The 44,188-nt window shown below is 54.5% G+C and carries 42 protein-coding genes; 14 read left to right on the forward strand and 28 right to left on the reverse strand.

Annotated features, from left to right (window positions below):
- Positions 1 to 301 (forward strand): helix-turn-helix domain-containing protein (locus QN359_RS12925; RefSeq protein WP_323493358.1); only part of this gene is annotated, 301 nt, incomplete at its 5' end.
- Positions 302 to 639: 338 nt separating this feature from the next.
- Here QN359_RS12925 and QN359_RS12930 read toward each other — a convergent pair.
- Complete coding sequence (locus QN359_RS12930) at positions 640 to 1,113, reverse strand: hypothetical protein (protein WP_322248238.1); 474 nt, start codon at positions 1,111 to 1,113, stop codon at positions 640 to 642.
- 217 nt (positions 1,114 to 1,330) lie between these two features.
- Here QN359_RS12930 and QN359_RS12935 point away from each other — a divergent pair, with 217 nt between their 5' ends.
- The 3 genes from QN359_RS12935 to QN359_RS12945 are packed head-to-tail and all read left to right on the forward strand — an operon-like array spanning position 1,331 to position 2,725.
- Positions 1,331 to 1,753, forward strand: a complete 423-nt coding sequence (locus tag QN359_RS12935; protein ID WP_322248237.1) for an Hsp20/alpha crystallin family protein — start codon at positions 1,331 to 1,333, stop codon at positions 1,751 to 1,753.
- 25 nt (positions 1,754 to 1,778) lie between these two features.
- Complete coding sequence (locus QN359_RS12940; RefSeq protein ID WP_322248236.1) at positions 1,779 to 2,075, forward strand: hypothetical protein; 297 nt, start codon at positions 1,779 to 1,781, stop codon at positions 2,073 to 2,075.
- Positions 2,072 to 2,725, forward strand: coding sequence for a response regulator transcription factor (locus QN359_RS12945; protein ID WP_322248235.1), 654 nt, complete (start codon positions 2,072 to 2,074; stop codon positions 2,723 to 2,725). The genes QN359_RS12940 and QN359_RS12945 overlap by 4 nt, the downstream gene beginning before the upstream one ends.
- A 56-nt stretch (positions 2,726 to 2,781) precedes the next feature.
- Here QN359_RS12945 and acs read toward each other — a convergent pair whose 3' ends face one another.
- Positions 2,782 to 4,776, reverse strand: a complete 1,995-nt coding sequence (acs, locus tag QN359_RS12950; RefSeq protein ID WP_322248234.1) for an acetate--CoA ligase — start codon at positions 4,774 to 4,776, stop codon at positions 2,782 to 2,784.
- 340 nt (positions 4,777 to 5,116) lie between these two features.
- Between acs and QN359_RS12955 the strand changes: the two genes are divergently transcribed.
- The 3 genes from QN359_RS12955 to murI are packed head-to-tail and all read left to right on the forward strand — an operon-like array spanning position 5,117 to position 8,115.
- Positions 5,117 to 5,716 (forward strand): YqhA family protein, encoded by a 600-nt coding sequence (locus QN359_RS12955; protein ID WP_322248233.1) that lies wholly within the window; start codon positions 5,117 to 5,119, stop codon positions 5,714 to 5,716.
- A gap of 36 nt (positions 5,717 to 5,752) precedes the next feature.
- Positions 5,753 to 7,276, forward strand: a complete 1,524-nt coding sequence (locus tag QN359_RS12960; RefSeq protein ID WP_322248232.1) for a fumarate hydratase — start codon at positions 5,753 to 5,755, stop codon at positions 7,274 to 7,276.
- Complete coding sequence (gene murI / locus QN359_RS12965) at positions 7,276 to 8,115, forward strand: glutamate racemase (protein ID WP_322248231.1); 840 nt, start codon at positions 7,276 to 7,278, stop codon at positions 8,113 to 8,115. The genes QN359_RS12960 and murI overlap by 1 nt, the downstream gene beginning before the upstream one ends.
- Before the next feature lie 60 nt (positions 8,116 to 8,175).
- On the opposite strand, the gene bamC is transcribed toward murI, so the two are convergent.
- From bamC to QN359_RS13050, 17 genes are all read right to left on the reverse strand, one after another.
- Complete coding sequence (gene bamC, locus QN359_RS12970) at positions 8,176 to 9,339, reverse strand: outer membrane protein assembly factor BamC (RefSeq protein ID WP_322248230.1); 1,164 nt, start codon at positions 9,337 to 9,339, stop codon at positions 8,176 to 8,178.
- Between the two features lie 79 nt (positions 9,340 to 9,418).
- Positions 9,419 to 10,303, reverse strand: coding sequence for a 4-hydroxy-tetrahydrodipicolinate synthase (dapA, locus tag QN359_RS12975; RefSeq protein WP_322248229.1), 885 nt, complete (start codon positions 10,301 to 10,303; stop codon positions 9,419 to 9,421).
- A gap of 90 nt (positions 10,304 to 10,393) precedes the next feature.
- Positions 10,394 to 10,957, reverse strand: coding sequence for a methyltransferase domain-containing protein (locus QN359_RS12980; protein ID WP_322248228.1), 564 nt, complete (start codon positions 10,955 to 10,957; stop codon positions 10,394 to 10,396).
- A 4-nt stretch (positions 10,958 to 10,961) separates the two neighbouring features.
- Positions 10,962 to 11,624: a site-2 protease family protein gene (locus QN359_RS12985; RefSeq protein ID WP_322248227.1), complete on the reverse strand. Its 663-nt coding sequence runs from the start codon at positions 11,622 to 11,624 to the stop codon at positions 10,962 to 10,964.
- A 54-nt stretch (positions 11,625 to 11,678) separates the two neighbouring features.
- The gene (locus QN359_RS12990) at positions 11,679 to 12,302 is read right to left on the reverse strand and encodes an L-threonylcarbamoyladenylate synthase (RefSeq protein ID WP_322248226.1); all 624 of its coding nucleotides are present in this window, start codon (positions 12,300 to 12,302) and stop codon (positions 11,679 to 11,681) included.
- 53 nt (positions 12,303 to 12,355) lie between these two features.
- Positions 12,356 to 13,231: a protease HtpX gene (htpX, locus tag QN359_RS12995; RefSeq protein ID WP_322248225.1), complete on the reverse strand. Its 876-nt coding sequence runs from the start codon at positions 13,229 to 13,231 to the stop codon at positions 12,356 to 12,358.
- A gap of 63 nt (positions 13,232 to 13,294) precedes the next feature.
- Positions 13,295 to 14,149: a 3',5'-nucleoside bisphosphate phosphatase gene (locus QN359_RS13000; RefSeq protein WP_322248224.1), complete on the reverse strand. Its 855-nt coding sequence runs from the start codon at positions 14,147 to 14,149 to the stop codon at positions 13,295 to 13,297.
- Between the two features lie 107 nt (positions 14,150 to 14,256).
- On the reverse strand, positions 14,257 to 16,515 hold the full coding sequence (locus tag QN359_RS13005; protein ID WP_322248223.1) for a TonB-dependent receptor plug domain-containing protein: 2,259 nt from the start codon (positions 16,513 to 16,515) through the stop codon (positions 14,257 to 14,259).
- Positions 16,516 to 17,192: 677 nt separating this feature from the next.
- Positions 17,193 to 18,713 carry an amidophosphoribosyltransferase gene (gene purF, locus QN359_RS13010; RefSeq protein WP_322248222.1) on the reverse strand — a complete coding sequence of 507 codons (1,521 nt, stop codon included), beginning with the start codon at positions 18,711 to 18,713 and terminating at the stop codon, positions 17,193 to 17,195.
- A gap of 22 nt (positions 18,714 to 18,735) precedes the next feature.
- On the reverse strand, positions 18,736 to 19,224 hold the full coding sequence (locus QN359_RS13015; protein ID WP_322248221.1) for a CvpA family protein: 489 nt from the start codon (positions 19,222 to 19,224) through the stop codon (positions 18,736 to 18,738).
- Between the two features lie 8 nt (positions 19,225 to 19,232).
- Positions 19,233 to 20,183: an SPOR domain-containing protein gene (locus tag QN359_RS13020; RefSeq protein WP_322248220.1), complete on the reverse strand. Its 951-nt coding sequence runs from the start codon at positions 20,181 to 20,183 to the stop codon at positions 19,233 to 19,235.
- 46 nt (positions 20,184 to 20,229) lie between these two features.
- Complete coding sequence (gene folC / locus QN359_RS13025) at positions 20,230 to 21,519, reverse strand: bifunctional tetrahydrofolate synthase/dihydrofolate synthase (protein ID WP_322248219.1); 1,290 nt, start codon at positions 21,517 to 21,519, stop codon at positions 20,230 to 20,232.
- An 84-nt stretch (positions 21,520 to 21,603) separates the two neighbouring features.
- Positions 21,604 to 22,476 (reverse strand): acetyl-CoA carboxylase, carboxyltransferase subunit beta, encoded by an 873-nt coding sequence (gene accD / locus QN359_RS13030; RefSeq protein WP_322248218.1) that lies wholly within the window; start codon positions 22,474 to 22,476, stop codon positions 21,604 to 21,606.
- Between the two features lie 101 nt (positions 22,477 to 22,577).
- Complete coding sequence (trpA, locus tag QN359_RS13035; RefSeq protein WP_322248217.1) at positions 22,578 to 23,375, reverse strand: tryptophan synthase subunit alpha; 798 nt, start codon at positions 23,373 to 23,375, stop codon at positions 22,578 to 22,580.
- Between the two features lie 13 nt (positions 23,376 to 23,388).
- Entirely contained in the window at positions 23,389 to 24,657 is a 1,269-nt protein-coding gene (gene trpB / locus QN359_RS13040) for a tryptophan synthase subunit beta (protein ID WP_322248216.1), read from the reverse strand.
- A gap of 58 nt (positions 24,658 to 24,715) precedes the next feature.
- Positions 24,716 to 25,387: a phosphoribosylanthranilate isomerase gene (locus QN359_RS13045; RefSeq protein ID WP_322248215.1), complete on the reverse strand. Its 672-nt coding sequence runs from the start codon at positions 25,385 to 25,387 to the stop codon at positions 24,716 to 24,718.
- Positions 25,365 to 25,502: a hypothetical protein gene (locus QN359_RS13050; protein ID WP_322248214.1), complete on the reverse strand. Its 138-nt coding sequence runs from the start codon at positions 25,500 to 25,502 to the stop codon at positions 25,365 to 25,367. The genes QN359_RS13045 and QN359_RS13050 overlap by 23 nt, the downstream gene beginning before the upstream one ends.
- On the opposite strand from QN359_RS13050, the gene QN359_RS13055 reads away from it, so the two are divergent.
- Complete coding sequence (locus tag QN359_RS13055) at positions 25,501 to 26,337, forward strand: WecB/TagA/CpsF family glycosyltransferase (protein WP_322248213.1); 837 nt, start codon at positions 25,501 to 25,503, stop codon at positions 26,335 to 26,337. The genes QN359_RS13050 and QN359_RS13055 overlap by 2 nt on opposite strands.
- Here QN359_RS13055 and QN359_RS13060 read toward each other — a convergent pair.
- Together QN359_RS13060 and QN359_RS13065 are read right to left on the reverse strand one after the other, a co-directional pair.
- The gene (locus QN359_RS13060) at positions 26,334 to 27,359 is read right to left on the reverse strand and encodes an isocitrate lyase/phosphoenolpyruvate mutase family protein (RefSeq protein ID WP_322248212.1); all 1,026 of its coding nucleotides are present in this window, start codon (positions 27,357 to 27,359) and stop codon (positions 26,334 to 26,336) included. The genes QN359_RS13055 and QN359_RS13060 overlap by 4 nt on opposite strands.
- A gap of 236 nt (positions 27,360 to 27,595) precedes the next feature.
- A complete protein-coding gene (locus QN359_RS13065; RefSeq protein WP_322248211.1) occupies positions 27,596 to 29,962 on the reverse strand; it encodes a hypothetical protein in 2,367 nt (788 codons plus the stop codon).
- Between the two features lie 68 nt (positions 29,963 to 30,030).
- Between QN359_RS13065 and QN359_RS13070 the strand changes: the two genes are divergently transcribed.
- The gene (locus QN359_RS13070; protein ID WP_322248210.1) at positions 30,031 to 31,410 is read left to right on the forward strand and encodes an O-antigen ligase family protein; all 1,380 of its coding nucleotides are present in this window, start codon (positions 30,031 to 30,033) and stop codon (positions 31,408 to 31,410) included.
- On the opposite strand, the gene QN359_RS13075 is transcribed toward QN359_RS13070, so the two are convergent.
- Genes QN359_RS13075 through QN359_RS13095 form a run of 5 tightly spaced genes read right to left on the reverse strand, consistent with a single transcriptional unit; the run spans position 31,319 to position 36,623 of the window.
- Positions 31,319 to 32,380 (reverse strand): acyltransferase, encoded by a 1,062-nt coding sequence (locus tag QN359_RS13075; RefSeq protein ID WP_322248209.1) that lies wholly within the window; start codon positions 32,378 to 32,380, stop codon positions 31,319 to 31,321. The two genes, QN359_RS13070 and QN359_RS13075, sit on opposite strands and share 92 nt — an antisense overlap.
- Positions 32,381 to 32,389: 9 nt before the next feature.
- The gene (locus QN359_RS13080; RefSeq protein WP_322248208.1) at positions 32,390 to 33,313 is read right to left on the reverse strand and encodes a glycosyltransferase family 2 protein; all 924 of its coding nucleotides are present in this window, start codon (positions 33,311 to 33,313) and stop codon (positions 32,390 to 32,392) included.
- Positions 33,306 to 34,259, reverse strand: coding sequence for a cellulose synthase operon protein YhjQ/BcsQ (locus QN359_RS13085; RefSeq protein ID WP_322248207.1), 954 nt, complete (start codon positions 34,257 to 34,259; stop codon positions 33,306 to 33,308). The genes QN359_RS13080 and QN359_RS13085 overlap by 8 nt, the downstream gene beginning before the upstream one ends.
- Positions 34,252 to 35,682: a Wzz/FepE/Etk N-terminal domain-containing protein gene (locus QN359_RS13090; RefSeq protein ID WP_322248206.1), complete on the reverse strand. Its 1,431-nt coding sequence runs from the start codon at positions 35,680 to 35,682 to the stop codon at positions 34,252 to 34,254. Before QN359_RS13090 ends, QN359_RS13085 begins: the two co-directional genes overlap by 8 nt.
- 8 nt (positions 35,683 to 35,690) lie before the next feature.
- Positions 35,691 to 36,623, reverse strand: a complete 933-nt coding sequence (locus tag QN359_RS13095) for an SLBB domain-containing protein (RefSeq protein ID WP_322248205.1) — start codon at positions 36,621 to 36,623, stop codon at positions 35,691 to 35,693.
- A 293-nt stretch (positions 36,624 to 36,916) separates the two neighbouring features.
- On the opposite strand from QN359_RS13095, the gene QN359_RS13100 reads away from it, so the two are divergent.
- Together QN359_RS13100 and QN359_RS13105 are read left to right on the forward strand one after the other, a co-directional pair.
- On the forward strand, positions 36,917 to 37,864 hold the full coding sequence (locus tag QN359_RS13100; protein ID WP_322248204.1) for a glycosyltransferase family A protein: 948 nt from the start codon (positions 36,917 to 36,919) through the stop codon (positions 37,862 to 37,864).
- Between the two features lie 10 nt (positions 37,865 to 37,874).
- Positions 37,875 to 39,293, forward strand: a complete 1,419-nt coding sequence (locus QN359_RS13105; RefSeq protein WP_322248203.1) for an undecaprenyl-phosphate glucose phosphotransferase — start codon at positions 37,875 to 37,877, stop codon at positions 39,291 to 39,293.
- Positions 39,294 to 39,305: 12 nt separating this feature from the next.
- Here the strand turns inward: QN359_RS13105 and QN359_RS13110 are convergent, their stop codons facing one another.
- Both QN359_RS13110 and QN359_RS13115 read right to left on the reverse strand, forming a co-directional pair.
- Entirely contained in the window at positions 39,306 to 40,355 is a 1,050-nt protein-coding gene (locus QN359_RS13110; RefSeq protein WP_322248202.1) for a GNAT family N-acetyltransferase, read from the reverse strand.
- A complete protein-coding gene (locus QN359_RS13115; protein WP_323493335.1) occupies positions 40,345 to 41,601 on the reverse strand; it encodes a YihY family inner membrane protein in 1,257 nt (418 codons plus the stop codon). Before QN359_RS13115 ends, QN359_RS13110 begins: the two co-directional genes overlap by 11 nt.
- A 98-nt stretch (positions 41,602 to 41,699) precedes the next feature.
- On the opposite strand from QN359_RS13115, the gene wrbA reads away from it, so the two are divergent.
- Genes wrbA through QN359_RS13130 form a run of 3 tightly spaced genes read left to right on the forward strand, consistent with a single transcriptional unit; the run spans position 41,700 to position 44,096 of the window.
- On the forward strand, positions 41,700 to 42,320 hold the full coding sequence (gene wrbA / locus QN359_RS13120) for an NAD(P)H:quinone oxidoreductase (RefSeq protein WP_322248200.1): 621 nt from the start codon (positions 41,700 to 41,702) through the stop codon (positions 42,318 to 42,320).
- Complete coding sequence (locus tag QN359_RS13125; RefSeq protein WP_322248199.1) at positions 42,317 to 42,697, forward strand: DUF2069 domain-containing protein; 381 nt, start codon at positions 42,317 to 42,319, stop codon at positions 42,695 to 42,697. The genes wrbA and QN359_RS13125 overlap by 4 nt, the downstream gene beginning before the upstream one ends.
- Positions 42,690 to 44,096 (forward strand): FAD-binding oxidoreductase, encoded by a 1,407-nt coding sequence (locus tag QN359_RS13130; RefSeq protein ID WP_322248198.1) that lies wholly within the window; start codon positions 42,690 to 42,692, stop codon positions 44,094 to 44,096. The genes QN359_RS13125 and QN359_RS13130 overlap by 8 nt, the downstream gene beginning before the upstream one ends.
- Positions 44,097 to 44,188 lie beyond the last annotated feature (92 nt).

Consider the following 44,188-nt stretch of genomic DNA (forward strand, 5'->3'; position numbering starts at 1 on the left):
TTTCACTCATGGTCTGCCTCGTCTCTTTTCGACAGACACTAGTTTAAACTGTTGTCCGGATATGTGGATCCACTATAACTACTTGGGCTTGCGACTGGAATCGATTAGCCGCGCCTTGTGCCGCTTGGAACGTGAAGGATTGATTGAATTTAAGGAAAGAGGGCGCCGTGAAATCAGCATTCCGAATCTGGAAGCATTGAGCGAATTTATCAGATGTGCGCGTAAAACCTCGACGTTCAGAGGCTGTCGCGACAGCTCCGACATCTGTAAAATAAGGAGCAAAATGAACGCTGGAAAATGATGTCCAGAGCCGTTGCGCTGTTGAGGGCGCTGTTTTTATGCTGTTATTTAGAACAGCTTCATCAGATTCGCCAGGGCTGTACATGACTACATTTTCATACCTGAAACACCGCACACCTCGTCATTCCCGCATGCCTTTGGCGCGACCCCAGTGTCGTTTTCAGCACTGAAAACACCATCGTTTCTGGCATTTTCAGTTAACCACGAACGCCGTCAGGTTCCCGCCAAAAGCGCGCGGGAATGGCGTGTCTGCCAGTTGGGGTAATGATGCCGACTGAAAACCCTTTTGCGACAGCTTCTGAACGCCGAGGTTTTACGCGCACATCTGAGAATAATTCTTCAGTTCTGGTCTGCCTCAATAAAATACAATAACAATTGACGATGCTCATCGACGCTGCGTAGTTGGGTAAGCGTACGTTGCTCTTGCAGGATGCCGTTGTCGCCGCGGTAGCGCGCAGTGATCGCATATTGCCCGGGAGGCAAAGCAAGATAGAGTAAAGGCCCGGCCATCACTTGCGTCAGCAAATGGACCGGTCGCGCGCCGAGATGCAAAGCCTCCAGCGTGATTTCCACCCCCGCCAAGTACCAGCCGCTCTGGCGTGCTACCGTCACCAGCCTCAGGCTATAGCGGTTCGCTTGTGCCTGTATGGCAGCGCGCTCTTCCGCACCGACACCACCGGTCAGGCACTCAAACGGCATCGCGTCGCAATAAAAATCGATACGAAACAAATCGGCTTGGGCTTGGGCCTGCACCGACCCGCACAAGGCACTGCACAATAATAAAAAACAAATACAAGTTTTTAAATTTCCCATCGTTATATCGCCGGCTCACCTTCATCAGTTTGGTATTTCAAAAAATAGATTTTATGCGAAAGATCAAACTCGCTGCACGCAAAAATCATTATTCGTCAAGCACAGTGTTTGGCCGCGCTTCATGCGCATACCATGCTGTGGCACACGAACCTGAGGGCACACATAGCCTGCGTGTTCGCGATTTTTTCCACTCTGATACTTGTGCGAGGTTTTCATCATGCATCGTTTACCAAATTATGGATCCCCTTTATCGCTGCCTTTCGACAGCTTGCTCAAAACTCTGTTCAACCGAAACTGGCTTGATCTGGAACCACTTGATATCCGTCTTGATGTTGACGAACTTGCCGACCGCTTCGTGGTCTGCGCCGATTTGCCAGGAGTAAACAAGGAGGATATCGATATCCGCGTCTGTGGCAACCAGGTACACATTCACGCTGAGATCAAGGCTGACCAGAACAGCAGCGATGCTGATGGCCGCGCGGTGCGGCGCGAGCGTTGCCACGGCATGTTAACGCGCACGCTCTATCTGAGTCAAGACCTCGACGACACGCGTGCTGAGGCAAGTTTCGATGCAGCTGTCTTGCGTTTGCAATTACCGAAAAAACAAAGCACCGAGCAAAGACGCGTAGATATTCGCTGAAGCAGCATGATTTTTTGGGGCCGGTATGAAGGCGACATTTTCAGAATATTCCTACAGCGTGCTGGCGCTTGAAACCGCTACACTCTGGTTTCAGCGAATTGGTATTTTTATTGGAAAGAATGATTTACTTCCAGCATATCAACTGGCGGCAGCGTATCGTCTACCGGCCGACTGCCGCCAACGACTTGGCCTCATCAGCATCTACGAACGTCTCGACATTCTCGGTGCGCAACTGAGCGTAGCCAGCCAACTTGGCCACGGCACCACGGCTACGCTGACGATCCCGCTCGCCACGGCGAGCCAAACTGGAGCCGCCGCATGAGCCGCACCCGCGTGTTATTAGTCGATGATCACACCATGCTGCGCGAAGCCTTAGGCTTCATGCTCAGCAAAGAAACCGGCTTGGAGGTCGTCGGCGAGTTAGGCGATGGCAGTCGCATCGAAGAAGTCATCACGCAGTTGCAACCTGACGTGGTGGTGATGGATGTCAGCATGCCGAATATGAATGGGATCGATGCCACTCGAAAGATTTTACGTCTGGCACCGCATACCGGTGTGGTAGCACTGTCGGCGTTTGGCTACAAACAATTTATCGTCGAGATGATGAGCGCCGGCGCGCTGGCCTATGTGGTCAAATCGGCTGCCAGCGAACAATTGAGGCGCGCCATCGCCAGCGTGGCGCAAGGCCATGTCTATCTTTGTCCGGAATCGGCGGCCATGATGGTCGCCTTGGCCTGTGCCGACGAATCGAGCTTGCTCAATCACGTCCCGGAAGGACATTTGGGAAAACGTGAGCGTGAAGTACTGCGCCTGATTTGCCAAGGAAAAAGTTCTCCCGAGATCGGTAGTGAGTTACATATTGCCATCAGCACCGTTGAAGTTCACCGCCGCAATATTATGGGTAAACTCGACATCCATTCGGTTGCCGAGTTGACCAAATATGCGATACGCCGTGGTTTGACGCACATATGAAACAGCCGCTGCGGAACCGAGCAGCGGCTGTTTCAGGTAAACCGCAGACGGCCGGCTTATTGCGCCTGCTTGAGCTGCTCGAGTATCGCCGGATTTTCAAGCGTCGAAATATCTTGCGTGATTTCTTCCCCCTTAGCCAGCACGCGCAGTAGACGGCGCATGATCTTACCTGAACGTGTTTTCGGCAAATTATCACCGAAACGAATTTCTTTTGGCTTGGCAATCGGTCCGATTTCTTTGGCTACCCAATTGCGCAATTCCGCCGCAATTTGCTTGGCTTCTTCGCCGATAGGACGGCTACGCTTGAGTACAACAAAGGCACAAATCGCTTCACCGGTGGTATCGTCGGGCCGACCGACCACGGCCGCTTCAGCTACCAATGGATGGGCCACCAGCGCCGATTCGATTTCCATTGTACCCATACGATGACCGGACACGTTAAGCACGTCATCGATACGCCCGGTGATGGTGAAATAAGCGGTATCTTTATTACGGATGGCACCATCGCCGGCCAGATACAAGGTGCCACCATATTCTTCCGGGAAATAACTTTTCTTGAAGCGTTCAGGATCGCCCCAGATTGTTCTGATCATCGCTGGCCATGGCCGCTTGATCACTAAAATACCACCCTGACCGTTCGGTAAATCATGACCGGTTTCATCGACGATGGCTGCCATGATACCCGGCAAAGGCAAGGTACAGGAACCCGGCACCAATGGTGTCGCGCCCGGCAAGGGTGTCATCATATGACCGCCGGTTTCGGTTTGCCAGAAGGTATCGACGATAGGACAGTTATCGCGACCAATATGCTTGTGATACCACATCCAGGCTTCCGGATTGATCGGTTCACCGACTGAGCCCAGCAGGCGCAAGGAAGACAGATCGTAGCGATCGGGATGAATCGCAGCATCGGCATCGGCCGCCTTGATCAGCGAGCGAATTGCCGTTGGTGCCGTGTAGAAAATGCTGACCTGATGCTTTTCTATCATGCTCCAGAACCGGCCGGCGTTGGGGAAAGTCGGAATGCCTTCGAAAATGATTTCGGTCGCGCCGACTGCCAAGGGGCCGTAAGTGATGTAAGTGTGACCAGTGACCCAGCCGATATCGGCGGTACACCAGAAAACATCGGCTGGTTTGATGTCAAAGGTCCACTTCATCGTCAATATCGCCCACAGCAAATAGCCGCCCGATGAATGCTGCACACCTTTCGGTTTGCCGGTCGAACCTGAGGTATAGAGGATGAACAGCGGATGTTCGGCACTGACCCATTCCGGCTCACAGACCGCCGATTGGGTGGCGACCAATTCGTGCATCCACAGATCGCGGCCGGCCGTCATTGTCACGGCACCACCGGTGCGTTGATAAACGATAACATTTCTAACTTTTTCGCAATCGCCAAGGGCCAGCGCTTCATCGACAATGGCTTTGAGCGGCAAATGCTTACCACCGCGAACTTGTTGATCAGCAGTAAGCACGGCCACGGCACCGACGTCGACGATGCGTTCCTGCAGCGATTTCGCGGAAAAACCACCGAACACGACGGAATGGGTGGCACCGATACGGGCGCAAGCTTGCATGGCAATGACGCCTTCCACCGACATCGGCATGTAAATTACCACGCGATCGCCTTTGACGATGCCGAGCGATTTCAAGCCATTGGCAAATTCGCAAACGCGACGGTGCAATTCTTGATAAGTAGTGCGTGTGACTTCGCCGCCATCGGTTTCAAAAATCACCGCAACTTTGTCAGCATTGCCGTTTTGCAGGTTCACGTCGAGACAATTATACGAAACGTTGAGCAAGCCATCTTCGAACCATTTGTAAAACGGTGCCTGACTTTCATCGAGCACGGTTTCAAACGGCTTATGCCAGTGCAAGTTCTCACGTGCCAGCTTGCCCCAGAAACCGGTGTAATCGGCCTCTGCCGCGTTGCACATGGCATGGTAAGCATCCATACCGGAAATTGTCGCCTGTGCGGCAAATGCTGCCGGAGGCGGAAAAACGCGCGATTCGGCTTTTATTTCAGAGTGTGCCGCGGTGAGGTCGGTCATGCTGGTCTCCAACTTGTTATAGTGTAAAAAATTAAGACTGTCGAAACACGATGAGTCCCGTTCTCTGCACATCGTCTACTGACGACAGGCCTCATCGATCGATCTGATGAAATCAGCTTAATCGGACAGACTTACTCTAGGCTTACGCTCGTATCGGCCTTGTGGACGGCATGCCACAAGGCAAATGCAAGCGGAGCAGCCGCAATTTTTCCGCATTTCTCCAGCCCAATTTCAGCATTCTATGCCAATCGTCGGCATGCCAGGCCACACGACATGGTGCTGCAGATGTAAAATACTGGTTTTCAGCATTCGTCGTCGTGATTCATCACGCACCTTATCCATGCCCACCAATCCGACTCCACCAAAACTTTCACCGCTCTCCAACATCATTTTTTTCAGCCGCTGGCTGCAGGTGCCACTGTATTTAGGTCTCATCCTCGCCCAATGTGTGTATGTATTTCACTTCTGGGTCGAGTTGACCGATCTGATCGGCGCCGCGCTCGGCAACGAAGCTGCACTACAGCATATTCTCGATGCGGTCGCGAATGGAAATGTACGCCCAAGCAAACTGACCGAAACCACCATCATGCTGGTTGTGCTGGGCTTGATCGACGTGGTCATGATTTCCAATCTGCTGATCATGGTCATCATTGGTGGCTACGAAACTTTCGTATCCCGACTCGGCTTGGACAATCATCCCGATCAACCGGAATGGCTGTCCCATGTCAATGCCTCTGTGCTGAAGGTCAAACTGGCCATGGCCATCATCGGCATTTCTTCTATCCATCTGCTGAAAACCTTCATCAATGCCGGCAACTATGAACCACATGTCGTACTGGCCCAAACCGGCATCCATATTGCCTTCTTGCTGTCAGCACTGGCGATTGCGTATTGCGATCAGATCATGACCAAGACCCAGTTATTAGCCAATCAGCACTGAGCCCCTTTTTTCATTTCACCAGCCAAGAGCCAAATCATGACAGTCATCAAACGAGACGACCTGATCGAATCCGTAGCAGCAGCGCTGCAATACATCAGCTATTACCACCCGGCCGATTATATCGCCCATCTGGCACGCGCCTATGAGAGTGAGCAAAGCCCGGCGGCGAAAGATGCGATTGCCCAGATTCTCACCAATTCGCGCATGTGTGCTGAGGGCCGTCGTCCGATTTGCCAAGATACCGGCATCGTCAATGTCTTCCTGAAAATCGGCATGGGTGTACGTTTCGAAGGTTTTACCGGCTCCATCACCGACGCCGTCAATGAAGGCGTACGCCAAGCGTATAACAATGCCGACAATAAACTGCGCGCATCGATCGTTGCCGACCCGCTGTTTGATCGTAAAAATACACAAGACAATACCCCGGCCGTGGTGCACATGGAATTAGTTCCAGGCAATACCGTCGATGTCAAAGTAGCGGCCAAGGGTGGTGGCTCTGAAAACAAAAGCAAGTTCGTCATGCTCAACCCATCCGATTCTTTGATCGACTGGGTCATGAAAACCGTGCCGACCATGGGTGCCGGCTGGTGTCCACCGGGCATGCTCGGCATAGGCATAGGCGGCACAGCCGAAAAAGCCATGCTGATGGCGAAAGAATCCTTGATGGATGACATCGACATGTATGAACTCAAACAACGTGGCCCACGCAACAAGACCGAAGAATTACGCATAGAATTGTGCGACAAGGTGAATGCCTTGGGCATCGGTGCCCAAGGCCTGGGTGGTTTGACCACTGTGCTCGACGTCAAGATCAATATGTACCCGACCCACGCGGCTTCGAAACCGGTCGCGATGATTCCAAATTGCGCCGCCACCCGCCACGCACATTTCGTGCTTGATGGTTCCGGCCCGACGTATATTGAACCACCGAAATTATCCGACTGGCCTGATGTGCATTGGCTGCCCGATACAGAAAAATCCCAACGCGTTGATCTCAACAACTTGACCAAGGCTGAAGTGGCGTCATGGAAACCTGGCCAGACTTTGCTGTTGAACGGGAAAATGCTGACCGGTCGCGATGCTGCCCACAAGCGTATTCAAGAAATGCTGGCCAAAGGCGAAAGCTTGCCGGTCGATTTCACCAACCGCGTGATTTACTATGTCGGCCCGGTCGATCCGGTGCGCGATGAAGCGGTCGGCCCAGCCGGCCCAACCACAGCTACCCGCATGGATAAATTCACCGACATGATGCTCGAGCAAACCGGTCTCATTTCCATGATAGGCAAGGCCGAACGCGGCCCAGTTGCGATCGAATCGATCAAGCGCCACCAATCTGCCTATCTGATGGCTGTCGGTGGTGCCGCCTACTTGGTATCGAAAGCGATCAAGTCGGCTACCGTAGTCGGCTTTGCCGATCTCGGCATGGAAGCGATTTACGAATTTGATGTTGTCGACATGCCAGTGACGGTAGCGGTCGATGCCAACGGCACCTCGGTACACAATACCGGCCCGCGCGAATGGCAAGCGAAAATCGGCATCATTGCACTCAATCCAGCCTGATGCAGCAGCAGCCAACGGCGCCGGTAGGCATCTTCGATTCCGGCGTCGGTGGCTTGTCGGTGCTGCAGCATGTGCGCAGCACCCTGCCGTATGAAACGCTGCTGTATGTAGCCGATTCGGCCTTTGCCCCGTATGGCGAAAAAACCGCGGCGCAAATCACTGCGCGCTGCCTGTTGATCGCCGAGTTTTTCCAGCGTCATGCAATCAAAGCCTTGGTCGTGGCATGCAATACTGCCACGGCAGCGGCGATTACCGTGTTACGCCAGCGCTACCCGGACTTAATCATTGTCGGCATCGAACCGGGCTTGAAACCGGCCGCCTTGTTGAGCAAAAATAAACGCGTCGGTGTGCTGGCGACCAGTGCCACCTTACACAGCGAAAAGTTTAAAAATCTGCAACAAGCATTACTTAGCTCCGGCGTCAGCTTCGAACTGCGCGCCGGCGTCGGCCTGGTAGAAATGATCGAGCAAGATCAGCTACATACCGCCACCACCCGCGCCCTGCTGAGCGCGCATCTGGCGCCGCTACTGGCTGCAGGCATCGATACCTTGGTGCTCGGCTGCACCCACTACCCGTTCGCCACTACGCTCATCAATGACATCATAGCCAGTCAGCGCTACCCTGCCCTCAGCTTGGTCGATACCGGTCTGGCAGTCGCCTTACAATTGCAACGATTACTACAACAAACTGGTCTCGCCGCTACCAAGCCCCCCCCGACAGCACCGCTGCGCGCGTATACCAGCGCAGACTGCCAAGCATTCGAGCAAGCCTTGCTACGCTTATTGAAAATCGCTGCCCCTGAGGTTCGTGTTGCGCCGCTGAATTTAGGTATGAGCTAGGAGCACAAGGCGAAAAAAAACACGGCCACGGCCGTGTTTTTTTTCGCCACAAACAATCGTTTATTTCAATTGATCGTTGAGTAATTTCAAGATCTTTTCAGCCACCACAGAACGGTCGACTTTACCGTCGTTATTGAGTACGGTAACGACACTGCTCTCGCCGTTGGCTGCATTTTTGACCGAGACGCGATATTTCTGCGCATTTTTAGACGCTTCGTCGGAATTGCTTGAGAACAGTTTGGAGAAGAAACCATCACCGGCACCCTTGGTTTTGGCTTCGATATCTTGATCGATGTAGCGGACGAAATACAAGCCCTGCGAACGATCGCGATCTTCTACCGTGAAACCGACGCGATCGAGTGCCAAGCCAACGCGACGCCAAGCGCGGTCGAAACCTTCATCGACTTCAACTTGACTGGCGTCAGCCGTTTTGATCAGCTTCGAATGCGGTTTGAGTTCGACCGCTGTCACTGCTGCCGGTGCCAACGGCGATGCGACGCCGTCGCTGGACAAACGCGCCATCAGACGCGCCAAGAATTCTGCTTCCAGCCCTGGATCAGGCGCACGTGGCGTCCAGGCCGAACCGTCTTTGGCCGGGCCGGTCAAGACTTCTTCGGCACCGCGATGGCTGATGTAAATTTCAACTTCGCCGTTTTCACCGCGCTCAAGACGGGTGCGAAATTTATCGCGCTCGCCGGTAGAATACAGCGAATCGAGCACCTTACCCAGAGTATTACGTAACAAATCTTGTGGGATTTTGGCACGATTTTCGGCCCAATCGGTTTCCATTACACCGGTTTGCTGATTTTCAACATTGACCAGGAAACCAAGTTCTTGCCAAAAATCTTTCAGCTGCGGCCACAAGGCTTCCGGCGTTTGCTTGACCACTAACCAGCGCTCGGAACCCGAACGGACGATACGCATGTCATTGACTTTAGTCGGCGCGACCACGGCACTGCTGACACTGACCTTGTTGCCTTTTTCAAGATTGTAGCCCGACGCCGTCGCGCTGCTTTTATTTGCATCAGGCACGGCAAACCGGTTGTCGCGCGCGATTTGCGTCAAATCAGGGGGAACATCCAATGAAATAGAGGTCGCCTTGGCTGCACTTTTGTAATCGATTTTATTGGGCTCTATCAAATTACCAACCGAGCTGCATGCACTCAGTCCCGCGATCGCGAGAACACCGATGATGCCGTTTTTAGCAACAAAGCTTTTTGCCATGTGAAAGTCCCTACCAATTTGTTATCAATGAAAAAACGTGGAGCGGTGCGCCGGCCCGGCCGGCGCATCAAGCTGATACTTATTTTAATATACCTGCTTCGCGCAAAGCTGTGCGTACTGTTGCGTGATATTGCTCAGCCATCGTCACCAAGGGTAAACGCAAGCCTGACGGGATCAAACCCATTTCCTGCAGCGCCCATTTTACCGGCAAAGGATTAGGTTCGATGAACAACTTGCTGTGCAAGGATAAAACAGAATTATTAATAGCAATTGCCTTGGCAGTATCGCCAGCCATCGCCGCGACACACAATTCGTGCATGGCGCGTGGTGCGACATTGGCCGTGACGGAAATATTGCCTTGACCACCGCAGAACATCAAGGCCATAGCCGTGGCATCATCACCGGAATACACGGCAAAACCAGCCGGCACCAGGCTGAGCAATTCGATGCCGCGGGCGATATTGCCGGTGGCATCTTTGACACCAATAATGCCAGGAATTTGCGCCAAGCGAACGATGGTTTCATTCGCCATATCGGCCACGGTACGTCCCGGCACGTTATACAGAATAATCGGCAGGTCGACCGCTTGCGCGATGGCTTTGAAGTGCTGGTACATGCCTTCCTGAGTAGGACGGTTGTAGTAAGGCACAACTTGCAGCGAGGCATCGGCACCCGCTTGTTTGGCGAACTTGGTCAGCGCGATCGCTTCGGCGGTCGAATTACCACCGGAACCGGCGATAATCGGCACGCGCTTGGCGGCATGTTCGACTGCCACACGAATGAGTTCACAATGCTCTTCGACCGACACGGTCGGCGACTCGCCGGTGGTACCGACTATCACGATCCCATCGGTGCCTTCGGCAATATGCCAGTCGATTAATTTACGCAAGCAAGGCAAATCAAGACTGCCATCGGCGTGCATAGGGGTCACAATAGCAACCAGACTACCCTGTATGTTTGTCATGTTAGTGCGTTAAAAAAGTAAAACCTCGATTGTAGCGGATAGACAGCAACTCTGGGGTGCTATTAGCATGCTTAGCACGGCAAACTTGCACTATGAACATAAAGCCGATGGTCGCGCCCCATCCCCGCCCTTGCGCGCGCAAATACGCTGCACCACAGCCGGCTTCGGCGTACTCACGTAACCGTGTTCGTAGGCGATCACCTGCATGGAAGAATCGGCTGCCAGATGTGCCAATAATTCACCCTGATGCAATAAGAAATCAGGATTCGAGGGCTTGCCGAAGGCCGCGTTGCCTATGGCGAAAGTTTGATAAATCAACACTCCGCCCTCCTGCAAGCTATCGAGCAGCAGCGGAAACAAGGGCCGATGTAGATAATTACTGACGACGATGGCAGCAAATTGCTTGGCAGCGAATGGCCAATCCAGCCCACCGGCTTCGAGATCATGCTGCATGGTCCGCGCACCAGCGAGCTGCAACGCTGAGAGCACGGCAACATCGCGATCCAAGGCCAGCACGGCATGACCACGCTCGAGTAAGCAGCGGGTATGCCGTCCACTGCCGCAGGCCAGATCGAGCACCAAGCCAGCCGGCAGCAGCGGTAAGAAGCGCAGCACCCAAGCCGCCGGCGCAGCCACTGTCGGATTGATCAGCAAGACTTCACACGCCCAGCAACATACGTAAGGGTGAGGCCAGCAATTGCAGCAGCAAGTTACTGAGGACCATCAGTGGCGTCATCCAAAATTGCAGCAAGTGCAAAAACATGAAACCAAGCAAGATGAAAAAGCCATACGGCTCGATGCGCGCAAATTGGTAAGCCATTTTGTAGGGCAACAAACTGACGACGATGCGGCCGCCATCGAGCGGCGGGATAGGAAATAAGTTAAACGCCAACAGGGCTAAATTGGTCAAGACGCCGGCTTCGGCCATTTTGTAAAAATACGGCTCACTCAATTGCATCGATTGCAGCACGATGCCGAACAGCAACCAGAAAAATGCCATGACGAAGTTGGCCGCCGGGCCGGCCAAAGCAACCCACGCCATGTCGCGTTTAGGATTTTTCAGATGCCCGAAATTGACCGGCACTGGCTTGGCATAACCGACCAAAAAAGCCCCGCCGCTGGCCAAGTACAAGACTACCGGAACAACAATGGTGCCGATAGGATCGATATGCACGAGCGGGTTGAGACTGAGTCGCCCTTGACTTTGTGCGGTCGTATCGCCGAAATGTTTGGCCGCATAGCCGTGCGCAGCCTCGTGCAAGGTAATGGCAAAAATCACCGGCAAGGCATAGACCAGCACTGTCTGGATTAAATCATTCATGGAGATTTTCTAAAAAAAGTCAATTGCAGGGCTGTGTGCTCTGCGTGCGCCTCATCATATGCCAAATACTGCCACGTCGCCGCTTCCTTGACGTAACAATTGCGGCGTCTCGCCACTCAGATCGACCACCGTGGTTGGCACCAGACTGCAGGCTCCGCCGTCGATGATGAGTTCTATGCGCTTTTCCAACTCGGCGCGAATCAGCTCGGCATCGGTCAAGGGCTCGTCTTGATCCGGCAAGATCAGTGTGGTGGCCAATAAGGGTTGCCCTAATTCTGCCAGTAAAGCCTGAGTAATGAGGTTTTGCGGCACGCGCAAGCCTATCGTTTTGCGCGAGGGATGACTCAAGCGGCGCGGCACTTCCTTGGTCGCTTCCAGAATCATGGTGTAGGGTCCCGGCGTGGCGGCCTTGAGCAAGCGATACTGGCGATTATCAACCTTGGCATACAAGGCAATCTCGGATAAGTCGCGGCACAATAAAGTCAGGTGATGCTTATCATCAACTCCGCGAATCTTTCGCATACGCATCACGGCATCTTTATCGTCGAGGTGGCACACCAGCGCGTAGCAAGAATCGGTGGGGACGGCGACAATGCCGCCGGAACCAATGATTTGCACCGCTTGTTTGATCAAACGCAGTTGCGGATTCTCAGGATGGATTTGAAAGAATTGGCTCATAAAATGAATCAAGGCGACAGCCAGAGCCGCCGCCTGAGGGTGAAAAAACAGGATTATTTCAAATTTTGCAATGCAGCGATACGTTGCTCCATCGGTGGATGCGAAGAAAACAAGGCGCTCCAACCCGGTTTATCACTGATACCGGCGGCAGCCATCGATTTTGGCAATTCGCCCGGTGCCATACCACCCAAGCGCGCGAGCGCATGGATCATCGGCAAGCGGTTACCAAGCAAGCGCGCCGAACCGGCATCGGCGCGGAATTCGCGCTGGCGCGAAAACCAGGCAACGATCATCGAGGCGGCGATACCGAACACGATTTCACAGACAAACACGGTGATCATGTAACCAATGCCAGGGCGATCACTGTCATTGTTGCGGAAAAAAGTTTTATCGACCAAGTAGCCAACTACGCGAGCTAAAAATACCACGAAAGTATTGACTACGCCTTGTATCAAAGTCATCGTCACCATGTCACCGTTAGCAATATGGGCGATTTCATGGCCGAGTACGGCTTCCACTTCTTCCTTGGTCATGCTCTCAAGCAAACCCGTCGAAACGGCAACCAAGGCGGAATTTTTAAAGGCACCGGTGGCAAAGGCATTGGCCTCACCATCGTAGACCGCAACTTCGGGCATTTGTATACCGGCGCGTTCAGACAAGTTGCGCACGGTATTGACTAGCCACAATTCCGTTGAGGAGCTCGGCGCGCTGATTACGCGTGCGCCAGTCGACCATTTCGCCATAGGCTTACTGATCAACAAAGAGAAGAAGGCACCGGTAAAGCCAACCACCAGCGAGAACGCCAGCAGCGTTCCCAATTGCAAACCATTGGCGGTCAAAAAGCGGTTCACGCCCAATACGGACAAGACCACCGACATCACCACCATCACAGCCAGATTGGTCAGTAGAAATAAGACGATACGTTTCATGCGATTTCTCCGGTTGGGGAAAATAAATAGACTGGCATGAAGATATGGGCGGTCAAGCTGATTTCAAGCGGAGAACCAATCTTGCCATACTGGTTTGGATAATTTAGGCATGGCCGGCAAGCGCCCGATATCGACTTCGGCGTCATCCGGCGAATGAAAGTCTGAACCGCGCGACACCAGAAAGCCATATTGATTGGCAATCCGGGTATATTCTTCGTATTGATCGACGCTATGACTGCCAGTCACGGTTTCTATGGCACTGCCACCGAGTGCGCGGAATTCACGGAAAAAGCAATCGCGCGCGACCTCGCTCAAATCATAGCGACCAGGATGCGCCACCACGGCAACGCCGCCGGCACCCTGTATCCAACTGAGGGCGTCACTGAGGCTGGCCCAGCGGTGCGGCACATAACCAGGCTTACCTTCACTTAAATATTTTTTAAAGACTTCGGAAACCGAAGCACAGGCACCGATCTCGGTCAGGTAACGGGCGAAATGCGAACGTGAGATCAAGTCGGGGTTGCCAACGTATTTCAGCGCACCTTCGTATACGCCATCGATGCCGGCGCGCGCCGCCAAATCGGCGGCCATTTCGCGCGCCCGTTGTTCGCGGCCGGAACGGGTGCGTAACAAGCCCTGCAACAGGGCCGGATTGGTTTCATCGATACCGAGGCCGACAATATGAATCGTGCTCGCGGCCCAAGTAATGGAAATTTCCACCCCCGCCACAAACCCCATACCCAGCTCAGCAGCCGCAGCGCGCGCGGCAGCGACACCGCTGACTTCATCATGATCGGTCAAGGCCCACACCGCGACACCGTTGGCGGCAGCGCGGGCCGCTAAGGCAGCCGGCGTCAAGACGCCATCGGAAATAGTGGAATGACTGTGAAAATCGACATTAAGAGCGAGAGCAGACATAGACATAAGGGCAAGATGCGCCAGTTCGATAGCAAAATCGCTGTCGCTATTGTACTCCTGCCGGCCGTCGTGTGTTGCACTGCAAAATTTACCCTATCGAGGGAGACTTACAATTTCATTTCCACTCGTAAATTGTAAGTAGTATAAGTCTGCGAAAACACATTATCGAGGTGATCAATGCCGCCGAGATTGACTTCACTGCTACTCACCGCCTCATCGGGGCGTAAATTATTGGCCGACAGCCGCACTTGCAGCGACGGTGAGATGCGCCATAAACCATATACGTCGAGTTGGCGTTTGCGACCGGTGCTGCTGAGTTGTGTCAAACTGCTTTGGGTTTGATAGGCCGGCGTCCAGTTCAGGTTAGCCCCGACGGTCAGCGGCAGGCCGCGTGGCCGGTAATCGAGCCCGAAGTTGGCCAATTGCCCCGGCTGCTGGTCGATTTTATTGTTCGGACCGGGAATATCATCGACATTCGACCAGAAACGGCTGTAATTACTGCGCACATCAATCGCCGGCCCTTCTGGGAAAAACTCTTGCAACTGAAATTTCGCTTCCAACTCTATGCCTTTGGTGGTGGCCGATCCGATATTGAGCGGGGTCGACACCCAGCGCGGACCGCTGGCGCTAGCCACCAATTGCGTGGTGCGACGCATCAGATCATCGATCTGGCGCACAAACAGGTTGGCGCTGATCAAACCCGATCGCGTCAGATAATGCTCAAATGCTAAATCTATGCCTTTCGATAGTTCCGGTTTCAGCAGAGGATTACCGGTGCGATCGGGCCGAGTCGGACTATTGAGATTGGAAATACTTGGAACGGCAATCAAATCATTGAGTGTCGGTGCACGGTAAGTGGTGGCGTAGCTCAAGCGTATCTGATCTTTGCTGGCCTCGGACAAGCGCCAGACGCCGTGTAAGATCGGACTCAAGACCCGACTGCGATTATCGATCGCCTGGCCATTGGATAAGCTGCTGGTGGTGGCAATGCCTTCCCAGCGCAAACCGGCATAGGCGGAGAATTGTGCATTAATATCAAATTCATCTTGCACGAACAGTGCCAAGCGGCGCGTGCTGGCACTCAGATCATCGCCGGAATCGTCGAATTGCGGCCGGCCATTATTGAGTGAAATACTGCTCTCGGTACGGCGCCCTATTTCGGCATCCCAACCGGCGGCAAAGGTTTGCCCAGAACCAATCGGCAAGCTGTACTTGCCGCCATTTTTCAGGCTTTGATCGCGCGTGTGATTATTCACGCTGACCACATTTTGCAGCTTACCGGCCCCATCATACTGATTACTCAGTGAAGCCGAGTCGTTTTGACCATAGCCGCCGCCGAACTTCACCACCAACTTGCCATTGTCATCGAACTTATGCTGCCAATCACCGAAAAGACGGAAAAACGTCGACTCGGTACTGCCGCTGTTGGCGGCAAACGCATACGGTGGCAGGGTCACCAAGCTCGGGGAACGATAAATTTGATCGACCTGACTGCTGCCATCCGAGTTACTGCGTGAGCTCATCAGGAATGGTTGTACTGTCAAGGCGTCGCCATTACTGAAAGTGTATTTGAAACGCGGGGTAAAATTACCACCGCTGCTACGGCGTCGGCTTTGGTCGCTTTCCTTTTGAATCAGTGTGGTCGCCCCGTCGCTGCCGGTCTCGTGCGAGTCGGTAGTGCCGGTATCGGCTTGCCGATTCTGGAACAGCGAAGCACTGAGGGTGTAGCTGAGGCTGCCGATTTCACCGGGATACGTGAGTGAGACATTCGGCGCGAGCCGATCTTGCTCGGCAGCCAGTGAGAGTTTCAGGTCGGTATTCTTTTGTTTGTATTCTTCACGCAAAACAATATTGATCGTGCCGGCGATTGCTTGCGCACTGAATTCTGCCACGGCACCGCGAATGATCTCGATCCGCTCCACTTGGTCAGGCGTGAGACTATCCATGGAAAAGCCACGCGGGGCGCGCTCGCCGTTGATCAAAATCTGGGTATAACCATTGCCCATGCCGCGCATACGAATATCGCCACCGCGCCCGGCGCGCCCACCGATACTCACACCCGGCAAGCGTTTGAGCACATCAGCAAGATTGGTATCACCATTGCGATCGAGTTCTTCACGGCCGAAAATCATTTTGGCCGCAGTCGACTGGCGGCGAACATCGTCTTCATTACGCCCGCCATCGATGACCACTTTCTGCACTGCCTCAATTTCGACCGGCGGGGTTTTTTTAAGCGGCTTAAACTCACTACCGACGCTGTCGCTCCGCTTGTTTTCGGCTGGTGTCAGTACCTGCGCATCTACGCCCGACATCGTCACAGCCAATACCGCGATGAACACAGGAGAAAATCGGGAGGAAATAGGCATAAGTATCAGTATTAAAAAGTAAATATTAGTGTTTTTGACAATTTTTGTGCACTACACCATTGTAGAGACATCCATCGCCGAGGCAAAGTTCAGGATGCAACAGTTTTGTATGGAAATGAAACAAGTGCAGCACACAAACAACTTAATGGATCGTCGCAAGCGACGATGGAACAGACTCTGGCAGGGGTTTGTATCTCCTCCCATCGCGTCGCGCCTTCGTCGCTCACCGGCCAATTCTTTAAGCACGAACGCCACCAGGTTCCCGCGCAAAAGCGCGCTGATTCTGAAGAGGCTGTCGCAAAAGCCTGATGGACGTTTTTCACACCTGAAACACCGCATACCTCGTCATTCCCGCATGCCACAGCCTCGTCATTCCCGCATGCCACAGCCTCGTCATTCCCGCATGCTTTTGGCGGGAACCCAGCGTCGTTTTTTACACTGAAAATGCCACAATTTCTGGCATTTTCAGTTAACCACGAACGCCGCTGGGTTCCTGCCAAAAGCGCGCAGGAATGACGTGGCCACCAGTTGGGGTAATGATACCGACTCACTACCCTTTTGCGACAGCCTCTTTTGGCCGGGGTTTCAAACCCTAGTCAGATTTTTGATCAAGATTGCAAACAAAAAAACCCGCCTGACACACCGGCGGGTTGGTATTCACATTTACAGCAGCAGCTTTAGTCGCCGCGAGCTGCTAAATTGAGGTTCAATTGCGAACGCAGTAAGTCTTCCGGTTCGGCGCGTGGATTATTGCGTGCCGCTTCCAATCGATCGAGGTAGGCAGCCGTCACGTCACCGGTCACGTAATGACCGTCAAAGCACGAGGCTTCAATGCTGCGCAAAGCCGGATTGACGTCCGAAATCGAGCGTTTCATTGATGCAACATCTTGATAAACCAAGGCGTCGGCAGTAATTTCGCGGCAGACTTCTTGCTCGGAACGACCGTAGGCGATTAATTCACTGCGCGTCGGCATGTCGATACCGTACACGTTAGGAAATTGTACCGGTGGTGCGGCCGAAGCAAAAATCACGCGCTTCGCGCCCGATTCGCGTGCCATCTGTACGATTTCGCGGCTGGTGGTACCGCGCACGATGGAGTCATCGACCAGCAACACACTCTTACCTTTGAATTCAGAACTGATGGCATTCAATTTCTGACGCACCGATTTCGTTCGCACGGCTTGACCCGGCATCATGAAGGTACGACCGATATAGCGATTCTTAATGAAACCTTCGCGATAATCGAGATTAAGTTTCAACGCCAATTCCATCGCCGACGGGCGCGAGGAATCGGGAATCGGCATGACCACGTCGATCTCACCGCTGCTGAATTGTTGGCGCACTTTTTCGGCCAGGTATTCACCCATTTTCAAACGCGTCAGATAGACTGAAGCACCATCGATGATGGAATCGGGACGGGCCAAATAGACATATTCAAATGCGCAGGGATTGAGCGTAGGATTATCGGCGCATTGCTGACTGTAGAGGTTGCCGTCGAGATCGATGAACAAGGCTTCGCCCGGCTCAACATCGCGCAGGAATTTGAAACCCAAACCTTCGAGTGCCACCGATTCGCTGGCAATCATGTATTCGGTACCGCTATCGGTTTCGGCGATGCCTATGCACAGAGGGCGAATGCCGAAGGGGTCGCGGAAAGCCAGCAAACCGTAGCCGGCGATGGTCGCTACCACCGCATACGAACCACGCACGCGACGATGCAACATGGAGACGGCGTGAAACAAGGCATCAGGATCGAGCGAATAACCGCTGGTGACTTCCTGGATTTGATGCGCAAGAATATTGAGCAAGACTTCCGAGTCAGAATCGGTATTGAGGTGACGTCTATCGTTTTTAAACAGTTCGATTTTCAGTTCAACGGCATTGGTCAGGTTGCCGTTATGGGCCAACACAATACCGAATGGCGCATTGACATAAAATGGCTGCGCTTCTTCTTCACTGGTCGAACCGGCGGTGGGATAACGCACCTGGCCTATGCCTATATTACCGGGCAAAGAACGCATATTACGAGTACGGAACACGTCACGCACCAAGCCATTGGCCTTGTGCATGGCAAATTTATTGCCATGATTGGTGGCGATACCGGCCGCATCTTGACCGCGATGCTGCAATAGCAGCAAGGCGTCATACAGCAACTGATTGACGGGATTTTTTGAAACTACACCGACGATGCCACACATGGTGGACTCCTAAAAAGACAAATTAAAACCGGACGTGGCCGGAAATCGACGCTGGCAAAAACGGGATCACTGTTTGTGCCGCGGTTTCCGCCAGGGGACTCAAGAGAGCATTCTTCCAAAAGGCTTGCTGCGGTATGGCGGTCATTCCGCACACCAATACCGCCGCCAATACCAGCACGCAGCCGCGTGCCAGTCCAAATATTCCACCCAAACCGCTGTCGGCCAAAGACATGCCACTGGCCTTAATGATGGCGTCAACGGCGCGCATCACCAGCGCCATGAGCAAGCGCACGCCGATGAACAGCGCCAGAAAGGCCACGATCAAGCGCACGATCTGCCCTGGAAACACGGCCGGCAGCCAGGCCGACACCAGTTCGCTGTAAGCATTGGCCAGTACAAAGGCAACAATCCAACTCACCAGAGAGAGGATTTCTTTGATCAAGCCGCGCATCGTGCTGATCACTACCGAACACAGTAAGATCAGCAGAACGATATAATCGAACAGCGTCACAGCAGCCCTCAGTTAGCCGGAATCAGCGTGCCGCCGACACCGAGTTTGCTGAGCTTGGCTTGCATTCTATCGGCTTCTTCGTGCGACTCGAAAGGTCCAACCCGCACTCGAATTTTCTCCCCCGAGGAGGTCGCCACTTTCTGGGTGTAAGAATGGATGCCGGCCGCCTTGAGCTTGGCCTGTAAATCATCGACTTTATCCTGCGCCGCCAAGGCTGCTACCTGTACCAAATAAGCAGACTTCGGCGCGGCTTTCGGGCTGCTTTTTCCTTCGAGTATGGCCAGCGCGCGCGCCGCATCGTCGTCGGACTTGAGCGCTTTCGCAGGCTCTGGCTTGCTCTCCAGCTTAGGCTCGGCTTTGCTCTCACTCTTATGCTCAGGCTTGAGGGCCACTTCGGCTTCGACCGGTTTGCTCGGCTTGGGCGGTTTAACTTCCGGCTTAGGCTCGCTCTTCAATTCTGGCAGGCGTTCGAGTTTCGCCGGTATCTCGGCCGCAACAACATGCGGAGTCGGCTGCGGAGCAGCGACGAGCGCTGCCACTTTGTTGGTCGCCGGGCTCACCGGCTCGATGATTTCTTCGCTGGCATCAAGCTCCGGAGCAGCGATTTGACGTGCCGGCACAGGCAATTGCGCCGCCGCCGAAGCGGCACTCAGAGGCTTATCTTTGGAAGGAATGCGAATACTGATGTCATCGGACAAGGGCTTGGGTTCGGAATCGAGCAACATCGGCAAACCGATGATGACAGCCAGCGCCAGCGCCACGGCACCGATCAAACGTCGGCGTGCGCGCTTTTTTTCCGGCAGCATAGGGTCGCTGAGCTGACCACGGCGCGGTGCCTCGGTTTTTTTACCACGCGCGCGCGATTCCAAACTGTCTTCGGCAGAGCGTGAGCGAAATTCACCGTTTTCGTGAGCATTCGATGTTTCTGGCTTTTTTTTAAAGCGCGAGAGCAAACCCATGTGCGAATATCTGCTTAATATTTGATTGATCTGATCATTTGCGGCATCAATGCAGTGCCGCTCGTCTGGCACGCATCACTCCGGCCACCGTCAGAAAGGAACCGAAGACCACTATTCTATCATTTTCACCCGCCTTACTGAGCGCATCAGCATAGGCATTTTCGGGCGAACTGAACTCAGTGATGCTTTTTTCAGCGTCATCGAGCACGTCCGCGGCCAGTAACAGTTGCTTAAGTGCGCCGGCAGAGGCAGCGCGCGGCAGCGGTAAATCGCAGACATGCCAATGATCGATCTTTTGCTTGAGTTGCGCGATCACCCCGGCCACGTCTTTATCGAGCATGGAACCAAAGACCGCGTAAGTATAGGCATGAAAGCCCATATTATCGAGATTTTGCGACAAGGTAGCGGCGGCATGCGGATTATGCGCGACATCGAGCACCACGGTCGGCCGCCCCGGCATGACTTGAAAACGCCCGGGCAAATCGACCATCACCAAGCCGGTACGCACTTCCTGCGCGCCCACCGGCAAGACATGACGCAAGGCTTCCAAGGCTGCCAGCACCGCCGAGGCATTCAAGAGTTGATTGGCACCGCGCAGACTAGGATAACCAAGTGAATTGCGCCGCTGATCGCGCCCGGCGAAATTCCATTGCTGCTTATCGCCGTTGTAATTGAAGTCGCGCCCGAACAAACGTAAATCGGCACCGATGGCCTGAGCATGATCGATCAAAGACTGCGGCGGCTGTGGATCACTGCAAATAGCCGGCTTGCCGGCGCGGAAAATACCGGCTTTTTCAAAGCCGATTTTTTCCCGCGTATCGCCGAGATAATCGACGTGATCGATGTCGACACTGGTCACAATCGCGACATCGGCATCGAATACATTGACGGCATCGAGACGACCGCCAAGACCAACTTCGAGGATCACAACATCGAGCGGCGCATCGGCCAGCAACTTGCAAATGGCCAGCGTGGTGAATTCGAAGTAAGTCAGCGAAATACTGCCACGCGCCGCTTCCACGGCGGCAAAGCTATCGATGAATAATTGATCTTGCACCGGCGTGCCATTGATACGCGCACGTTCATTGAAATCGAGGAAATGCGGCTTGCTGTACAAACCCACCCGATAACCGGCTTCGAGCAAGATCGCTTCGAGCATCGCACAGGTCGAGCCTTTACCATTGGTGCCAGCCACCATAATCACAGGCACAGCGAAGCGGATGTCCAGGCTTTGTTTGACGGCGGCGACGCGATCGAGCCCCATGTCAATTTCTTTGGCATGGCGAGTTTCAAGCAAGGCCAGCCAGGTCGGCAAGCTATCGGGCAAATTTGGCATAGTAGCAATAAAAAAAGCCCGAAAAGAGGTCGGGCTTTTCAAAAAAAATTAACACACACACGTCGCTGTCAGCGGCACGCGACTTTACGCCACCGCTTCGGCTGGCTGATTCTGTAACAGCGCTAACAAACGGGCGATTTCTTCGCGCATCTTGCGACGATCAACAATCATGTCGATCGCCCCTTTTTGCAACAAAAATTCGGAACGCTGGAAACCTTCCGGCAGTTTTTCCCTTACCGTGTTTTCGATCACGCGCGGACCGGCAAAGCCGATCAAGGCCTTCGGTTCGGCCATGACGACGTCACCGAGGAAGGCAAACGAAGCCGACACGCCACCCATGGTTGGATCAGTCAGCACCGAAATGAAAGGCAAGCGCTGTTCCGACAACTTGGTCAGCATCGAGGTGGTTTTCGCCATTTGCATCAAGGATAACAAACCTTCTTGCATACGTGCGCCACCGGTTGCCGTGATACAGATAAACGGCACTTTTTGCTCGAGTGCCGCTTGGGCACCGCGCACGAAACGCTCACCGACCACCGAACCCATGGAGCCGCCCATGAATTCAAATTCAAAACACGCCGTCACAACTGGCACCGACATGATGGAACCGCCCATCACAATGAGGGCATCGGTTTCACCGGTAGTTTCCAAGGCATCTTTGAGACGATCGGGATATTTTTTACTATCTTTGAACTTGAGCGTATCAATCGGCAAAATTTCCTGACCGATTTCATACCGACCACCGGCATCAAGCAAGGCATCAAGACGCTCACGCGCACCGATACGCATATGATGGCTGCATTTAGGACAGACATGGATATTGGCTTCCAAATCCGAACGGTACAGCACGGCTTCGCAGGACGGACACTTGACCCACAGACCCTCCGGGATCGATTTACGATTTGCCGATTCCGAGCGCTGTATGCGCGGTGGTAACAATTTTTCTAACCAACTCATGTTTTCTCCTCTTTGCAGCCACTTGCAAGCGATGCAAGTGGCGTCTGGCTCGGCCTGATACAAAAGCCGTTGCAGCCGTTTGATGGTGTTCGGCGCGTATTTTACTCGTCCAAGGCCTTTCTGACACCAGAAATAAAACTTTTTACTGCCGCAACGGCATTTTCATGCGGCGTGCGCTCTAATTCTTCGATCAGGCGCGAACCAATCACGACAGCATCAGAGACATTGGCAATCGCGCGCGCCGTGGCACCATCGCGTATCCCGAAGCCGACCCCAACCGGCACACTGACATGCTGACGGATCCGCGGTATCATTTCAGCAACAGCAGATAAATCCAGGCTGCCGGAACCGGTGACGCCTTTGAGTGAGACATAATACACGTAACCGCTGGCGATCTGGCCAACCAAAGCCATCCGCGCCTCGCTCGAGGTTGGTGCCAGCAAGAAGATTGCATCCATTTGCTGCGCGCGCATGGCGGCAGCAAACTCGCGACACTCTTCTGGTGGATAATCGACCACCAGCACACCGTCCACTCCGGCCGCCGCCGCGGCAGCGATAAACTGCTGCTGCCCCATGCGTTCGATAGGATTGGCGTAACCCATCAAGACCACCGGGGTGTGTGCATCGGTCAAACGGAATTCGCGCACATAGCCCAGCACATCGCGCAAACCGACTCCGGCCTTGAGCGCCCGTTCGGAAGCGCGCTGTATCACCGGACCATCGGCCATCGGGTCAGAAAACGGCACCCCGAGTTCGATGATGTCGGCACCACCGGCGACGAGCGCATGCATCAGCGGCACCGTCAGCGCTGGCGCGGGATCGCCGGCGGTCATGAAGGGAATCAAACCTTTTTTACCTTGTTGAGCCAGAGCCGCCAAAGTTGTATGAATTCTTGACATGGTAAGCCTCGCTTTACAGTGCCAGACCGGCGCGCTCGGCGACGGTATGCATATCTTTGTCACCACGGCCAGACAAGTTGACCAACACGATTTGATCGTGTTGCAGCGTCGCCGCCAATTTTGCTGCATAGGCCAAGGCATGACTCGATTCCAGCGCCGGAATAATGCCTTCAATGCGGCAGCAATCGTGAAAAGCTTGTAATGCTTCGTCATCGGTGATAGTCACATATTGAGCGCGCCCACAATCTTTCAGCCAGGCATGCTCAGGGCCGACACCGGGATAATCGAGCCCGGCCGAGACCGAATGGGTTTCGATGATCTGACCATTTTCATCCTGCAGCAGATAGGTGCGATTACCATGCAACACGCCCGGCGAACCGGCCGTCAGCGAAGCCGAGTGCTTGCCACTGGCGATGCCCTCGCCGGCTGCCTCGACGCCGATTAAGGCAGTCTGCGTTTCATCGATGTAAGGATAAAAAATCCCCATGGCATTGGAGCCACCGCCGACGCAAGCCACGACAAAATCAGGCTGACGTCCGGTTTGCTCCGGCATTTGCCACAAGCATTCTTCGCCGATGACGGCTTGAAAATCGCGCACCATCATAGGATAGGGGTGCGGACCGGCGACCGTGCCGATGATGTAAAAGGTATTTTCCACATTGGTGACCCAATCGCGCATGGCTTCATTGAGTGCATCCTTGAGCGTCTTCGAACCCGACTCCACCGCCACCACACTCGCTCCCAGCAACTTCATGCGGTACACATTCTGCGCTTGCCGCTTGATGTCTTCGGAACCCATGTAGATCACGCACTCCAAACCGAAGCGCGCACAAATCGTGGCAGTTGCCACGCCATGCTGACCGGCACCGGTTTCTGCGATCACGCGTGGCTTACCCATGCGCTTGGCCAGTAAAGCCTGACCGATCACGTTATTGATTTTATGCGCACCAGTATGATTGAGATCTTCGCGCTTCATGTAAATCTGCGCGCCACCCATGAGTTCAGACCAGCGCCGCGCATGGTAGACCGGCGAAGGTCGACCGACGAAGTACTTGAGTTCGTTACGATATTCTTGCAAAAATTCCCGGTCATGCTGATAGCGTGCATACGCTTGGCTCAGCTCGGCCAAGGCGTGCGTCAGCGTTTCAGAGACGAAGCTGCCGCCGTAACGACCGAAATGGCCGTCGGCATCAGGAAAATGGTAATTACTCGATTGATAAATGGCGGTTGGCTCAACATCGCCTAAGGCGCTGCGTACCGGGAGGGAAGACAAGGGTTTCATAGTAGTCCTGAGAGTTCTTTGTGGACCTGCAACTGAATCAAACGCATCATGCGCGCCATCAGTCTGCCGGTCGCTGGTCTGCCAAGCGTACTGCAGCAATGAATGCGCGCAGCTTGGATTCATCCTTCACGCCTTTTGCCGCTTCGACACCACTGCTGATGTCAACGGCAAACGGTCGTACCTGGCTCACTGCGCCAGTCACGTTGTGTACGCTCAAGCCACCACTTAAAACGACCCGAGGCGCGAGCTCTTTTGGAATGAGAGACCAATCAAAAACCTTTCCACTACCACCATATTCTGCCACGAAGGTATCGAGCAGCAAGCCATTGAAAAATGGACTGGCACGCCGATAGGCAAGTTCACATTCTATCAAATCTTCGGCTTTGGTGTCGGGCTTGACGCGAAACGCCTTTAAAAACGGTCGCGCAACCGCGCCAGCTAAGTCGCCCGCCTGCTGCGGCGTTTCATCACCATGAAATTGCAGCAGCTGTAACGGCGCTTGGCGCAACACCGCGGCGAGCTCGGCAGCGCTGGGATTGACGAATAAACCGACCGAAACGATGAACGGCGGCAAATCTTTCAGCAAGCGCGCAGCGCCCGTCGCCGTCACGGCACGCGGACTGGGCGGATAAAACACCAAGCCGAGCGCATCGGCACCGGCAGCCGCCGCCAAGGCGACGTCGGTGGCGCGGGTCAGGCCGCAGATTTTAATACGGGTGCGATGGGACATAGATAGGCAAAGCTGATCGGAAGGCGACAATCTTACCCTTAATTGATCGAAACAGCAGCCCGCCGATGCGCTTTTGAGCATCAAACAGCAGAAGTTCTGAGATAATCAGCGCCATGAACCCTACTCCTGCACTCCCGCCCAGCACGCCGACCGCGACACCCATGACGCCAGCTCTGCCCCCAACTCTGACTACGCCCTTGTTCGGCCTGACAATTCAACGCCAGCGCTTTTCCGAGGCGCGGGACAGCCTGATGGCGGTAGCGGCTAGCCGCGGCCAGCCGAGTCGGGTCGTGGTCACCCCGAATGTCGACCACATCGTGCGACTGGAAAGTACAGCAGAATTCAAAGCGCTCTACGCCACGGCCGATTACATCTACGCCGACGGCATGCCACTGGTGTGGGTCAGTCGTGGCGGCAAGGCAGCACTGCCGGAACGGGTGACCGGGGCCGATTTGTTTGTGGCTCTTTGCAAAGATTGCATGACAGAAAATAGGTCGATCTTCGTGCTCGGTGGCATGCCTGGTCAGGAGCAGGCTTTGCTACAAGGCTTTGCCAACAGCTATCCGGGTTTACGCGTCAGCATCTTTTGCCCCTCGATGCAATTCACGCCGGACGGCGCCGAAGCCGATCTGGCCATCGCAAAAATCAGCGCATCTCAGGCGCAAATTGTCTTCATTTGCTTGGGCATGCCGAAGCAAGAACAGTTTGCCTTCCGCTACCGCCGCGAACAAACTCAGAACAATGCGCCGCTGCTATTGTGTGTAGGGGCGGCGATGGAATTCGCGCTCGGCCAGAAACGCCGGGCACCGCTGTGGATGCAAGGCATAGGCATGGAATGGTTGTGGCGTTTGGCCAGTGAGCCGCGCCGCTTGTGGCAACGCTACACGGTCCAAGGCATGAAGTTTTTCCCGATTGCGCTGCGCCAGTGGCGCGCACAAAAAAACAACTAAGCTACTTTCTTCAGCTCACACGCCTGCTTGCCCAGCAATTCTTGCCATTCCACAAAAGCCGGCATTTGCCGGCGCGCATACGCCTGGGCAAAATCAAACATCGCCCCCTCCGGCGGTGCCAGTGCAGCCAGTGAGATGAACTGAAATTGATAACCCATGGCAGCGAGTTCTTTTTGGAACTTGGCAATGGTTACATCATCAAGCTGCTGCTTCCACTGAAATGTAGGCGAGCAGTGATAAGCCAACAGTTTGCCGGGGAAAACCGCATGCACACCTGCGGCAAAAGCTTTGGCATTGGCCAGATCGGGCTTATCGCTGGCGCACCAGATCACATCGGCCGAAGCGGCATACGCGAGCGCGCGCGTCAACGCCTGATCGACATCAGTACGACTGGGACGCCAACCGTTAACTTGACGCTCGGCCAATAAGGCATCGGTGCGCGCAATCAGCAGCGTCGGCACACCCAGCACATCGGCGGCCAAGCGCGCCGCCTGCAGGCGCGCTATCATCTCCGCAACAGGCAGCAAGCCGCCGGCACGGTCAGCTTGGTCGCCGAACTGCACCGCGGCCGCACCGGCGCCCAGCAAGGCTTGCATTTGTGCAAAGACATCCTGTTGCGCACTGTCACTGGCCACCGCATCGACCACCAACGGCACGCAAAAGTCCTGCGCGCCCGCCCCTTCGAGAACTGGGATTTGCTGCGCCTGCGTGAGCGCGGCGGTAATCGCCGCCACCAACTGAGGGACGGCCGGAGCGGCACAGTAAACGACTTTCAATCCGGCTTGAACCTGCTGCACCGCTTCATGGCCGCTGGCTGCGCTTAAGGCATGCACGACGCGCTGTTGCGTCAATAATTGCCATAACTTGTCAGCACCATCTTTGGCCGCTCCGACAATCAGAGGCAGCGCGCCACGCCGGGCCAACACCTGCTCGGCCGTGTAATGGCGTTCAATCCCCTGCCAACGCGGGTTGGCATCCCACATTGTTTGTAATTGCGCTGCGTGTTGAGCGTGTGCTGTCATCGTGCTCCCCTATAGTCAAATCGAAAACCTTTGAATCTATCATAGGGGAATTTTTGCATCGCAACAATGTCTTATATAAGACATCCGAAAAATATTTTAATCATATAAAACAATGTCTTAGCGCCAATTTATCGCGATATGAAACGACATTTCTTGCAATGAGAAATGATATGCATCAAATTTCCGCCCTTGTTTCACAATACGAAATTGTGCTCCCACATAGCAACATGTTTGACTCAGTCATCCAAAAATAACAACTCAAACCAAGGATTCGGCTCATTGAGGCTGATTTGCACCCCACCGGCGACGGCCTGCACCTGCTGGGCCGGCAAAGCTGGCTGCCGTTGACCGGATTCATTGAGCGGAAACACCACCACACGCCGCGCACTGCGCGGCACAAACAACTTCACCGCTATCTGTTCCAACCACATCGAGCCACTGCCATCCCGCGGCCCCGAGGCTTGCGTGGCATGACTGGTATCCGGTTCGAGAGTCCACCAGCCGCGCTCGCCGGGGTAAGCAATCAGATTTTTGGCTCGTTCGGGGAAGGAATCGGGTTGACTGCTACTGGTGGCAGCGCTGACAGTCAACAACATACGGCGCGAACTGTTCAAGGGCAAGGCATCGCGACTGCTGAGCAAAAACACCCCGAACTGCCGTCCCAGCGGCGCGAAACTTGGCGTGAGCCAAGTACGTTCAGACGAGTCGCCGAAACCGGCAAACAAGGCGGAAAAGCGCCCCGCCAGTTGCAGACTCGGCCCGAGCGGGCGATACACCAGCTCGCGCCCCTTGAGGCGCCAAGGATCGCTCTGCGGCAGCGCCGCCACGGCCACGCTGGCGGGTGCCCGCTCGACACGGTGATCAACCGCGATGCGTTTGAAAAACGCATCTTTCACCGTGATACCATAGCGCACGCGCAGATAATCGAGATACGCATCCGAACTGACACCCTCAGCCATCGCCGCCACGCTATGCCGTACCGCGCTCGGGACGACAATGCTCAACTGTTGCGGCAGCGCTGGAATTTGAAACAAGCGAAACAAGGCCGCCGCGCTGCCGCTGGTGACCAATTGCCCGCCCTGCCCTTTGAGCGCAAAACTGTCCGGTGCAGTGCGGCTGGCAGCGAGGTCACCGTAATGAAAAAAGAACAAACCATCCCAATCCTGCATACTCGCCAGCGCAGCCATGACCGGTATGATTTCGGCACTCTGATGATTCGGATAAGCTTGGTTATATTCACTGATGACGAAAGGCTTGTTACGGTCACGGTAAAACGCCCGTTTCAGCAAGACTTCCCAACCCTCCCGCAAGGCTGACTGATCACGGATGCGCCAGTCATGTCTATCCCAAGGCTGATGAGGAAAATCATAATGATCGACATACACATGCTCGTCGACATAATCGAGCTCGCGCTGGGCATCGGCATTCAAAATGCCACCGAAATACATTTGCGTACCGCTCAAGGGTACCAAGGGCCCGACCTCGGCGCGCACTGCCGCACGCAGGGTATCGAGATACTGCTTATCCATCGCCACCAGAAATGCAGTGAAATCGAGCACGCGCCGCTGCGCACCACGCTCCGCCCCGACATATTGCGTCTCCAGCAAGGCTGGCAAAGGCCAGTCTATGCGCCGCAAACAGCGCCGCAACAGTTGCGCAGCACGGCCCAGCCATCCGCTGCCTTCGGTCAGCACCCGGGCTTCCTCTTGCTGTAGCAAGAGCGCACCGCTGCGACTGAGTCCGCAACTATCCCAGCGGGCACAAGCTTGCTCCACACTGCCATATTGCCGCACTATCCAATGCTGCCACTGCAGTTGCAATAAGCGTTGGTATTCGCCCGGCAAAGCATCGAGTTCACGTCTTTGCCAAGCCCCGAGCAAGGACGATTCGTTGCTGATCTCTATCATCGCCAAGGCACTATCTTCATTCAAGTGCAGGCGTCGTATCAGTTGTTGCGCATACTCAACCTGCAAAGTCAGCATACGTGGCTCAAACAAATGCAGTGGATGACTGGCAAAGGGCATGCTACTGCCGGGCGGCAGCGGTGTCACTTGATCGACGGCATAGCGAAATGTATATCCCACATGTAAGTTCAAATTCACATACAGGCCCTCCTGCTTGAGCGCATCGATCAAGCCGCGCAAACGACTCAGCGCCACCGGGTTGAAACTCGGAAAGGCCCCACTGCCCAAGATGCCTTGCGGATCGTCGCTGCTATCACTGAGTACACTGTCGAGGTGATGCAGGCGCACCGCATTAAAACCGAGACTACGCAAGCGTCGCGCCAATTGCAGCGCCTGCTCGGGAGTCGGAAAATTGGCTGCACCAGCCAAACTGATGCCGAAAAAGCGCACGCGCGTATCGTCGGCGCTATTGGCTTTCCCATCGGCACCGACGCGGTAAAAATGCGCATCCTTGGCAAACACCCGGTCGGCCGCCGTCAGGGGCTGATTGAGCGCACTGAAATCGGTGATACTGGAAAATTGATCGGGATTGACATCGAAACGATACCAATCGGGATTCGTCGCAGCCGACGCCGTCAGTGAACCCAGCAGCAGCCCGGCAGCAAGGACAAAACGGCCGATTGTTGGAAAATAATTCATGAAATAAATCGCATTAGCAAAGCCAGCCAGTAGAATATCTCACAAACAATTGCTAAACCTATGCGCCGATGAAGATTCTTTCTACTCAACAACAAGCCCCAGCCTTACCAGCAGTTGAAATCCACCTGATACAAGCCATGGTGATGTTGTTTGCCATCTTCTCATTATTGCCATACGGCATATCCTGGGACTATGCCGGCACCTCGGCCTTGACCATGGAGGGCTCGCTGACTACCAAGCTCGAATGGGGCAGCCTGATCTTGGTCGCGCTATATGTGCTGTACCGCAATTTACCGGTGGCGCGCCAAGATTTACGTGCGATCAACCCTTTCCTGCTGTTAGTCTTGCTGTGGTGCTTACTATCGAGTCTGTGGTCGCCCTTGGCCGGCGTCAGTTTTAAACGTGCCATACAGCTGTATGGCATCGTCCTCATCGGCCTATCCATACAACTTGCACCTCAGCCACTGCATCTGATAGTCACGGCCTTGTTGCGGGTATTGATGGGCATGCTGCTGCTGTCGCTGGTAATGGCACTCGCCTTCCCCTCGATTGGCATCGATTACGAACTCGGCAATGCCTGGCGCGGTGCCTTATCGCAAAAAAATGAACTCGGGCAAGTTGCAGCGATGGCGCTCTTGCTGTGGCAAGTCAAGGCTTGCATGGAGCGTATCGATAGCAAATTCTTGGGCGCTGCGCTGCTGTTCAGTTTTTTCATGCTCATCATGAGTAAAAGTTCGACCAGCCTGTTGATCGCGCTCTCAACCAGCGCCGTGTTTCATCTGTTCAGAAAACGCCGTCTCTCTTCCGACTACTCACTGACGCGCATCCTGCTCAGCCTGTTGTGTCTGATCCTGCTGATGTTGTATGCATTCTATTTGCAAGAATCGCGCTTTCCAACTTGGCCAGAAGTATCGGCACCGATCGCGAGTTTATTTGGCAAAGGTTCTGATTTAACCGGTCGCACCGATATTTGGAACTTGGTTTGGCTGGAAATTCATCGGCACTGGGTCATCGGACTCGGTTACGGTGCATTTTGGCTGGGGCCCGACAGTTTGTCGCAATATGTGATCAGCGCGCTCAACTGGATACCCTTGCAATCGCATAATGGTTATCTCGACATACTCAATGAACAAGGTTTGATCGGGCTGGGTGGAACCGTACTGGTATTACTCACGCAAGCGCGTCAACTGGCCATCATGGCGCATGGCGACCGCTTGCAAGCGGCCTTCTGGAGTGCCATGTTGTTGGTGGTCGTGGTGACCAATTTTACCGAAAGCAGCCTGTTTCGCGGCTTTGGTTTTCAAAACGTGTTTTTTATCTTCGCACTCGTCGCCAGCACCTGCGTCAACCGCCGCCTCAGCGCAGCAAACGCCGACCCAGAGCCAACCCAGGTTGTTCGACCCAGCGGCAGGATAAATCGGCCAGCAGCAGCGAGGCCGCGAGCATGATTGCTACCCGCAGCGGCAGCGCCAAAGGCGGCAACCACACCGTCATCATGCCGAACACCAGCCAGTGATACAGATAGAGTGAGTAACTGATGCGACCGATATACAGCATCAGTGGCGCAGCCAAGCAAGCTTGAACCCGAGTTGGCTGCAGCACCGCATAAGAAAACAGGCACAGCAAAGCGATACCTTGCAAAGAGTAGCGATACGATTCACGGAAGGCTTCATCGCGAAACACTAAGGTGGCCAACAACAGCAGCACACCAAGGGCCGCCAGCGCGGGCCGCTGCAAATAGCCCTGCACGCGCGGGAAATATGCTTCAATCAAAGCCAAGGCAGTGCCGTATAAGATGGAATCGGCCCTTGTATCGGTGGCTTTATAGATACGGTAATGGACTAATTGATCGAGCCCGACCCCATACACCAGATAGACGCGCCAAGCCAGCACCAGCACCAACAAGCTCAGGATGCAGGCAAGAAAACGGCGTGGTTTGGCAATCAAGGCCAAGAATAAAAATGGAAACACCATGTAAAAATGTTCTTCCACTGCCAGCGACCAAGTAATAGACAAAGGCGGCGGCAAGACTTCGCCGCTGTAACCGATGAAAATAGCAAAATAATTGGCAAAATAAAAGAATACCGAAGCCAACTCCTGCCATTGCCAAACTACCCCGGCACAAGCCATGACAAGCAGCGCAGCGACGACGAATACCAGCAAGGCTGGCATCAAGCGAAACACCCGCCGCAAGTAAAATTGCCGCAGCCGCAGCGCCCCGTACTGGCGCGTTTCGCTGATCATTAAACGGGTAATGATGTAGCCACTGATAAAGAAAAAGATCGTCACACCCAAACCGCCGGGTATTAAGTGACCAAGCCAAGCGTGGGAAAACAAGACCAGCAAGATCGAGACAGCCCGCAAGCCATCGAGCGCCGGCAGCCGGGCGGCATGCGGCAGGGAATTTACAGGGTGCATAGAGATACTTCAGGCTTGTCCATAAATATGCGGTTTTTTACCGCGGAAGTGATTGAGCTTGCCGCACTGAGAGGCGACGATGCGCGCCCAATGAAATGCTCGCAGCGGCTTGAAGACCAGCAAACCAAGGGCCAACAGCGCGGCCAACACAGCTTGCAGCAGCGCGCGCAGCACCAGGTACGCGGCGCGGCGACGCGGCTGTGCCGCCATTGCCAGCTCGGTGCGCATGAATAATTGCCCAGTCCGAAACGACCTCTGTAATAACCAGCGCGCGCTGGCGCGTTCCAGCGGCACTTGTTCACTGACTGCCGCTTCATCGCACCAGACCATGCCGGCACCAGCGGCCAGCAAACGGCGAAACAACATGGTATCTTCGCCACCACTATTGCCATACGCCGTGTCAAACGGCCCATTACCATCAACGCTGGGTGCCAGAGCTGCACGCCGCAGCAAGACATTACCGCTGCGGGCATTTTTATCGTCAATGCGGGTACCGCTAGGCATACGCGCGCGCTCAAAATATCCGCCCCGACGTATCCACTCCGGCACCCCATCTTGATACTCCGGCACTACCGGTGCGAATACCACATCGGCCGCATACTGCTGTTGTACTCGCAATAATTGCTCCAGCCAATCCGGCTGCGGACACTCATCATCGTCGATCAAACACAAGTATTGGCCACGGGCGGCGGCGATCACGGCATTCCGCGCCAACGAGATATTCGATACGCTCAGGGTGAGACTGGTCAAGCGTTGCGGGAAGCGCGCAGCGAACTCGGCCAACACCGAGGCGGCCGACTGTTGCGCATCATTATCGAGCACCACCACTTCGAAGCGCTGCGCTGCCAAGTTTTGCGCGAACACGGCAGTGAGTAAGCGCGCCAACAACTGCGGCCTTCGATAAGTGCAAATGCACACACTGAGCTCAGGCATGCGGCTTCACTGGCACGGCAGCGCGTCTGAAAAACGGCAAATAATTCCACCAGCGGCGCACGCGCGACACTTCTTCATGCTGGTTGTAAATCGTGCCGATCACCGCCACACCAGCACTCTGCATTTCCTCTTTCAATCCACGCAAATCAGAGAACAAGCTGCGGTCTTTCTGTGCCACTAACAGTACTGCCCCCACTTGATGCGCCAACATTTGCGCATCCGAAGCCGCCGCGGCACTGTGACTATCAAAAATTACGGCATCAAACTGTTCATGACAGCCTAGCAGTAACTCGCCGATGCGCGGTACCCGCAGAATTTCCAAAGGATTCGGCACGCGTGGGCCGGCCGGTAAAAACTGTAAATTCGGCAGCAAAGGAATCAAAGCGGCCGACAAGGGAATGCGGCCGGCCAGAACCGATGACAAGCCATCAGGCGTGGGTAAGGCAAACAATTCATGCAAATTACCCGAGCGCATATCGGCATCGACCAGTAAAGTGCGCCGACCGAGCTGCGACAAGGCGATCGCCAAACTGGCTGCCATATAGGTCTTGCCTTCGCCAACACCGGCACTCACCAAGGCAATCCGAATTTTTTCGCTGGCACTGAATTTGAGCAACAACTCGCTGCGCAAGCGGCGAATTTCTTCGGCTTCGCGCGAGAATGGCGCATGAAAAAAGCGCAGCTTGGGATCGGCCACACCAGTTAACAATTCAGTCCCACCAAAACCGAACTGTTCGCCCAGCGCCGCGTCGATCTCGGTTTGCGTCAATAAACCAAGGCTCAGAGCCGCATCACCGAAACGCATTTTCTTTTGCTGCTGTTGGGCGAAAATTTGCTCTACTTGGTCCGCACTGAGGCGTCCGCGCTGCAGAAACAAGTCCCCTAAGCGACCGATTTTGAGCGGTGCCGGATTTTCTGACGGCGCTGATTTTTCCGACTCAAACATGTGAGCTCCCCGCCCGCGCTACACTGGCCACCGGCCCGGTTTCAATGAAGCCGACCTGTGCCATCACCGGCACATCGAATTCACGTTCCAAGTCTTCCACACAGCGCACCCGTCGTTTTAATAATTCCAGTAAAAACGCGACACTCAAACCGAACAGCAAACCGCCGAACAAGCCGAAAATAAGATTATTCCTGAGCAAGGGCTTGGCATGTTTTTCGGGTAATTCGGCCCATTGCATAACGGTGGCATCGGAAATCGAGACATTACTGGTCATCAACAATTCATCGAATTTCTGGATCGCGGCATTGTAAATTTTCTGTACGCTGTCGAGCTGGCGTTGATACGAACTGATCACATCGCGGTGCTTTTTATTTTCAAAAGTTTTTTTCTGATAGCCAGCCAGTGATTGCTCCAACACTTTTTCTTGTTGCGCCAAACGGCCATCGACGGCTTGCATGGTATTGAGCACCGTACCCGATTCGCGCTGCAGCTTGGCCTGTAAGGCCAGTCGTTCCTCTTCAATCGCCAGATAACGCGGATGATGCACCCCCAAGGTACTACGGGCATTAGCCATCTGGGCATCGAGTGAAATCAGCGCCGCCTTGAGGCCGGAAATATTACCAATGCCAGCCACTTCCGGCAAATCCGAGCTCAGATTCCCATGCTGCGTCAACTGACTGAGCGAACGTTGCTTGGACTGGGCATCGATGCGCTGTATCTGAATATCGAGTAAATGCGCGCTCAAGGCCGTCATTTGGCGCGATTCCAGATCGACACGCTCATCGAGATCGACGATTTGGTATTCCTGCTGGTAGGCGGTGAGTTTCTTTTGAATATCATCGATTTGTCGGCTCAGCGATTCAAGCTGGGCATTGTATTGATCTTTCCGTGCGCGTGCCGGCGCATTCATCATTTCCAGCGACAAACTGATATACGCTTTGATGATCGCATTGACGATCTCTTTGGCACTCTGCGGGTTGGCGGCCGAATACTGGATCGCAATCACCCGACTGTTCTTATGCGGCACGACTTCGACATTCTTGCTGATCGACTCGGCCAGCGCGCGCAAACCACGCTGCTCGCCGAAGCGTGCCGTCAAATGACGGCTCTCTTCGCTATCTTGCAGGCGCAAACTATCGATCACGCGCTCGGCCACTTGCACGCTCTTGATCACATCAAATTGAGTTTCCAAATAACTTTCATCCTGCAGCGGATGAAACTGGCGGCCACTGATAGGATCGTTCATCCGATAATCGATGAAAATATCGGCCGTCGCCACATAGGTTTTAGGCAGAACCAAACTGACCACGCCGGCGATCAGCACGGCACCGGCCGTGATCATAAAAATCAGTTCGCGCCGCGCCCGCAGCATGGCACCAATCTGCGTGAAAGATAAGATCAACTCACTTGAAGAACTTCGCATCGTCACGTTTAAAAAATCCGTTCATTAATAAACACCACATCACCCGGCAACACCACGTCGGTAATCCGCGCCGAGATCTCTTTGATTTGGCCATCGAGCGCTTTGCGATGAATCACGATGCGCGAATTCGAGCCGCGTTCGGTCATGCCGCCGCCAATCGACAACACCCGCATCACATTGAGCTCGTCTTCCATCGGATACATGCCGGGACGGCGCACTTCGCCATACACATAAAAATTCTTTTGCTGTCCGACGATAAGCACATCGTTTGGTAAAATTTTCGCAATGAACTGTTCTTGGTTCTTTTCATCGTCAAAATCGAGCCGAATACTGGCAAATTGCGCCAATTCGGTCTGACCATCGACACCGGTACGACGCAAAATACGCAAGTATTTATCGGCTCGCGGCGATACCCCGCCAGCCAAGCTCAGGGCATCGAGTACTGTGATCGAACCCTGCAAAGGAAAGCGACCGGGACGCAGCACTTCACCGAGCACAGAAAAACTGCGACTGATTTGCTGACCGAGTTTGACGGCGACTTTAGGATTAAGCAAATACTGGCCCTGCAACAGACGATCGGCAAACAAATTGGCGATCTCACTGGCCGTTTTCCCTTTCACCATCAGCGTACCAACCAAGGGCAGGCTGATACTGCCATTGGTCCCAACTACCACGTCTGCGCCAAGATCCGGCTGACCGAATACCGTGATGAGCAATTGGTCCCCTTCGCCGGCGACATCAAACCCGGCATCGGCCGCGGCGAACTCCGCCGCTGCAGCGCTTGGTTTCGATGGCAACTTCATGAGCTGACTGTCGGCCTTCAAGTGCGTCGACGCCTGTTCACTGCTGGCGCCACTGTTTTGCGCCATTACCGGCGACATCAGCACAAACAAGCACACCCACAGCAGGGACCAGCAAGAGGATTTCGACGTCAACATCATAAAGGCTTCACGCTCATTGAAATTCAGACAAGTAAAGGAAACAAGGTATTTTATCGCGGCAGACTAAACAATTTGCAAATTTTTGTCATATGTACAAACATTTGATCTCAAGAACCAACAAAACGCGAGGAATAGTTGCATTGTTGAAAATCACGTGGCAAATCGACCGCTGCAGCAAAGAAAATTAATACGGCATGGGCATAATCATGCCACATAACAATTCTTCACTATTAATAAATTGTCTCTAAGTGCAAGCTACGTTAACATTGCGCTAATTGAATGAAAGATACAGCATGACACTTCCTCTGCCCACCACAGCCACCACAGCCACCACAGCAGCACCGATCACCATCGTCAAGCTGGTGATCATCGCACCAGTCCGCGATGAAGCGGATCTGATACGACTGACCCTCGACTCCATGGTGGCACAAACCGTGCGGCCGGTCGAATGGATCATCGTCGATGATGGCTCGCGCGATGACACCGCCGCCATTGTGCAGGAATATGCCGAACGCTATGATTTCATTCGCTTGGTGCAACGCCCGGACCGCGGCTTTCGTAAAGTCGGCGGCGGCGTGGTGGCCGCCTTCAAATTCGGCATCACACAAATTACCCACAGCGATTATGAATACATCGCCAAACTCGATGGCGACATGTCCTTCGGCCCGCGCTACCTCGAGCTGATGTTCGCTCAGTTTGCTGCCGATCCCAAGCTCGCCGCCGTCTCTGGCAAAGTGTTTCGGCCCGAAGTCGGCGGTGCGGTGGAAGAATTGACCATCGACGAGCATGTGGCCGGCCAATTCAAACTATACCGCCGCAGCGCTTTCGAAATGATCGGCGGTTTCGTCGAAGAAGTGCTGTGGGATGGTATCGATGTCCATACCGCGCGCATGATGGGCTGGCATACCCGCAGCTTTCATCACCCCGAGGCGATCCTGACACATCACCGCTTGATGGGCTCATCCGACCGCAGCGTTTACCGCGGCCGACTGCGCTGGGGGCGCGGCATCTGGTTCATGGGCTATCACCCGCTGTATGCCTTGGCCTCAGGAATTTTTCGCATGCGTGAAAAACCACTGATCATCGGCGGCTTGCTGATCATTGCCGGCTACTGTGGTGCCGCCCTGCGCCGCGCGCCGCGTTATGAGAATGCGCCATTCCGCGCCCACCTGCAGAGCTGGCAACTCAATCAAATCAAACGCTTGTTATTCAAAAACACCGCCCAAAATACCGATAAATAAGACCGCTGCCATGCTCAATTCTCCGTCACCAGGTAACGCCACCCAGCCGGTTCACTTGCTTTCCGTGCTCACCGGTCTGGCCTTCGGCGTGGCCGTGTGCCTGACGCTGATCGCGATTATTTTCAATGTCGAGCATGTCGACGCCGAAGTCTTCGGCGGCCGCATTTTGATCGCCGCCTTGACCAGCATTATTGTCTTTTCCAGTCATCGCCTGCTCAATTCCCTGCAAGACAGCCGCGTTGTTTCTTTATTCCCGAAGCTGACTTGGCGCTGGTTCATCGTCTTCATGGTCGTGCTGCTGACGGCTTATGTAGAAAAAACCTCAGAACAATTATCGCGCAAGGTGATGCTGCTATGGCTGCTGTTGACGCCGTTTTCCCTGATGCTGACGGCACTGCTGATACGGACTACCGCCGGCCTGTACTACTCGAATCCGGCGCGCCGCCGTAAAGCCATCCTGATCTGGTCGAATTCCGCTTGTGCCGAGTTAGTCAATTCCTTACGCAATACACCGCTGGCGGCGGTCGATGTGATAGGTTTTTTCGATAATCGCAACACCTCGCGACCACCGAGCAATCTGCCGCGCCTCGGCGACCTCGAAGATGCGGCCGAATGGATGATTGACCCGGAAAGTGGCAAGATCAAGGTTGACGTGGTTTTCATCGGCATGAACACGCGCGACCCGGAAGAACTCGGTGAAATCCTCGAAATTCTCTACGACAGCACGGTGACCACCTATTTTGTGCCGGAATCGCTGATCTTCGGCATGCCCGGCATACAATTGCGCGAATTAGCCGGGCGGCCGGTACTGGCCTCGATAGAAACGCCGTTCATCGGTCTGGCCGGACTTCCCAAGCGCGTCCTCGACTTCATCGGTGCCACCATCGGTTTGATCTTGCTCGCCCCGGTGTTACTGGCAGTCGCCATCGGCGTGCGTATGAGTTCACCGGGGCCGATTTTTTTCCGCCAAGTTCGCTACGGTATCGCCGGCAAACCGATCAATGTGTATAAATTTCGCAGCATGAAAATCGAACCGGAAGACGTGCCGGTGATTCAAGCTACCGTTGGCGATACCCGCGTGACCAAGTTCGGCAGTTTCATTCGCAAAACTTCGCTCGATGAATTGCCACAGCTATTCAATGTCCTCAGTGGCGACATGAGTTTGGTCGGACCGCGCCCGCACGCCGTCGCGCACAATGAGTTGTACCGCAAATTAGTCAATGGCTATATGTTCCGGCATAAAATCAAACCTGGCATCACCGGTTGGGCCCAAGTTAACGGCTTACGCGGCGAAACTGAAACGCTGGAAAAAATGCAGGCACGGGTCGATTATGATCTGTATTACCTGCAGCACTGGTCGATTTGGCTCGACATCGTCATCATCTGGCGCACCGTAAAAGTGGTATTCGGCGACAAAAACGCTTACTGAAGCGCGCCGGCCTCAGCGCGCCTTGATCCGCCGCAACCAGCTACCGAACGGCGAGTGTTTCAGACCATGACGAGCTTGCCGATACCGTCCCTGCGCTTGTGCCAACATGGCAGGGGCAGAAACCGCGCCCTCACACAAGGGTTCAAAGCCACTGGCAAAGCGCTGTTTGTAGGCTTGCTCACCACGCCCCAGATCGACCACTTCGATACCGCGCTCGGCCGCGGCCCGCGCACAGCCGGCCAATAACATCAAACCCGGTGAAAATTCAGCATACGCGGTGTCATACCAAGGAAACCAGTAATGTAAAACCTGGCCGGTACGCAACCCAAAATGCGCGGCAATCAGGGTATCCCCAGCATGCAGGGTCGATAAAATACCAGCAAATTCAGGCTGTCGATGCGCATGTAAATGATCGATTACCGTGCGTATCGCCGGCTGCGCAAACAAATCATGCGCGGGACCGAGCGTGCGCACGAATTGCTCAGATTTTCCACGCAACAGCGCCGTGTAATCGGTCGCGCTGTCAGCATCAAAACAAAAACGCAGCGCCCCGAATTTTTTTGCCAACTTGCGTTCGGCCGTTTCTATTTTTTTTAACAGCGAGGCCTCGCGCGTCGCTTGCAAACGCTCGGCATAGGCAGCAAAGCCGCCACGCAGATCGAGCGTGAGCGAGCGGCTATGCTCCCACGCGCCAGCGGCAAACTCAGTGCGCGCCAGCGGCATATGATTGAAACCCATGTAGTGCACGCGCATGGCAGTCAGCATGGCCGACGGCGACAAGCGCAAGCCATTGGCACATATCGGCCCCTGATAATCGGTCAAGCCGCCGCCTACCGGTGCGGCACACCAGCGGCCCTCCAATTGATACGGTAAGACCGCCGCCAACTTACCGGCCTGTTCGATCAGTAACAGGCGCAGCTGCGCGCCGCCCTGGGCGACCGCGACGGTATAATCGGGATGGTAATACGGACTGCGGTACAAGGCTTGCTCGTTCAATAACTGCAACCATGCCGAGCGTACGCCATGGTCGAGTTCGGCGACCGAAATCACGCTATACCGCATCGTTGGCCTCGTGACTGAGATAAAATTCTTGCAAACTCTGCTGCAAGCCGACATCGATAGTTTGCTCGACTACGGCCGACAGACGACTGTCGGCAACCGGTTCGAACACAAATAATTTATACACATCGGCCAGCCGTAACTGCATAGGATTGACGCTCAACATCCAAACATCACCGCCTTCATCAGCCCTGGCCCACCAAGCTGTCACGTGGCTGCCGCTGGCTTCGGCTTGCACCACCCAACCGGCTTCGAGCATGCGCTGCATCACAGCAGAAATCTCATCAAGGCCGAAATACGTGGCGGCCCGCAGTTGCGCCGTGCTGAGTAAGGCCGAACCGGCACGCGTGCGGGCGCGCGTCAACTCAATGAGCAAGCGCATCGCATCGGCGAAGGCACTACCGGGCGTGGGTACATGCCACCAACGTTCAAACTTTAAGATCGGCAACACCGCTGCCAGCACGGCCCCAACCAAAGTAATGAGCCAGGATAAATATATCCAGAGCAGAAAGATCGGCACCGCCGCCAAAGCTCCATAGACGATGGTATAAGTAGGAAAATGCGCGACAAAAACAGCAAAGCCACGCTTGGCAATTTCGAACGCCGTGGCCGCAAACAAACCGCCGCAAGCAGCATCGCGCCAGTCTATGCGCCGGTTCGGCACAGTCAGATACAATAGCGTGAAAGCACCTGTGGTAACGGCAACCGACACCAAGGTATAAAACACCGCCCCCAGAAAAGGCACGGCACCGACAACACCACTGGTAGCAGTAAACAAATACGACGTCAGCGAAATCGATACGCCAATCAAAAACGGCCCGAGCGTGACGATGGCCCAATATACCAGCACACGTTGGAACAGTGGCCGGGCGCGCTTGACTTGCCAAATCTGATTGAAGGATTTATCAATCATCGCCATCGTCGCGATCGCCGTCAATATCAAGGCACCGCCACCGACGGCGGACAAGCGCGTTGCCTTGGTGGCAAATTGCGTCAGGTAGCCAAGTATGGTGTTAGCTATGCCTTTAGGCATCAGATTCTGTACAAAATACGCCTCCAGCGAGGTGCGGAAGGTATTAAACAAGGGAAAGGCGGTAAAAATCGCCAACGCGACCGTCAAAATCGGCACCAACGCCAACACCGAGGTAAACGTTAAACTACCGGCAACCTGCGGTAAGCGGCCGTCGCGCAAACGTTGCAAGACGAATTGTAAGAGTTTGGGTAAATGTTTCCACGACATGCCATGCATAAAAATCTTCACTGAAAAGTAGCAAACGCTATTTTACTGATAGCGGAGTAATAAAGCCCCATATAATCTTGGCTTGACCAGAAAAAAAACACCACTCCATGCCCCGATCTGAACTGACGATACTCGTTTTATACTACTCACGCCACGGCAATACGCAAAAAATGGCCGATTTGATAGCACAAGGAATCAACAGCGTACCTGGCTGCGAAGCCCGCTTGCGCACCGTGCCGGCCGTTTCCAGTCAGATCGGCGGCAGTGCCGCGGCCATACCCGAGAGCGGCCCGCCGTATGTCGAGTTATCTGACCTCAGCGACTGCGCCGGCTTGGCCTTGGGCTCACCTACGCGCTTCGGCAATATGGCGGCAGCGATGAAATATTTTTGGGATGGAACTGCGGCCGACTGGCTCAGCGCCACCTTGGCAGGAAAACCGGCCTGTGTCTTCACTTCCACCGGCAGCATGCATGGTGGCCAGGAATCAACCTTGCTGAGCATGATGCTGCCACTGTTTCACCACGGTATGATGTTGCTCGGCCTCCCCTACAGCGAAGCCGCCCTGATGACCACCAAGACCGGCGGCAGCCCTTATGGTGCCAGCCACTGGGCCGGCTTGGATGGCAAAGAAGTTATTTCCGACGACAGCCGCGAATTGGCGATTGCGCTCGGTCGACGTTTGGCGCAGACCGCACTGCGCCTGCATGAACCGGCGGCGCAACGATGATCAGCCAAGGCCAACACAGATCCCACCTGCTCGCTTGCGCCAGTTTGGCCACCCTGTTGTTACTGTGCTTAGCGTGGGAGTTATGGCTGGCACCGCTGCGCCCGGGCGGCTCATGGATGGCACTCAAAGCCCTGCCCTTGTTACTACCCTTGCGCGGCGTGATCAAAAAAGACAATTACACCATGCAATGGACCTCGATGTTGATTTGGCTCTATTTCATCGAAGGTGTGGTGCGCAGCTACAGCGATACCAAGCCGGTATCGATCTGGTGCGCGGCGCTGGAACTGGGCTTGTCCCTCGTGTATTTCGGCAGCGTACTGGTATATTTACGGCCACTGAAACGGGCTGCCAAAGCCTTGGCGAAACAACATGGATGAATTTCTCTCAGCCTGCCGTGCTTTAGTCGGCAGCAACTATTTACTGCGCGACCAAGTCGATGTCCTGCCCTATGAAACCGAATGGCGTCAGCGCGTACGCGGCAAAGCCTTGGCGGTCATCCTGCCGGCCACGACCGCAGAAGTGGCTGCCATCGTGGTCCTATGTGGACGCTTTGGCGTTGCCATCGTGCCGCAAGGTGGTAATACCGGTTTGGTGCTCGGCAGTATCCCCGACCAAAGCGGCAGCGCCATCATCCTCTCGCTCAAACGCATGCACGCGATCCGCGCCATCGATAGCGTCAACAATACCATGATCGTCGAAGCCGGCTGCCTGCTCGAACACGTGCAGCAAGCCGCGGCCGCGGCCGGACGTCTGTATCCGCTGGCACTGGCATCGCAAGGTAACTGCACCATAGGCGGCAACCTCGCCACCAACGCCGGCGGCACTGCCGTGCTGCGCTACGGGAATGCGCGCGAACTCTGCCTCGGTTTGGAAGTCGTGAATGCCGACGGCAGCATCTGGCACGGCCTGAAAGCTTTACGCAAAGACAATACCGGCTATGACTTGCGCGACCTCTTCATCGGTGCCGAAGGCACGCTGGGCATCATCACCGCTGCCGTACTTAAGCTGTATCCGCAAGCACGCAGCAGCAGCACCGTACTGTTGGCACTGGCCACCCCAAGCGACGCCTTGGCCATGTTGAATCTGGCGCGCAGCACGCTCGGTGCCACCCTCAGCGGTTTTGAATTGATCGCCGACTTTTGTCTGACCTTGGTGGAAAAACATTTCCCCTCCCTGCATACGCCATTTGCACAACGCCACCCTTACTATGTACTCTTGGAAATCTCCGACCATCAAGCCCAACCTCAGGCCGGCCATGCCATCGAAGCGCTGCTCGAACTAGCGCTGGCACAAGGATTGATCGCCGATGCCGTGCTGGCCAGCTCAATCGCCCAAGCGCGCAACTTGTGGGCGCTGCGCGAAAATATTTCGCTGGCACAGGGTACGGAAGGAAAAAATATCAAACACGATATTTCCTTACCGATTTCTGAAATTCCCGCCTTCATCGAGTACATGGCAACGTGCTTGGAGCAGCATTATCCGGGCTGCCGCACGGTGTGTTTCGGCCATATGGGAGATGGTAATTTACACTACAATATTTCCGCTCCCGAGCACGTCGACAAGCAAGATTGGCTGACCCAGCAAGCCGCTATCAACCGTCTCGTGCATGATCAAGTCGACCGCATGCATGGTTCGATTTCGGCCGAGCACGGGCTGGGCAGCCTCAAGCGTGAAGAAATCAAACGCTACAAGTCAGACACCGAACTCGCACTCATGCGCGCCATAAAAATGGCACTTGATCCGCAGAACTTGATGAATCCGGGGAAAGTACTTTGACATCCTCCCCGCCCTAAAGAGGCTGTCGCAAAAGGGTAGTGAGTCGGTATCATTACCCTGACTGGTGGCCACGTCATTCCTGCGCGCTTTTG

The organism is Undibacterium sp. 5I2, from assembly GCF_035019605.1.
GTDB lineage: Bacteria > Pseudomonadota > Gammaproteobacteria > Burkholderiales > Burkholderiaceae_D > Undibacterium.

Excerpts from the sequence above, each read along its gene's own strand:
- QN359_RS12930 (WP_322248238.1), bottom strand. The coding sequence starts at position 1,113 with ATGGGAAATTTAAAAACTTGTATTTGTTTTTTATTATTGTGCAGTGCC.
- QN359_RS12935 (WP_322248237.1), top strand. The coding sequence starts at position 1,331 with ATGCATCGTTTACCAAATTATGGATCCCCTTTATCGCTGCCTTTCGAC.
- QN359_RS12940 (WP_322248236.1), top strand. The coding sequence starts at position 1,779 with ATGAAGGCGACATTTTCAGAATATTCCTACAGCGTGCTGGCGCTTGAA.
- QN359_RS12945 (WP_322248235.1), top strand. The coding sequence starts at position 2,072 with ATGAGCCGCACCCGCGTGTTATTAGTCGATGATCACACCATGCTGCGC.
- acs (WP_322248234.1), bottom strand. The coding sequence starts at position 4,776 with ATGACCGACCTCACCGCGGCACACTCTGAAATAAAAGCCGAATCGCGC.
- QN359_RS12955 (WP_322248233.1), top strand. The coding sequence starts at position 5,117 with ATGCCCACCAATCCGACTCCACCAAAACTTTCACCGCTCTCCAACATC.
- QN359_RS12960 (WP_322248232.1), top strand. The coding sequence starts at position 5,753 with ATGACAGTCATCAAACGAGACGACCTGATCGAATCCGTAGCAGCAGCG.
- murI (WP_322248231.1), top strand. The coding sequence starts at position 7,276 with ATGCAGCAGCAGCCAACGGCGCCGGTAGGCATCTTCGATTCCGGCGTC.
- bamC (WP_322248230.1), bottom strand. The coding sequence starts at position 9,339 with ATGGCAAAAAGCTTTGTTGCTAAAAACGGCATCATCGGTGTTCTCGCG.
- dapA (WP_322248229.1), bottom strand. The coding sequence starts at position 10,303 with ATGACAAACATACAGGGTAGTCTGGTTGCTATTGTGACCCCTATGCAC.
- QN359_RS12985 (WP_322248227.1), bottom strand. The coding sequence starts at position 11,624 with ATGAATGATTTAATCCAGACAGTGCTGGTCTATGCCTTGCCGGTGATT.
- QN359_RS12990 (WP_322248226.1), bottom strand. The coding sequence starts at position 12,302 with ATGAGCCAATTCTTTCAAATCCATCCTGAGAATCCGCAACTGCGTTTG.
- htpX (WP_322248225.1), bottom strand. The coding sequence starts at position 13,231 with ATGAAACGTATCGTCTTATTTCTACTGACCAATCTGGCTGTGATGGTG.
- QN359_RS13000 (WP_322248224.1), bottom strand. The coding sequence starts at position 14,149 with ATGTCTGCTCTCGCTCTTAATGTCGATTTTCACAGTCATTCCACTATT.
- QN359_RS13005 (WP_322248223.1), bottom strand. The coding sequence starts at position 16,515 with ATGCCTATTTCCTCCCGATTTTCTCCTGTGTTCATCGCGGTATTGGCT.
- purF (WP_322248222.1), bottom strand. The coding sequence starts at position 18,713 with ATGTGTGGCATCGTCGGTGTAGTTTCAAAAAATCCCGTCAATCAGTTG.
- QN359_RS13020 (WP_322248220.1), bottom strand. The coding sequence starts at position 20,183 with ATGGGTTTGCTCTCGCGCTTTAAAAAAAAGCCAGAAACATCGAATGCT.
- folC (WP_322248219.1), bottom strand. The coding sequence starts at position 21,519 with ATGCCAAATTTGCCCGATAGCTTGCCGACCTGGCTGGCCTTGCTTGAA.
- accD (WP_322248218.1), bottom strand. The coding sequence starts at position 22,476 with ATGAGTTGGTTAGAAAAATTGTTACCACCGCGCATACAGCGCTCGGAA.
- trpA (WP_322248217.1), bottom strand. The coding sequence starts at position 23,375 with ATGTCAAGAATTCATACAACTTTGGCGGCTCTGGCTCAACAAGGTAAA.
- trpB (WP_322248216.1), bottom strand. The coding sequence starts at position 24,657 with ATGAAACCCTTGTCTTCCCTCCCGGTACGCAGCGCCTTAGGCGATGTT.
- QN359_RS13045 (WP_322248215.1), bottom strand. The coding sequence starts at position 25,387 with ATGTCCCATCGCACCCGTATTAAAATCTGCGGCCTGACCCGCGCCACC.
- QN359_RS13055 (WP_322248213.1), top strand. The coding sequence starts at position 25,501 with ATGAACCCTACTCCTGCACTCCCGCCCAGCACGCCGACCGCGACACCC.
- QN359_RS13050 (WP_322248214.1), bottom strand. The coding sequence starts at position 25,502 with ATGGCGCTGATTATCTCAGAACTTCTGCTGTTTGATGCTCAAAAGCGC.
- QN359_RS13060 (WP_322248212.1), bottom strand. The coding sequence starts at position 27,359 with ATGACAGCACACGCTCAACACGCAGCGCAATTACAAACAATGTGGGAT.
- QN359_RS13065 (WP_322248211.1), bottom strand. The coding sequence starts at position 29,962 with ATGAATTATTTTCCAACAATCGGCCGTTTTGTCCTTGCTGCCGGGCTG.
- QN359_RS13070 (WP_322248210.1), top strand. The coding sequence starts at position 30,031 with ATGAAGATTCTTTCTACTCAACAACAAGCCCCAGCCTTACCAGCAGTT.
- QN359_RS13075 (WP_322248209.1), bottom strand. The coding sequence starts at position 32,380 with ATGCACCCTGTAAATTCCCTGCCGCATGCCGCCCGGCTGCCGGCGCTC.
- QN359_RS13080 (WP_322248208.1), bottom strand. The coding sequence starts at position 33,313 with ATGCCTGAGCTCAGTGTGTGCATTTGCACTTATCGAAGGCCGCAGTTG.
- QN359_RS13085 (WP_322248207.1), bottom strand. The coding sequence starts at position 34,259 with ATGTTTGAGTCGGAAAAATCAGCGCCGTCAGAAAATCCGGCACCGCTC.
- QN359_RS13090 (WP_322248206.1), bottom strand. The coding sequence starts at position 35,682 with ATGCGAAGTTCTTCAAGTGAGTTGATCTTATCTTTCACGCAGATTGGT.
- QN359_RS13095 (WP_322248205.1), bottom strand. The coding sequence starts at position 36,623 with ATGATGTTGACGTCGAAATCCTCTTGCTGGTCCCTGCTGTGGGTGTGC.
- QN359_RS13100 (WP_322248204.1), top strand. The coding sequence starts at position 36,917 with ATGACACTTCCTCTGCCCACCACAGCCACCACAGCCACCACAGCAGCA.
- QN359_RS13105 (WP_322248203.1), top strand. The coding sequence starts at position 37,875 with ATGCTCAATTCTCCGTCACCAGGTAACGCCACCCAGCCGGTTCACTTG.
- QN359_RS13110 (WP_322248202.1), bottom strand. The coding sequence starts at position 40,355 with ATGCGGTATAGCGTGATTTCGGTCGCCGAACTCGACCATGGCGTACGC.
- QN359_RS13115 (WP_323493335.1), bottom strand. The coding sequence starts at position 41,601 with ATGCATGGCATGTCGTGGAAACATTTACCCAAACTCTTACAATTCGTC.
- wrbA (WP_322248200.1), top strand. The coding sequence starts at position 41,700 with ATGCCCCGATCTGAACTGACGATACTCGTTTTATACTACTCACGCCAC.
- QN359_RS13125 (WP_322248199.1), top strand. The coding sequence starts at position 42,317 with ATGATCAGCCAAGGCCAACACAGATCCCACCTGCTCGCTTGCGCCAGT.
- QN359_RS13130 (WP_322248198.1), top strand. The coding sequence starts at position 42,690 with ATGGATGAATTTCTCTCAGCCTGCCGTGCTTTAGTCGGCAGCAACTAT.